Source organism: Acinetobacter sp. ANC 4973, from assembly GCF_002135275.1.
Lineage (GTDB): Bacteria > Pseudomonadota > Gammaproteobacteria > Pseudomonadales > Moraxellaceae > Acinetobacter > Acinetobacter kyonggiensis.
This window is the reverse complement of record NZ_NEGM01000013.1, coordinates 1-46,912: the sequence shown is the minus strand read 5'-3', so window position 1 is coordinate 46,912 and position 46,912 is coordinate 1. Positions and strand designations below refer to the sequence as shown.

40 protein-coding genes, 1 rRNA gene and 3 pseudogenes are annotated in these 46,912 nt (G+C 41.3%); 18 read left to right on the top strand and 26 right to left on the bottom strand.

Annotated elements, in window-relative coordinates; genetic code table 11:
* Positions 1–50: 50 nt before the first annotated feature.
* Positions 51–165, top strand: a 5S ribosomal RNA gene (rrf, locus tag B9T30_RS13620).
* A gap of 112 nt (positions 166–277) precedes the next feature.
* On the opposite strand, the pseudogene B9T30_RS13615 reads toward rrf, so the two are convergent.
* Both B9T30_RS13615 and B9T30_RS16870 read right to left on the bottom strand, forming a co-directional pair.
* Positions 278–502, bottom strand: a pseudogene (locus B9T30_RS13615) (roadblock/LC7 domain-containing protein); the annotation flags it as partial.
* Positions 503–698: 196 nt separating this feature from the next.
* A pseudogene (locus B9T30_RS16870) lies at positions 699–839 on the bottom strand (transposase); the annotation flags it as partial.
* 403 nt (positions 840–1,242) lie between these two features.
* Here B9T30_RS16870 and B9T30_RS16865 point away from each other — a divergent pair.
* A pseudogene (locus tag B9T30_RS16865) lies at positions 1,243–1,358 on the top strand (IS3 family transposase); the annotation flags it as partial.
* 492 nt (positions 1,359–1,850) lie between these two features.
* Here B9T30_RS16865 and B9T30_RS13605 read toward each other — a convergent pair.
* Positions 1,851–2,543, bottom strand: coding sequence for a TIGR04219 family outer membrane beta-barrel protein (locus B9T30_RS13605; RefSeq protein ID WP_086185476.1), 693 nt, complete (start codon positions 2,541–2,543; stop codon positions 1,851–1,853).
* A gap of 529 nt (positions 2,544–3,072) precedes the next feature.
* Between B9T30_RS13605 and B9T30_RS13600 the strand changes: the two genes are divergently transcribed.
* The 3 genes from B9T30_RS13600 (at position 3,073) to zupT (ending at position 5,609) form a co-directional block, all read left to right on the top strand.
* Positions 3,073–4,551: a sodium-dependent transporter gene (locus B9T30_RS13600; RefSeq protein WP_086185475.1), complete on the top strand. Its 1,479-nt coding sequence runs from the start codon at positions 3,073–3,075 to the stop codon at positions 4,549–4,551.
* A gap of 10 nt (positions 4,552–4,561) precedes the next feature.
* The gene (locus tag B9T30_RS13595) at positions 4,562–4,705 is read left to right on the top strand and encodes a methionine/alanine import family NSS transporter small subunit (RefSeq protein ID WP_004649714.1); all 144 of its coding nucleotides are present in this window, start codon (positions 4,562–4,564) and stop codon (positions 4,703–4,705) included.
* Between the two features lie 94 nt (positions 4,706–4,799).
* Positions 4,800–5,609, top strand: a complete 810-nt coding sequence (zupT, locus tag B9T30_RS13590; protein ID WP_086185474.1) for a zinc transporter ZupT — start codon at positions 4,800–4,802, stop codon at positions 5,607–5,609.
* Positions 5,610–6,119: 510 nt separating this feature from the next.
* On the opposite strand, the gene rsmB is transcribed toward zupT, so the two are convergent.
* Positions 6,120–7,427: a 16S rRNA (cytosine(967)-C(5))-methyltransferase RsmB gene (gene rsmB, locus B9T30_RS13585; protein WP_086185473.1), complete on the bottom strand. Its 1,308-nt coding sequence runs from the start codon at positions 7,425–7,427 to the stop codon at positions 6,120–6,122.
* Positions 7,427–8,386 (bottom strand): methionyl-tRNA formyltransferase, encoded by a 960-nt coding sequence (fmt, locus tag B9T30_RS13580; RefSeq protein WP_086185472.1) that lies wholly within the window; start codon positions 8,384–8,386, stop codon positions 7,427–7,429. The genes rsmB and fmt overlap by 1 nt, the downstream gene beginning before the upstream one ends.
* 447 nt (positions 8,387–8,833) lie before the next feature.
* On the opposite strand from fmt, the gene ilvD (B9T30_RS13575) reads away from it, so the two are divergent.
* The 4 genes from ilvD (B9T30_RS13575) to B9T30_RS13560 all read left to right on the top strand — a co-directional run bounded on the left by ilvD (B9T30_RS13575) (position 8,834) and on the right by B9T30_RS13560 (position 14,626).
* Positions 8,834–10,663, top strand: coding sequence for a dihydroxy-acid dehydratase (gene ilvD, locus B9T30_RS13575; protein WP_086185471.1), 1,830 nt, complete (start codon positions 8,834–8,836; stop codon positions 10,661–10,663).
* A 628-nt stretch (positions 10,664–11,291) separates the two neighbouring features.
* Positions 11,292–12,977 (top strand): dihydroxy-acid dehydratase, encoded by a 1,686-nt coding sequence (ilvD, locus tag B9T30_RS13570; RefSeq protein ID WP_086185470.1) that lies wholly within the window; start codon positions 11,292–11,294, stop codon positions 12,975–12,977.
* Between the two features lie 70 nt (positions 12,978–13,047).
* Positions 13,048–14,358: a hypothetical protein gene (locus B9T30_RS13565; protein WP_086185469.1), complete on the top strand. Its 1,311-nt coding sequence runs from the start codon at positions 13,048–13,050 to the stop codon at positions 14,356–14,358.
* Entirely contained in the window at positions 14,339–14,626 is a 288-nt protein-coding gene (locus tag B9T30_RS13560; protein WP_086166464.1) for a chorismate mutase, read from the top strand. The genes B9T30_RS13565 and B9T30_RS13560 overlap by 20 nt, the downstream gene beginning before the upstream one ends.
* A gap of 22 nt (positions 14,627–14,648) precedes the next feature.
* On the opposite strand, the gene B9T30_RS13555 is transcribed toward B9T30_RS13560, so the two are convergent.
* On the bottom strand, positions 14,649–16,031 hold the full coding sequence (locus tag B9T30_RS13555; protein ID WP_227518978.1) for a glutamine synthetase family protein: 1,383 nt from the start codon (positions 16,029–16,031) through the stop codon (positions 14,649–14,651).
* Between the two features lie 213 nt (positions 16,032–16,244).
* Between B9T30_RS13555 and B9T30_RS13550 the strand changes: the two genes are divergently transcribed.
* Positions 16,245–16,982: a sulfite exporter TauE/SafE family protein gene (locus B9T30_RS13550; RefSeq protein ID WP_086185467.1), complete on the top strand. Its 738-nt coding sequence runs from the start codon at positions 16,245–16,247 to the stop codon at positions 16,980–16,982.
* Positions 16,983–17,013: 31 nt separating this feature from the next.
* On the opposite strand, the gene B9T30_RS13545 is transcribed toward B9T30_RS13550, so the two are convergent.
* The 4 genes from B9T30_RS13545 to B9T30_RS13530 all read right to left on the bottom strand — a co-directional run bounded on the left by B9T30_RS13545 (position 17,014) and on the right by B9T30_RS13530 (position 23,096).
* Positions 17,014–17,916 (bottom strand): LysR family transcriptional regulator, encoded by a 903-nt coding sequence (locus tag B9T30_RS13545; RefSeq protein WP_086185479.1) that lies wholly within the window; start codon positions 17,914–17,916, stop codon positions 17,014–17,016.
* A 104-nt stretch (positions 17,917–18,020) separates the two neighbouring features.
* A complete protein-coding gene (locus B9T30_RS13540; RefSeq protein ID WP_086185466.1) occupies positions 18,021–19,322 on the bottom strand; it encodes a solute carrier family 23 protein in 1,302 nt (433 codons plus the stop codon).
* A 306-nt stretch (positions 19,323–19,628) separates the two neighbouring features.
* Positions 19,629–22,313, bottom strand: coding sequence for a phosphoenolpyruvate carboxylase (ppc, locus tag B9T30_RS13535; RefSeq protein WP_086185465.1), 2,685 nt, complete (start codon positions 22,311–22,313; stop codon positions 19,629–19,631).
* 159 nt (positions 22,314–22,472) lie between these two features.
* Positions 22,473–23,096 (bottom strand): TetR/AcrR family transcriptional regulator, encoded by a 624-nt coding sequence (locus B9T30_RS13530; RefSeq protein ID WP_086185464.1) that lies wholly within the window; start codon positions 23,094–23,096, stop codon positions 22,473–22,475.
* A 148-nt stretch (positions 23,097–23,244) separates the two neighbouring features.
* On the opposite strand from B9T30_RS13530, the gene B9T30_RS13525 reads away from it, so the two are divergent.
* From B9T30_RS13525 to dnaJ, 4 genes are all read left to right on the top strand, one after another.
* Positions 23,245–24,351: an efflux RND transporter periplasmic adaptor subunit gene (locus B9T30_RS13525; protein ID WP_086185463.1), complete on the top strand. Its 1,107-nt coding sequence runs from the start codon at positions 23,245–23,247 to the stop codon at positions 24,349–24,351.
* 20 nt (positions 24,352–24,371) lie between these two features.
* Positions 24,372–27,506, top strand: coding sequence for an efflux RND transporter permease subunit (locus B9T30_RS13520; protein ID WP_086185478.1), 3,135 nt, complete (start codon positions 24,372–24,374; stop codon positions 27,504–27,506).
* A gap of 133 nt (positions 27,507–27,639) precedes the next feature.
* Positions 27,640–28,017: a hypothetical protein gene (locus tag B9T30_RS13515; protein ID WP_086185477.1), complete on the top strand. Its 378-nt coding sequence runs from the start codon at positions 27,640–27,642 to the stop codon at positions 28,015–28,017.
* A 106-nt stretch (positions 28,018–28,123) separates the two neighbouring features.
* The gene (gene dnaJ / locus B9T30_RS13510) at positions 28,124–29,242 is read left to right on the top strand and encodes a molecular chaperone DnaJ (protein WP_086185462.1); all 1,119 of its coding nucleotides are present in this window, start codon (positions 28,124–28,126) and stop codon (positions 29,240–29,242) included.
* A gap of 67 nt (positions 29,243–29,309) precedes the next feature.
* On the opposite strand, the gene B9T30_RS13505 is transcribed toward dnaJ, so the two are convergent.
* Positions 29,310–29,558, bottom strand: a complete 249-nt coding sequence (locus B9T30_RS13505; protein WP_086185461.1) for a hypothetical protein — start codon at positions 29,556–29,558, stop codon at positions 29,310–29,312.
* Between the two features lie 291 nt (positions 29,559–29,849).
* On the opposite strand from B9T30_RS13505, the gene dapB reads away from it, so the two are divergent.
* Positions 29,850–30,671 carry a 4-hydroxy-tetrahydrodipicolinate reductase gene (gene dapB / locus B9T30_RS13500; protein WP_086185460.1) on the top strand — a complete coding sequence of 274 codons (822 nt, stop codon included), beginning with the start codon at positions 29,850–29,852 and terminating at the stop codon, positions 30,669–30,671.
* A gap of 58 nt (positions 30,672–30,729) precedes the next feature.
* Positions 30,730–31,374, top strand: coding sequence for an START domain-containing protein (locus B9T30_RS13495; RefSeq protein ID WP_086185459.1), 645 nt, complete (start codon positions 30,730–30,732; stop codon positions 31,372–31,374).
* Between the two features lie 57 nt (positions 31,375–31,431).
* On the opposite strand, the gene B9T30_RS13490 is transcribed toward B9T30_RS13495, so the two are convergent.
* Both B9T30_RS13490 and B9T30_RS16520 read right to left on the bottom strand, forming a co-directional pair.
* On the bottom strand, positions 31,432–32,604 hold the full coding sequence (locus B9T30_RS13490; protein ID WP_086185458.1) for an MFS transporter: 1,173 nt from the start codon (positions 32,602–32,604) through the stop codon (positions 31,432–31,434).
* Positions 32,604–32,765 (bottom strand): hypothetical protein, encoded by a 162-nt coding sequence (locus tag B9T30_RS16520; RefSeq protein ID WP_171264171.1) that lies wholly within the window; start codon positions 32,763–32,765, stop codon positions 32,604–32,606. The genes B9T30_RS13490 and B9T30_RS16520 overlap by 1 nt, the downstream gene beginning before the upstream one ends.
* A gap of 115 nt (positions 32,766–32,880) precedes the next feature.
* Here B9T30_RS16520 and B9T30_RS13485 point away from each other — a divergent pair, with 115 nt between their 5' ends.
* The gene (locus B9T30_RS13485; protein ID WP_086185457.1) at positions 32,881–33,798 is read left to right on the top strand and encodes a LysR family transcriptional regulator; all 918 of its coding nucleotides are present in this window, start codon (positions 32,881–32,883) and stop codon (positions 33,796–33,798) included.
* Here B9T30_RS13485 and B9T30_RS13480 read toward each other — a convergent pair.
* Complete coding sequence (locus tag B9T30_RS13480) at positions 33,731–34,150, bottom strand: hypothetical protein (protein WP_086185456.1); 420 nt, start codon at positions 34,148–34,150, stop codon at positions 33,731–33,733. The genes B9T30_RS13485 and B9T30_RS13480 overlap by 68 nt on opposite strands.
* Positions 34,151–34,248: 98 nt before the next feature.
* On the opposite strand from B9T30_RS13480, the gene B9T30_RS13475 reads away from it, so the two are divergent.
* Entirely contained in the window at positions 34,249–35,688 is a 1,440-nt protein-coding gene (locus B9T30_RS13475) for a PLP-dependent aminotransferase family protein (RefSeq protein WP_086185455.1), read from the top strand.
* 174 nt (positions 35,689–35,862) lie between these two features.
* On the opposite strand, the gene ahr is transcribed toward B9T30_RS13475, so the two are convergent.
* The 12 genes from ahr to B9T30_RS13415 all read right to left on the bottom strand — a co-directional run bounded on the left by ahr (position 35,863) and on the right by B9T30_RS13415 (position 46,590).
* Positions 35,863–36,885 (bottom strand): NADPH-dependent aldehyde reductase Ahr, encoded by a 1,023-nt coding sequence (gene ahr, locus B9T30_RS13470; protein ID WP_086185454.1) that lies wholly within the window; start codon positions 36,883–36,885, stop codon positions 35,863–35,865.
* A gap of 31 nt (positions 36,886–36,916) precedes the next feature.
* Complete coding sequence (locus B9T30_RS13465) at positions 36,917–37,477, bottom strand: DNA-3-methyladenine glycosylase I (protein ID WP_086185453.1); 561 nt, start codon at positions 37,475–37,477, stop codon at positions 36,917–36,919.
* 21 nt (positions 37,478–37,498) lie between these two features.
* Positions 37,499–37,744 (bottom strand): hypothetical protein, encoded by a 246-nt coding sequence (locus B9T30_RS13460; RefSeq protein ID WP_086185452.1) that lies wholly within the window; start codon positions 37,742–37,744, stop codon positions 37,499–37,501.
* A 16-nt stretch (positions 37,745–37,760) separates the two neighbouring features.
* Positions 37,761–38,303 (bottom strand): M23 family metallopeptidase, encoded by a 543-nt coding sequence (locus tag B9T30_RS13455; RefSeq protein ID WP_086185451.1) that lies wholly within the window; start codon positions 38,301–38,303, stop codon positions 37,761–37,763.
* Positions 38,304–38,365: 62 nt separating this feature from the next.
* Positions 38,366–39,400 carry an A/G-specific adenine glycosylase gene (mutY, locus tag B9T30_RS13450; RefSeq protein WP_086185450.1) on the bottom strand — a complete coding sequence of 345 codons (1,035 nt, stop codon included), beginning with the start codon at positions 39,398–39,400 and terminating at the stop codon, positions 38,366–38,368.
* A 137-nt stretch (positions 39,401–39,537) separates the two neighbouring features.
* Positions 39,538–39,900 (bottom strand): HIT family protein, encoded by a 363-nt coding sequence (locus B9T30_RS13445; protein WP_086185449.1) that lies wholly within the window; start codon positions 39,898–39,900, stop codon positions 39,538–39,540.
* An 85-nt stretch (positions 39,901–39,985) separates the two neighbouring features.
* Entirely contained in the window at positions 39,986–40,726 is a 741-nt protein-coding gene (locus B9T30_RS13440; protein WP_086185448.1) for a dienelactone hydrolase family protein, read from the bottom strand.
* 362 nt (positions 40,727–41,088) lie between these two features.
* A complete protein-coding gene (locus B9T30_RS13435; RefSeq protein WP_086185447.1) occupies positions 41,089–41,790 on the bottom strand; it encodes an FKBP-type peptidyl-prolyl cis-trans isomerase in 702 nt (233 codons plus the stop codon).
* Between the two features lie 48 nt (positions 41,791–41,838).
* Complete coding sequence (locus tag B9T30_RS13430) at positions 41,839–42,543, bottom strand: FKBP-type peptidyl-prolyl cis-trans isomerase (RefSeq protein WP_086166475.1); 705 nt, start codon at positions 42,541–42,543, stop codon at positions 41,839–41,841.
* Between the two features lie 302 nt (positions 42,544–42,845).
* Positions 42,846–45,038: a polysaccharide biosynthesis tyrosine autokinase gene (locus B9T30_RS13425; protein WP_086185446.1), complete on the bottom strand. Its 2,193-nt coding sequence runs from the start codon at positions 45,036–45,038 to the stop codon at positions 42,846–42,848.
* A gap of 18 nt (positions 45,039–45,056) precedes the next feature.
* Entirely contained in the window at positions 45,057–45,485 is a 429-nt protein-coding gene (locus B9T30_RS13420; protein ID WP_086185445.1) for a low molecular weight protein-tyrosine-phosphatase, read from the bottom strand.
* Position 45,486: 1 nt separating this feature from the next.
* Positions 45,487–46,590 carry a polysaccharide biosynthesis/export family protein gene (locus tag B9T30_RS13415; protein WP_086185444.1) on the bottom strand — a complete coding sequence of 368 codons (1,104 nt, stop codon included), beginning with the start codon at positions 46,588–46,590 and terminating at the stop codon, positions 45,487–45,489.
* Between the last annotated feature and the right edge of the window lie 322 nt (positions 46,591–46,912).

Here is a 46,912-nt window from a genome sequence, read left to right as displayed (position 1 = left end):
CACTGAAAAGTGCATAAATAAGACCCAAGCAAGTATCCATAAACAGTTGTGCTGGCGACAATAGCAAGAGTGAACCACCTGATCCCTTCCCGAACTCAGAAGTGAAACCTCTTCGCGCTGATGGTAGTGTGGGGTTACCCATGTGAGAGTAAGTCATCGCCAGCTCATTATTCCTAAAAACACCCCCAACCTAAACGTTGGGGGTGTTTTTTTATGTGTGAAATAAAAGTTAAATATTAGGAATGATGAAAAATACTCAAGAGCTCAAGCACCTTTATTATGAAGCTTCTTGCTGTATTAAATTACTGCTATTCTTTAGCATGTATAATAATTGCCCTAAAAGAATGTCTTTCTCTGCTAAAGCAATAATAATCATAGGATGATTCGCAGAAGGAACAGAGGTTAAGATCGCCTTGCCATTTTCTGCATCTAGAGTGATCGATTGGCAACCATTTAAGTGGATTTCCTGCATAAAAGCGGAAACCATCGCAAGAATTGAGTGCTTTTTTGAGCATAACCATAAGGCTGATGCTCATGGGATTTAAATCCACTTTCATCGAGATCAATGATGGGATGTATGATCTTTAAAAGATCAAGAGAATCACTAAATGTCTTAATGCATCGCCTATAGAAAATTGACCATAAGAAAAATGCTGAGCACGCTAATTTTGCTATGAGTAATATTGTTACGCAAGGCGATACTTTTCGACATCATCTTGTAAGGCTTGATCATCAATTTTGGAAGGCCTACGTGGGCGGATTCATTTAATCTTAATTTACTTTTTCCAACTTAAAATCGTGTTTTTATCAATTTCAAATTGTGAAGCGACCACTCGGATGGAATAACCTTTCTCAAGCTTAGCTCATACTTTCTTTCTAAAGTATTCTGAATAACTCATAAAAATAGTACTTTATGTTTTTAATAGTTTGCTTATAGCTAAAATGGCTAATTAACCAGATGCTTATGAGCAGTAAACGCTAGCCTGAAGAACTCAAAATTGAAGCAGACAAGCAAGTCATTGAGAACGATTATCGTGTGCCTGATGTGGTTAGGTTATCTAAGCCTAGAGCTTATGGCTGCTCTCCATCGTTGCTGTAAATACTCTAGATCGATCGTTTATTTAGCTTAATCTTAATTACTGTGGACAAGGCATTGCATCACTTATATCCGTATTCATGAAGGTAATGACCATATTTGGGTATTGTAGTGGGTTTGGTACTAGATGCTTGATTGATGCTTTTATCTGGCGAAGAAATCCAAAGCACAGAATATTGATTCATTCTGACCAAGGCGGTCAGTACACTCGTTATGAATGACAGACTTTTTTGAACATCATAATATCGTAAGCAGTATGAGCATCGTATGCTGCTCATAGCATGATAATGTTAAGGGCTTTTTCAGTTGTTAAAATGAGAGAGACTTAAGACGAAAATTTATGTATTAAGCTTGGAAGCTAAGGCTAATATAGTGAAATATTTTATAACTTGAGATTTAGACCTAGTTTCAATGCTCAACATTTTCGATTAGCTTATGAGAGAGTGCATTAAAAAATGTTTGATCGTGTCTAGAATCTTAATGCTTACTCACTGTTTATTTGCAGATGAATTTTTTATTTTCCAATGATATTTATAACCTGCATGAAAAAAGCCCCGACATCCTGTCGAGGCTTTTTCGTATTCGTTTAAAGGTATCACTTTTGTTCTACCTCAGCATTCTGCTGTTTTGTACTTTTATCATTTTTGTTTTTTAGAAACATCCTGTTTCTGTATAAGTTAAATATAGTGAAAATCACGCTGCTTGAATAGCAGTCATTTTCCATATTTTATGTAAGCTTAGGCTTACAATAAGGCTAGAAATGTAGGTCTATGCCCAAATAAGGACCTTTAAATTTTAATTTGGCTTCTTGGTTAGAACCTTCTTCAAGTTGAATATCTAAAATGCGATAACCTACTTTAGCGCCGACATCCACAAGTAGAGTGTCTATAAAATTATATTTGAGTTCAGCCTGTGCATCGGTAATTTTATCATGATCTAATGAAGAAAAACTGACTTCAGCTCCAGCACTGAATCCTGTAAATGGTAGTTTTGCACCAGCTTGCGCATAGATCATTGGTATAGTGTCGCTGATATCCTGAGTCTGAGTATCGTTTTGACGGAGATTACCCTCTAGACGTTTAGCACCAAAGCCAATATCGGCCGATATAATATTGTCCAGTATTTCATAATATAGAATGAAATCTGAATAATCGAGATCGATCTGATGGCTTTTTAGCCCAGCAAAACTTTGCTCACTTTCAGCTTGTAGATCGACATGTTTAATTTTGATATTGGGTAAAAAGGGCACTGGATGTTCTACTGCAATGGAAAATGACATGCTGTGATCATCTTCAAGCTCTGCTTGTGCTGCTACAGAGGTTGGTTGCTGTAAATCAGCATTATAGTGCCAATAATCAATACCGCCTTTGACTGCAATTACATCGGCTTGTGCTGCATTAAATGTACTGAGTCCGAGTACAAAACAAGATAATTTGAGTGCTTGCATGGAAATCCTGAAAATGAGGTCGATTATTTTTGCAAAATAATATTGTGATTTAAATAGCGTCAGTGAATGCTTAACGGATCAAATCATATAGGGAATGAAAGCAAATTGCATTGTTGTTATTTTTTAAATGGCTTGCGTGAGATTGATGATATGCCGTTTGTTTATGTCGGATGCTCTGCTGTAAAAATTTAGATTTTGGTTGTGAAAAGTGCAATATGTCAGTCGTGACAGGTGAAAAAAGCGCTTTTTTGATCAATTCATAATATATAGATTATAAAATTAAATAATTTCGGTAAAAACTACAGAAAAAAGCAAAAAAAATCGGTATTGTTCAAACATTGAAAGGCAAAAATAAGCAAAAGACTTTAAGCAAGATTTTGTAATGCTTGCCTGTTTGTATTTTAGAACAAGACGCTCAAAAGGTGACCTCTAACGTCAAACACACAAATTATTTTTGAATGGTACTTTTTTGCTTGCGAGATAACCAGATAACAAGCAGCATTAAAAGGTGCCTAAGTTTAGGTGTTCTATGACAGATACTCGTGAAAACTGGACGTCACGATCGGGCTTTATTATTGCAGCGATCGGATCCGCAGTTGGTTTAGGTAATATTTGGCGCTTTCCATATGTCGCTTATGAAAATGGCGGTGGGGCATTTTTAATTCCTTATCTGATTGCTTTAATTACTGCAGGTTTACCACTTTTATTTCTAGACTATGCAGTTGGACATAAAAGCAATCGCTCCCCTCCGAAAGCATATCGTGCCATTTTTAAAGGTGGCGAAACGCTAGGATGGTGGCAAGTTTGTGTGTGTATCATTATTGGTTTGTACTACGCCAGCGTTTTGACTTGGGCCGGTAGTTATATCTACTTCTCGATAGGTCAAATGTGGGGCAGTGACCCAGAAGCATTTTTCTTTAAAACGTATTTACAGACTTCAGAAGCCACAGGTTTTGACCCGCGTTTTGTCAGCCATATTTTCTGGCCCTTGGCTGGTATTTGGGCATTAACTTTAATCATTTTATATGGTGGTGTAAAAAAAGGCGTTGAACTGTCCAACAAGATTTGCATGCCATTGTTATTTGTTTTATTCGTACTTTTAGTGATCCAAGCACTTCGATTACCGGGTGCGGCACAAGGTTTAAATGCTTTCTTTACCCCAAACTGGTCTGCAATGATGGACTATAAAGTTTGGTTGGCAGCTTATGGTCATACCTTCTTCTCGCTTTCAGTGGGCTTCGGGATCATGGTGACCTATGCATCTTATTTAAAGCCAAAGACCAATTTAACTGGTTCAGGTTTAATCGTTGGCTTTGCCAATGCTTCAACTGAAATTTTAGCTGGTATTGGTATTTTTGCAGCGCTTGGTTTTATGGCGCATGCTGCAAATAGCAATGTACAAGATGTGGTCAGTGGTGGTATTGGGCTGGCCTTTATTGCCTTCCCTAAAATCATTTCTAGCTTAGGTGCAGGCGCAGATTTATTCGGAATCTTATTCTTTACCTCATTATTTGTTGCGGGTATTTCATCAATGGTGAGTATTTTGGAAGTTCCAATTTCAGCTATGATGGATAAGCTAAAATGGAGTCGTAAAAAAGCAGTTTCGATTATCGGTGGTGGCAGTGCGTTGGTTTCAATCGTACTATTCTCAAGTGTGAACTCGATCAAATTGGTCGATATTATTGATCATTTCATCAATAACATTGGCATCATTGGCGGTGCATTATTGTCGATTATCTGTGTGGCGTGGTTCAAGCGTTCAGCACTGCTTGAGATCAGAAATCATGTCAATGCCATTTCAACTGTACAATTAGGCAAAGGTTGGGATTTCACTCTCACTGTGATTACCTCTTTGATTTTGTTAGTTACTTTAGGCATGACCATTTATAACTTGCTGTTAAAAGGCTATGGAGATTATAGTTTAAGTCTACAGTGGTTATTTGGATGGGGCTGTGTGATTTTCTGTGCAGTGATTGCCTTTATTTTGACTCGTGTCAAAGACCGCTAGGAGCGCAAAGATGAATACTTCAGCAATCGTAATGATGATTATTTCAATGGTGTTTTTGTGGGGCGGCTTGGCTTTGTCCATTCTTCACTTGATGAAAAACCCTGAGGAACTTGATGATGTTCTTGAAGATGTCAAAGATCAGCATACGCTCTAAGTAAAATAATTCAGTCCATATTGATAAAATATGCAAATGAAAGTCATTATCATTTATGATAATGACTTTCTTGTTTCTAAAATGGAGCATGGCGATGCACACCATTTTGCCTCATCAAGTTTTGATCGCATTTGCCGTGACTTTTCTTGCTGGATTAGCCACCGTGCTGGGTGGTGCATTGGTTTTATTTTTTAAGCAACCGAGCTATCGCTTTTTATCTTTTGGTTTGGCCTTTTCTGCGGGGGCAATGGTCTATGTTTCACTGACTGAAATTTTAAATAAATCGATTGCTTCTTTTAGCCAAGCTTTTGAGCCGAAATGGGGTTTTGCTTTTGGTACTTTTGCCTTTTTATTGGGCGTGATTTTAGTTTTGTTATTGGATCGTTTTATTCCAAATCCACACCAAACCATTGAACAAAACAATACTGTAGCTTTAGAACAACAACAATTAATGCGCACGGCCTTACTGACCTTATTTGCCATTACTGCACATAATTTACCTGAAGGTTTGGCTACATTTTTTGCCACTTTAGAAAGTCCAACCTTAGGTGCCCCCTTAGCCGTTGCCATTGCTATTCATAATATTCCTGAAGGTGTTGCCATTGCTCTACCTGTCTATATGGCAACAGGACGTAAAGATTTAGCTTTAGCTGCGAGTTTTGTTTCTGCTTTAGCTGAACCTTTGGGTGCAGCACTGGGCTACTTTATTTTGGCACCTTTTATGAGTTTTAGTGTTTATGGTGCGGTATTTGGCGTGATTGGTGGGGTGATGGTGTTCTTAGCATTGGATGAATTATTGCCTACAGCAAAACGTTATGCCAAAGGTCATGAAACTGTTTATGGTCTGGTGATTGGCATGGCATCTTTGGCCATTAGTTTGGTACTGTTTAAATTTGTCAGTTAATCCGTTGCTCAGATCAATTCTTTTTCAAGCATCCGTCAGGTATTTCTAATTTTTAGATACTCACTGATGTTACGCAGTCATTTAAAAAAGCCTGATAATTCCAGTCATGAATAAAGATTGATTAGCTTGATATACAGATGACTGAGTTGATGTTATGCCATGCGCACTGCCTTAGATATATTGCAAAGTTTAAAAGACCTTTGCGTAGGCATTTCGTTACTTTGACAGGGCAAAGTAACCAAACCCTTTGTTGGTCTGAGCGAACATCCCTGTACGCCAGCCCAACAGGTGGCATCCATGCCACCCATCCGTGAAATTAATTTTTTCTATAATTTAATTTGGCAGATTTAAGCCGCTGCGTAACATCAGATAATCAATTGAAACTTTAGTGTCCACCTTCATTAAGATCAGCCAAAAGCTATAAAAAACAAAAAACCGAGTTAATGACTTAACTCAGTTTTCATGCACATACGGCTACTCTATTTCAGAATGGCACAGTATCTTTAAGGCTTATGCCGTTTTTTGGATACGGCAATAGAAGAAGCCATCGCCATGACCTGTTTGTGGTAATAATTGACGACCATGAAGCTGTTCAACACCCCAATCGGCATCAATTTTAATTTCTTTAGCATCGGTATGATGAGCAAAGAAGTCGACCATTTGCTGTTCATTTTCGACTTTTAAAATTGAGCAGGTGATGTACAGCAATGTGCCGCCAACTTTGAGTTGTTGCCACATATTTTCAAGAATTTGCTTTTGTAGCTGTACCGTTTTGGCAATGTCACCAGACTGACGTAGTAAACGAATATCTGGATGGCGACGGATCACACCAATTGCTGAACATGGTGCATCCAGTACGATACAATCCGCAAGTTCAGGCGATGTCCATTGCACAGCATCGGCAGTGATAATTTCAACATGCTTTTCGCTTAAAGCCAAACGCTCTAAGTTTTCAGAGACACGTTTTAAGCGTTTTTCATCTTGGTCGAGCGCGATCAGTTTTTTCGGCTGATATTTTTCTAAAATATGCGCTGTTTTACCACCTGGTGCTGCACAGGCATCAATCACGAATTTGCCATTTAGATCGGGCAATAATTGTGCACAGAGCTGTGCATGTTCATCTTGTACTGAAAAACCACCCGCCTCAAAACCAGGAAGGCTCGGAACATGAATACCCTCATCCAAAACTATACCGACATTGGAGAGTTCACAAGCATGGGCTTCAATGCCTTCATCTTCTAAAATTTCAAGATATTCGTCACGGCTAACTTGCAAGGTGTTAACGCGTAAGGTTAATGGTGCAACTTGCTTTAGTTCATAACTTAAAGCTTCGAAGTCATCGCCCCAATCTTTCTTCAAGCGTTTAAATAACCAACTTGGCAAACCGTGGGCTTGTTCGAGGACATCATAAAACTGTTCTGTTTCACGTGTTGCACGACGTAAAATGGCATTCACTACACCACTTAAGCTTTCCATCCCCAATTGTTTTGTTGCTTCCACAGTTTCTGAAATAGCAGCATGGGCTGCAACGCGGGTGCACAGCAATTGGTATAAACCAAGATAAAGACAAGTTTCTACCACTTGGTTTTCTAAAGGTTTGGCCAGTAATGGTAAGGTCAATTGTTTCAATGAATGCCATTGGCGTAAGCAACCTAAAACCAATTCATGGTACAGCGCACGGTCTTTGCCAGAAACAATATTGATATGTTGATTCAGAACTGAAGCGAGTGATTGACCATTTTGGACAGCCAATAACGTTTTAACAACCTGAGCACGTAAGTTTAAAGTCTTACCAGAGGCGTGGGGAGATTGTCTCATTATAAAATTTGTCCAATATTCAGTTTTTGGGTTTGTAAAATTTGTACGGCATTCAGCGGTTTGCCACCGGGCCATTGTAAAGCAGTTAGCATGATGACTGTATGATTTGCACAGGCAACATGTACACCGTGTTTATCAATAGCAATGATTTCACCGACTTGGGCATTTTCCGCAGTTTCATGCGATAAGGCCGAATTCCAGACTCTTAAGTTGTTTTGCTCATCCAATACAATAAATGCGACGGGCCAAGGATTAAAAGCACGAATATTGCGATCCACTTGTACCGCATCAATTGACCAATCAATGTGCGCTTCAGCTTTGGATAATTTATGGGCATAGACGGTGAGTGCTTCGTCTTGCACTTCACGGGTTGCTAAATAATGTTGAAGTATTTTTTCAGACGCTAAAACGGCCACAATTGCCGTCGCGCCTTGAATGGCTAACTTGTCATGTAGGCTTGCAGAAGTATCGGTGGCTTCAATGGGACACAGGGTTTTATACATCATATCGCCTGTGTCGAGTCCAGCGGCCATTTTCATAATGGTCACACCCGTTTCGCGATCACCTGTAGCAATGGCACGTTGAATCGGTGCTGCACCACGCCAGCGTGGAAGCAGTGAACCATGAATATTGAGACAGCCATATTTTGGGGTGTCTAAAACCACCTGTGGCAAGATTAAGCCATATGCTGCCACCACCATAATATCGGCAGCTAAGGCTGCAAGTTCAGCTTGCGCAGCTAAGCCTTCTTCGGTGGAAGATTTGAAATGCAGGGGCTGATAAACTGGAATGTTGTGTGCTAAAGCCAATTGTTTGACAGCTGAAGCCGTCAATTTTTGCCCACGACCTGCTTTGCGGTCAGGTTGGGTATAAACAGCGACAATTTCATGTTCTGTTTTGATGAGTGCGTCTAAAGCGACCGCTGCAAATTCAGGAGTACCCGCAAAGATGATTTTCAACTTTATTTGGCTCAATTCGTAAGATGTTTTCTTATTATAGCAAACTGAAAATGCATATCTTGATCATAATCAAAAATAGCTGTAAAACGCGTTGTTGCACTTTAAAAACCTGAAATGAATCAGTACGGAACTCTGTAATTTTTTTCTGGATTTAATTTTTATTAATAAATTTAATTTATATAAAATTTAAATATTATTCATGAAAGTTTTGTATTTAATTTAATTGTATAGCGTTATATTAATGCTCAGTAGCTATTTTTTTATATGAATCGTCGAAATAACCCTAGATTTCTCTCATAAAATATCATTTCTATAGAACATTGCTCAACAGCAAGCTGTAGTAAGATAACGCTATATTTCGACTGATTTCACGTTATATATCAGTATCATTCAGCCAGAGTGAATCGTAGAATTCAGCTCGAGCACAAACTTTGTTGGAAATACACAATGCCTGACTATCGTTCAAAAACATCGACACACGGAAGAAATATGGCTGGCGCACGTGGCCTATGGCGCGCGACAGGCATGAAAGATGAAGATTTTGGCAAACCGATTATTGCGGTGGTCAACTCATTTACACAGTTTGTTCCGGGTCATGTGCATCTGAAAGATTTAGGTCAACTGGTTGCAAGACAAATTGAAGCTTCAGGCGGTGTAGCCAAAGAGTTCAACACCATTGCCGTGGATGATGGTATTGCCATGGGACATGACGGCATGCTGTATTCATTGCCATCACGTGATTTGATTGCTGACTCGGTTGAATACATGGTCAATGCCCATTGTGCCGATGCGATGGTCTGTATTTCCAACTGTGACAAAATCACTCCGGGCATGTTGATGACCGCCATGCGTCTTAATATTCCAGTGGTCTTTGTCTCTGGCGGGCCAATGGAAGCGGGTAAAGTGAAAATCCGTGGCAATGAAAAAGCCATCGATTTGGTTGATGCCATGATTGTGGCAGCAGACGACAGCTTTAGCGATGAAGAAGTGGCTGAGTATGAGCGCTCTGCATGTCCAACCTGTGGTTCATGTTCAGGCATGTTCACTGCAAACTCAATGAACTGCTTGACTGAAGCTTTAGGCTTGTCTTTACCAGGTAATGGTTCAACTTTAGCAACCCACGCCAACCGTAAAAAATTATTCGAACGTGCAGGTCAGTTGATTGTCGAACTGGCAAAACGTCATTATGAACAAGACGACTACAGCATTTTACCGCGTTCAATTGCCACCAAAGCAGCGTTTGAAAATGCCATGACCCTTGATGTTTCGATGGGTGGTTCAACCAATACCGTTTTACACTTATTGGCAGCGGCACATGAAGCTGAAGTCGATTTCACCATGACCGACATCGACCGTCTTTCGCGCAAAGTTCCTGTGCTGTGTAAAGTTGCACCTGCAAAACAAGACGTGCATATGGAAGACGTGCATCGTGCTGGCGGAATCATGTCAATTTTGGGCGAGTTAGATCGTGCAGGGTTATTGGATACTTCCGTACCGACGGTACATGAAAAAACTTTAAAAGATGCGTTGGATAAATGGGACATCATCCGTACTGAAGATGCAGATGTGTATGAGTTCTTCCGTTCAGCACCGGGTGGTGTACCGACGCAAACCGCATTTTCACAAAACCGTTACTATCAAACTTTAGACGGTAACCGTGAAACAGGTGTGATTCGTAATGCTGAACATGCGTTCTCGCAAGATGGTGGCTTGGCTGTGCTTTACGGTAACATCGCACTAGATGGTTGTATTGTCAAAACAGCGGGTGTTGATGATTCCATTCTTAAATTTAATGGTACAGCACGTGTCTTTGAAAGCCAAGATGCTGCGGTAGAAAGCATTTTGGGTGGTGGTATTCAAGCGGGTGATGTGGTGGTGATTCGCTACGAAGGTCCACGTGGTGGCCCAGGTATGCAAGAGATGCTCTATCCAACCAGTTACTTAAAATCGAAAGGTTTGGGTAAAGACTGTGCTTTACTCACCGATGGTCGTTTCTCTGGTGGTTCATCAGGTCTTTCCATTGGTCACGTTTCACCTGAGGCGGCTGAAGGTGGCGCAATTGGTTTGGTGGAAGATGGCGACCGTATTGAAATTGATATTCCAAACCGAACTATTCATTTAGCTGTCGATGAAGCAACCATGGCAGCGCGCCGTGAAGTACAAGAAGCCAAAGGTTGGCAGCCTACTGAACAGCGTCCACGTAAAGTGTCTAAAGCATTGAAAGCCTATGCGATGCACACCACCAGTGCTTCGAAAGGCGCGGTACGTGACATCTAATGTGTAGTTTTACCGATTGAAAAAAGCACTCCAAATGGGAGGATGCCAGTCAGCTAAGGATTTTAGAAATAAAGTCCTTAGCTTTTTAGTTGTTCATGACGGAGTCTTATATTTGTAAATCAAATACTTGGAGCTCATCTATTACTTTGGATAAGCCCAAAGTAATCAAAGGCATTTATCATCCGCAAAACTCGCCAAATACCTTCTATTGATTAATAAATCGCAGAAACTTTACTTTTTAAAATAGTTTTGCCTCGAACAGTTGCGGATGACGTTTCCGCGTATCGAATAACATTAGGAATTTTAAAAATAAAAAACAGTCAATTTTTTAACTGACTGGCATTACTCCACTGGGGGTACTTTTTTATTGATTATTGAAAATAGCACGGTCACATTTTGCTTTGCATTTTTAAGATGGCACTGATATGACATCCTTGCTGCATAGGGCAACAGCGACATCCATGTCGCTTGGTCATGTGATTAAATTTCAGTGCAACGGCTTTAAAAGATAAATTTGCTTAAGCAGCGTTAGACGTTTACATACCAGCTGCTTTCTATACAATCAAAAGAATAATAATTCGCTATGACTTCATTTAAATCAGAATGAGTCTAAGCCACGGAGCGCTTCATGAGTAAAGACAATATCCGCGAACATTCAGCCCTTGTTTATGAAGGCATAGAAAATGCCCCAGCACGTTCCATGATGCGTGCTACTGGTTTTAAAGATGCTGATTTTGAGCGTGCATTTATTGGCATTGCCTCGACTTGGGCCAATGTGACCCCTTGTAATATGCACATTGATGGTTTGGCACGTGAAACTGAAAAGGGCGTGAATGCAGCAGGTGGGAAGGGTATTATCTTTAATACTATTACCATTTCTGACGGGATTTCTAATGGCACAGAAGGCATGAAATACTCGTTGGTTTCTCGTGAAATTATTGCCGATTCGATTGAAGCTGTAGTGGGCTGTCAGGCCTATGATGGGGTGATTGCCATTGGTGGTTGTGACAAAAACATGCCGGGCTGCATTATGGGCTTGGCACGTTTAAACCGTCCGGGTCTGTTTATTTATGGCGGAACCATTAAACCGGGCGCAGGTCATACCGACATGATTTCTGTGTTTGAAGCAGTGGGACAACATGCCAAAGGTGAAATCAGCGCCATTCAAGTCAAGCACATTGAAGAAGTGGCATTGCCGGGGCCGGGTTCGTGTGGTGGGATGTATACCGCGAACTCAATGGCCTCTGCCATTGAAGCACTGGGGATGAGCTTACCGGGTTCATCTGCGCAAGAAGCCGTTTCAGATGAGAAAAAAATCGACTGTATCCGCGCGGGCGAAGCGGTCATGAACCTGTTACGTTTAGATATCAAGCCACGCGACATTATGACCAAAGCGGCATTTGAGAACTCGATTAAAGTGCTGATTGCACTGGGTGGTTCGACCAATGGCGTGCTGCATATGCTCGCGATGGCACATACCGCAGGCGTTGAACTAACATTGGATGATTTTGTTCGCATTGGTCAAGATATTCCAGTCGTAGCGGATGTTCGCCCATCGGGCAAATATCTGATGTCTGAACTGATTGCCATTGGTGGTATTCAACCGTTAATGAAGCGTATGTTAGATGCAGGGATGCTAGATGGCTCATGCTTAACCGTGACGGGAAAAACTTTGGCGGAGAACTTGGCCGATGTGGAAGATTATCCAGCAGGTCAGCAAATTATTTTACCCTTTGATGCTCCGATTAAAAAAGACTCGCACCTTGTGGTGTTAAAAGGCAACCTATCACCAACAGGTGCAGTGGCCAAAATTACCGGCAAAGAAGGTTTATATTTCGAAGGCCCAGCACGGGTATTTGAAGGTGAAATTGGTGCCATGCGTGGCATTTTAGAGGGTGAAGTACAAGAAGGCGAAGTGGTGGTCATTCGTGGTGAAGGGCCTAAAGGTGGGCCGGGAATGCCTGAGATGCTGAAACCGACTTCGGCGATTATTGGTAAAGGATTAGGCAAATCTGTGGCATTGCTGACCGATGGTCGTTTCTCTGGCGGCAGTCACGGTTTTGTGATTGGTCATGTCACCCCTGAAGCCTATGAAGGTGGGCCGATTGGCTTGGTCAAAAATGGTGACAAAATTTCGATTAATGCCGAAACCCGTGAAATGACCTTGCATATTTCTGATGCGGAAATGGCAGCGCGTAAAGCCGTTTGGGTGAAACCAAAACCTAATTATACCTATGGTGCTTTAGCCAAGTTTGCTAAGTTGACCACAGGGGCGGAAAAAGGGGCAGTTACGGATCTAAATTTAGATGTATAATTGATCATTCTCTAACAAATTGTTATAAACCCTTGTAGCACTACAAGGGTTTTTTTTCGAGGTTTATCTCATGTCACTGTTACGCCGTTGGTTTGATCCACTTCGATCGCGCTGGTTTTACCAAAAACCGATGCGTCAAGTGGTATTATCTACGGAACACGGTTTAAGTATTCACTTACGTTTAGATGATGTGTATAGCTATTTGGCTGTACAGCAGTTACCTGAGCTTGAGGAAATTTTGAGTGATGAACTCAAACCTTTAAAAGTGATCATTTCTAGCCAAAAGGCAGAACCTCCGAATGATATGTCACAGGTGGAGTGGCAAAACTACTGCTTAAACGATGCACAAATTTTGTCTAAACAGCACCGTTTTAGTTTCCATGAGACTCCCGAACAACCGCCCGCTGAAGCAATCCAACAAGCAGAAACCATCCTTCGCAACACGCCATTACGTGGACAAGATTTCCTGTATTTACTTGAAGATGTCTTTCATATGCTGTGGCAAAAGCAGTATGGAAAATTACGCACTTTATATGCGATGGCCAGTCGACATCATCCAGTGCAAGATTTTCCAGAACGTATTTTTAACGATGATGCTGTACTGGCCAGTTATTTTGAATTGAGTGATCGTAAATATCATGCAGTCGATGATTTACTGCGCTTGGTACGCCGTTTAAAACAGCAAAAACAATTAACGGGAAACCCCATTTTCCTAATCAACCATATTGATTGGCGTGAGCACCTGATTAGTGATGCTGAGGAACTCAATGAAATTCAAGCCTTAGATCCTGAATTGGATTTATATATTGCACTTGAAGATCCGATTTCATGGCTATTGTTGGCTTATATTAAAGAAGAATTGGCCAATTATTATAATATTCAACTGAATGTTTATCCGCTTTCTTATCATGGACGTGACTTATTTGATTGGAGTCTGGCGACGCGTCTTTCAAAACGTACAGAAGTAACCTTTACCCCATTTTGCCGTCCGACCCAGTCTGCAACCTGTGCGATGGCACAGTTGTTTTATAGTGTTCCTGAAGAGCAACGTGTTGAGGCAATGTATCGCATTTTACAAGCGGTATGGACCAAAGGGCAGGACATGTCGTTCAAAGCCCATTTTGAGCAGCTCAAGCGTGATTTAGACATTAATCAGTTAACCCCTGAAGATATTACTGCCAAACTTAAAGAAAATGACATACTCTGTGAAATGAAATCACAGCCTGATTTTCCAGTACTTGAACTTCGTATTAATGGTCAAAGCTATGTCTTTAATAGTTTGTATCGGGTCTGGATGATTGAAAGTATTTTTAGTAATGTTTTAGAAGACCAATATAAAAGTGAAAATGATGATAGCAACGATGAAGAAAGAAAAATGTGAGTCTTTAGAACAAGCGCGTGAAAAGATTGATGTCCTTGATACAGCACTGATTGAAATCATTGCCACGCGTCAATTTTATGTGGATCAAGCCGTCCGTTTTAAGAAAAGTGTGCAGGATGTGCAATCACCAGAGCGCGTCGAACAAGTGATTAACAAGGTCCGTGCCCAAGCCATTGCATTGGGAACAGATCCAGATTTGGTTGAACACTTATATCGAGAAATGATCCAACGTTTTATTCAAAGGGAATTGAAAGAAATTCGCCCTTGAATGGATCATTTAAATCGGGTTTTTAGAGTCCCCATTGTAATTCTAAGTCAGTAATTGTATTGGCAACCAATTGGTACTCATATTTTTTGCAAGCTGCCCATAATTGCATAAAATCGGCACCTAAGTATTGTTGAAGAACTGGATTTTTTTCAAAGAGTTTTAATGCCTCAAGTTGATGATTTGGCAATACTGTTCTTGCATCATGCGGTTTCATTTCATGGCTTGCTTTGGGTAATTGAAGGGTATCGTGGGTTAAGCCATGTAACACACCTATCAAGATCATACTCATACATAAATAGGGATTCGCATCGGCACCCGCAACCCGATATTCTAAACGACAATTCTCTGGATCTGCACAGGGCAGTCGAATGGCAACATTGCGATTATTCACGCCCCAATTGGCTTCTAAAGGCACATGCTGCGCAAATTGAAAGCGGCGGAAAGAATTAATATTCGGTGCCAAAATGGCCATCGATGCAGGCATTAATTGAATTAGACCAGCAATCATTTGCCCCATGCGTTGATTGGGCTTTTTAAGCTCATCCATTGCACAGATGTTTTGTTGAAATTGATTCAAAACACTCATGTGAAAGTGCAAGCCGCTGCCAGCACTCAACATATTGGGTTTTGCCATAAAGCTGGCATTTAAACCTTGCATGCTGGCACTCTGTTTCACAATGCGTTTAATTGCCATCATATCATCACTGAGTTTTAAGATATCTGCACTGTGTTGAAGATTAATTTCGAATTGACCCGATGAACTCTCTGCAACAATTGCAGTGATCTGAATATTTTGTTTTTTAGCTTCGATTTCAATATTTTCTAACACGGTTTGATAACTGTTGGGGGCATCCACATCAAAACATTGCGTTTGCCCCATTTTGTGTTCGGCATGGTTTGGTTCTGCATATAAATAAAATTCGATTTCTCCTGCCATAACAGGAAAATAATGCAGTTGATTTAAGCTTAACAGGATTCTTTTTAAGATATTTCTGGGTTCAAATTCGCAGTCTGAACCATTGTCAGATTTCATGCTTAAGTAGATTTGCGCATGTTTTTCGGATTGGTTGGCGCAAGGCCGTAAAGAGCCTAAAATAGGGAAGCAAAGATGATCGGGTTCCCCAATATATTTTCCAAGCCCACTTTCTTCAATCACTTTGCCTTCTAAACTCATGGCGTAAATTGATAACGGAAAATAACAACCTTTAGAGAGATTTTTCAGGCTTTTGATATCAATTCTTTTACCACGCAGATGACCATTTAAATCATGCAAGCAAATATCAATATGCTCGGTCGCAGGATATTGATTTAAATATTGATCCACTTCTAATAAGAATTGATCAGCATCTTGAGATTCCAAATAAAGGGTATTGGTTGAACTTGAAGCTTGATGATAAAGCGGCATATTCATATTTTTAACATCGCTGTTGAGATCAAAAAAGTATAGAAATATTGATCTCAACAGTAACGTAAAAAGAGCGTAAATTTTTTCACCATCAAAATACAGAAATATGGCGGACTGCCTCAAGCAAAGATTGAGGCAGCCTTCCAAAAACAATGATTTTCCTCTTAGTGCGCTTCACCTAGCATAGCGTTCACAGTTTAAAGAGTGCTGCATATGGTTGGGTTGGTGATTGGGGTATTTGCACTTGCAGGGATGATCAAAGGAACCCTTGGTTTAGGTTTGCCCGCTGTTGCTATGGGCTTACTCACGCTTTTTATCAGTCCTTTTCAAGCTGCTACTTTACTGATTGTTCCTTCAATGGTCACCAATGTTTGGCAACTCTTTGCAGAAGGGCATGTTCTACGATTGATTCGCCGTTTTTGGTCGTTATTGATGGGCATTATCGTGGGTTCGGTCTGGAGTGTATTTCCGACTTTGGGACATGGTGAATTCCAAAGTGAAGCTTTGCTGGGAGGGATGCTTACCCTATATGGTCTGTACGGTCTATTTGCTAAAAACATGCCCAATTTGGCACCCTATGAAAAATGCTTATCTCCTGTGATTGGTTATCTCGGGGGAGCGTTAACGGTGGCAACAGGTGTGATCGTGATTCCAGTGGTGCCTTTTTTGCAATCTTTACAGTTAAAACGTGATGATCTGGTGCAATCTTTAGGTTTGGCTTTTACGGTTTCAACCCTGTGCTTGGCTGTGTTCCTACAGCAAAACCGCATCGAAGCTATGCCACTCGACTATAAAATGGCCTTGATTGCATTATTACCGGCACTCGTTGGCATGTGGCTAGGAACGAAACTTCGCTATCGTATTCCTGAGCAAAAATTCCGTAAAATGTTCTTTGGGGGCTTGGTTGTTTTGGGGGGCTATATGGTGCTGCATCAGTTTGGCGTGATTTAAAAATGCCTGCTTAATAAGCTGAGTAAGTCGTCTAAATAGACAATTTAGACTTTTTCGACAGCAAAAATTGACTGAAGTGCTGATAGGAAATCGGCAGCTGGTCAAAGTTCTTTGCTGCCAATAACAGCTTACGGTTTGCCCATTCTCCCGTTAATTCAATGTGATGTAATGGGTAAACAGAATTTAAACGGCGTGCTGCCCGTTTCGGGATGATGGCAATACCAACACCATTGGCAACTACTTGTGCAATGGCGGCAAAATTGGGCAAGCGTAAACGATACTGAATGGCATAACCTAATAATTTGGCTTGAGTTTCAATGGATTGCTGGAGGGAATGATAGGGCATTAACCCGACAAAGGGATAATGGATCACCTCTGCCAGTGGTAACTGTGTTTTGTGCTTTAATTCATGCTGAATAGGGCAAATTAACACTAAGGGATCATCGCTAAATTCTAAAGTTTGTAAATGTTCTGAATTAAAAAAGTTTGAAATTAAGCCCAATTGCGCCGTGCCTTTATCTAAGGCTTGAATAATGTCATTGCTTTCTGCTTCTTTTAAATCAAGCTGTATATTTGGATTTTCGACCAGATAGGGCGGTAATAATAAAGGCAGATATTCACTTTGCGCAGATGAATTGCACCACAGTGTGATCTGTGAAGGTATCCCTTCGGCATAAACTGCCATAACCTGTTGTAACTGATGACTTTGCTGGATCATTAACTGTGCCTGTTCGGCAAAAGTTTGTCCTGCAATGGTCAATTTGACACCAGAGGCATGGCGGGTAAATAAATTGACCAAAAACTGTTGTTCGAGTTTTTTAATCCGTTCACTGGCAGCTTGTACAGAAAGAGCAGAGCGTCCAGCACCTTTGGTGAGACTGCCTGTATCGACAATATTTAAGAACAGTTGTAGGTCAAAAAAGTCGAGGCGCATGCGCTGTGTCATCTCAGTGAAATTGATCTCATCATACTAAAAATTGCTTAAGGTCAAACATAAAAAAAGCAGCCTGTCGGCTGCCTAAAAATGGAGATTTATCGTTATGATTTATCGGCTAAGCTAAAGAACCAGTTCAGAATCAGTGCTGCAAAAGTTGCCGTACCAATACCACCGAGGTTGAAGTTACCAAATTGTAGGGCAAAGTCACCGGTGCCTAAGATAATGGTTACCGCAGCCACCATTAAGTTTTTGTTTTTCGAGAAATCGACTTTATTTTCAATCCAGATTTTCGCACCGGCAATGGTAATTAAACCAAAGACCACAATTGAAGCACCGGTTAAAATTGCGGTCGGAATGGTATGAATAACTGCACCAAATTTTGGTGAAAGACCTAAGAAAATTGCGAAGACACCGGCAATGACAAAGACAATGGTGGAATACACACGGGTCACGGCCATGACACCAATATTTTCACCATAGGTGGTCATCCCCGGTGCACCAACACCGCCAGACAAGGTGGTTGCAATGCCATCAGCCACGAAGGCTTTACCAATCTGTGGATCCAGATTTTCACCCGTCATTGCACTGACTGCTTTAATATGACCTAAATTTTCAGCCACTAAAATTAAAGCAATCGGTGCAATAATCAGCATCGCATTAAAATCAAATACAGGTGAATGGAAGGTCGGCATGCCAAACCATGAGGCTTGTTGAATTGGGGTGAAATTAATTGCAGTCCCATAACCCATGACATTGGAAACAATGTAATAAATTAAATAAGCTGAAAGCAGACCCACCAACAATAATAAACGCTGTAATAACCCTTTAGTGAATACGGCAATTGAACCCATACAGAGTACGGTGACCAGTGACATCCACATATTAAAATTATTACCAGCCACACCTTTAACCGTTACGGGTGCAAGGTTTAAACCGATAATCATGACCACTGCGCCCGTGACCACTGGAGGCATGAGTTTTTCAATCCAGTTGGTGCCTGTGGCCATGACAATAAAACCAAAAATAGCATACAGCACACCACATGCCATGATGCCGCCAGCAGCTAAAGCAATATTGGCATTTGGGGCACCTGTGCCTGAAGCCGCATAACCTGTGGCTGCAATCACCACGCCAATAAAGGCAAAACTTGACCCTAAATAACTCGGTACACGACCACCCGTGATCAAGAAAAACAGGATGGTACAAATACCTGACATTAAAATTGCCAGATTGGGGTCAAAACCCATCAAGAACGGTGCAAGGACTGTTGCACCAAACATGGCAAAGGCATGTTGTATGCCTAATACAACACTTTGAGCAGGAGGGAGGTATTCATTTGTACCTACAGGACGGGCTTCGATATTGCCTTCATATGGGCGCCAGTTGGGGAACCAATTGGACATAAAATGAGCACTCTAAAAACAAATTGAGCACATCATACTCTGGTTTTTGTAAGATTTAAGCTATGGTTATCTACTTTTATTAAAATTAATCTGCTGACTTTTTTAGTTATTTTACCAATTGGTAAATGTTTTTTTACTTAAAATTAAAGTGAAATCATGTAATTAATTTGGCTGACTATTGTTGGAATAATGAATAATTTTTTTTATGATGCTTATCAAAAAAGATGATTTATTTTGCCAATTGCTACTGAAAGATAAAAAGCACATCTAAAGATGTGCTTTTTTGAGTCAAAGAGCTTTGAAGGGTTAACCGGTATTACGTAATCCTGCTGCAATTCCAGCAATGCTGACCATCAGTGCGTGGTCGACAGGGGTATGTTCTGCCTGACGCTCTGCCAAATAACGACGACGACGTTTCATCAGTTCAGCTTGCAATAAATGTAGCGGTAACAAATAAGGTTTGCGCACTTTCATGGATTGATCCAGCACATCATTGCTGCTGAGCAGTTGCGATTCACCTTTTAACGCCAATAAGGTTTGTACGGCATCTTTTAAGCGTTGACGCAGTTGTTCACCCAATATTTTTAAATCTTCATCATCGGTTAAATGCGATTCGTAATATAAGGCAACATGGCTATCGGCTTTAGACAACACCATTTCCAACATATCAATCAGGGTTTGGAAATAGGGCCATTGTTGCAACATTTCATCAAGTAGTGGTTTTTGCCCTTGATCAAGTACTTGATTAATCGCTGCACCTGTCCCGAGCCAAGCTGGAAGCATTAAGCGAATTTGTGTCCAAGCAAAAACCCAAGGAATAGCACGTAAGGATTCAATCCCACCACTGACTTTACGTTTGGCAGGACGTGAACCGAGTGGCAACATTTGTAATTCAAGTTCGGGTGTAACGGTGCGTAAATATTTCACAAAATGTGGATTTTCACGTACGGTTTCACGATACACCTGTACCGATAAATCGGTCATGCGATGCATCAAGTCGCGCCATTCATCTTTAGGCACGGGTGGCGGCAGTAAGGTGGCTTCCAAAGTCGCTGCGGTATAAATCTCTAAATTTTGCAGCGCAATGCCTTCAAGTCCGAACTTAAAGCGAATCATTTCCCCTTGTTCTGTGACCCGAATGGCACCCGAAATAGATCCCGGTGGTTGGGAAAATAATGCTTGTTGTGTCGGTGCACCACCCCGACTGATTGAGCCACCGCGACCATGAAACAGGGTTAATTGCACCGCATGTTTTTGCGCCACAGCTGTAAGTTCTTCCTGTGCACGATATTGCGCCCAGTTGGCAGACATAAAGCCCGCATCTTTGGCAGAGTCTGAGTAACCAATCATGACTTCATGTTTGCCTTGAATATGCTGTTTGTACCAATGCATATTGAACAAGGTGTTCATGGTGTCGGCTGCGCCATCTAAGTCTTTTAATGTTTCAAACAAAGGCACGACGCGGAGTGGATGTTTAATGCCGGCTTCTTTTTGCAGCAATAACACCGCCAAAACATCACTTGGATATTCCGCCATGGAAATAATATAAGCCCCTAAACTTTCTTCAGGCTGCTCCGCCAAAGTGCGCATAGTGGCAAAGACTTCTTGTACATCGGGATGTTCAATCAGGCTTTGTTTGGGTTCATTTAAATGCTTAGGCAGTAATGGGCGTTTGCTTTGTAATTCTTGTAATAAGAAATTTTGGCGCGCTTGTTCAGTCCATGTTTCAAAATTGCCTAAACCTAAATATTCGGTAATGGCAGAAATGGCTTGACGATGACGACCCGATTCCTGACGAATATCCAGTTTTAGCAGTTCAATGCCGAAGCAATTGACCCGATGAATAAAATCGAGCAGTTTGCCATTGGCAATTTCAGGCAAGTTACTGGCAATCAGTGAGCGGTAGCACAGCAATAAAGGCTGTAATAATTCATCTTTGCTTTTGATGACCAAACTGTCATCGGCCTCAAGTCCTTGCAGTTTTTGCGCCAGCCAGTAGTGCGTGGCTTTTAAGCGTTCGCGTGTATCACGTAAATACTCACGATACGGCTCTGGGTGCTTGTGTCCAAGTGCCTGTAGGAGTTCATCGCTACAGTTTTGAATCGACAGTTCCCAACGTAAAGCTTCAATGTCACGTAAGTACAAATCCGCTGCTTTCCAGCGTGACAGCCAAAGCACTTCTTGGGTAATGTTATGCGTGACATTCGGGTTGCCATCACGGTCACCGCCCATCCAAGAAGCAAACCGAATCGGTGCAATGGTTAAAGGTAAACGCTGCCCGCAGTGATCTTGTACCATTTCATCCAGTTCACGAATAAACTTGGGTACAGCATTCCACAGTGTTTGTTCTATGGTGGTGAAGCCCCATTTTGCTTCATCGACAGGCGTTGGACGATGTTGACGAATTTCATCAGTTTGCCATGCAGAACAAACCAGTTGTTTTAATTCTTCTAAGATTGCTTTACGTTCGCGCGGTGTGAGTTTTTGTTGATCCGCTTTAAAGAGACATTCATTAATGCCGTCATATTTTTGAATTAAGGTACGACGGCTGACTTCAGTCGGGTGCGCAGTGAGTACCAACTCAATGTTCAGTTCACAAATTTGTTGAAAAAGTGTATCTGAGGAAATGTCATGGTCTTTGAATTTTTGGAACAGATGATCGAGTGGATTAGGTGATGGTGCATGTTCATCAAATTCACTTTTACGCCGGCTGCGAACCACATTGTACTGTTCGGCAATATTGGCAAAATTCAGAAAATGGGTAAATGCACGCGTGAGCGGAAGAATTTCATCATCTTCTAAACTAAAGAACAGTTGTTCCAGTTGTTTTTCTGCTTCAACCTGACCATCTCGAGCACCCTTCGACAGCGCACGAATTTGTTCGACCTGATTAAACAAATCTTGTCCTGCATGTTCTTTTAAGGTTTCCCCCAAAAGATTACCCAGTAAGCGCACATCTTCACGCAGTGGAGCATCAATTTGTTGAATCATTTTTCACTCTCCGATTCTTGTTATTTCGACTATATCGTGAAATGCCTACATTCCTAGTAGGGGCAGACAAAAGTAGGTCACGTTTTGCTGAATTAATCCGCGATCTACTGCAATGAGTATGCCTGAACCTGCGCTGCTGCGTTATTTAGAATCTTAATATTACCGTGTCATACTATATTTCATCAGAAATAGATCAATACTGGTGCAAATAATTTGCTGTTTTTCGTCTAGCGTAGGGACAGCACGAATACCAAGCAGGACTTCATGATGACGCATACCGAGTAATAAAGACAAAATCAGCAAAGTGAGGGTTTTTAAGGTTTCGGTGCGAATAAAACCGAGCGTAATCGCTTGCTGAAAAAAGTCTTCCCAGATTGCATTCATCGGAAGATGGGATGCATCGTAAAATTTCTGTGCCAGTGGATTTTGTTCAGCCGCCAGTTCCAGTAATAACAGTTCTAATTTAATCGCTTCGGGTAAATTGACAATATTCAGTGCTAATGCACAGATCTGTGTAAATTCTTTTTTAAAATCACTGTCCGCATATAGGTTTAATGGGCGCGTGCTGATGGATTCTTCGCAGGTCTTTTCAATTGCACAGGTAAATAAATTGGCTTTATCTTGAAAGTGATTGTAGATGGTCAGCTTGGTGACACCTGCTTCTTGCGCAATTTGATTCATGCTTGAGCCATGATAACCACATTTTAAAAATACGGATTTTGCCGCAGTTAGAATTTGCTGACGTTTTTCTAAGTCTTTCGGGCGACCGACAGGTGTTTGCACAATTTTTTCCAAAAAAAATCAAGAAAGGCCATTGATTTGACCCTCAAGTTATAATTAATGTACCGCTCAGTATATTAATTAAAAAATAATCAATTTAAGATACTCCTTATTTTGCCTTAAAAATCATTTTTAAATAAGAGCGAACTTCATGAGCATAAGTAAGACCGTTGTTGCCAGTATGATCATCGTTTGCAGTGTGACCTTATGGGGATGCAGCAAGGATGTAGCCGAAACAGAACAAATCCCGTTGGTGATGGTGACTCAACCCAATAGTACCCATAACGACCAAAAAAGCTATGCAGGAGATGTACAAGCACGCCAACTGACAGCTTTAGCCTTTCGGGTGGGGGGACAAATTATTGAGCGTTATGTCGATGTGGGGGATCAGGTCAAGGTTGGGCAAGTGCTGGCAAAATTGGATGTTCAGGATGCGCAGCTACAACTCAATGCAGCGAATGCTCAACTGGAAAATGCTCAATCAGCGGCAAAAAATGCAGAAGATGAGCTGAAACGTTTTAAGCAATTGCTGCCTATCAATGCGGTCAGTCGTTCGCAATATGATGCGGCAGACAACCAGTATAAATCAGCCATGTCGACCTTAAAGCAAGCGCAATCCAATTATGAAGTGAGTCGTAATCAAACGGGTTATAACCAATTGTTGGCAAATAAAAATGGGGTGATTACCGCACGGAATATTGAAGTCGGGCAGGTGATTGCTGCGGGGCAAGCTGCTTATCAAGTGGCGATTGCAGGGGATCGTGATGTGGTGATTGGTGTGCCTGAACAAGCCATTGCAGAGATTAAAGTCGGTCAAACGGCATGGGTCACTTTATGGTCGAAACCTGAAGATAAATTTTCAGCCTATGTGCGTGAAATTTCACCCGCAGCAGATCAATCGCGTACCTTTAGTGTCAAGGTGGCTTTGCGCGAAGGCAATGCTGCCATTCAACTGGGGCAAAGTGCGCGCGTATTTTTTAATCAGTTACAACACAATGTCTTGAGCGTACCGTTATCGAGTGTTTCTGCCAATGACCAACAAGCCTATGTTTGGGTGGTGAAAAAAGATCAGACCATTCATAAAGTACCCGTAAGTTTAGGCGCTTATGGTCGTGATAGCGTGCCCGTATTATCGGGTTTAAATGCTACGGATTATGTGGTGATTGGTGGTGTGCATTTATTGCGTGAAAAACAAAAAATTCAGCCGATTGACCGTGAAAACCGTGCTGTGAAAATTCAGGCAGGAGCGCCATCATGAAGCCAGACCACAAGGCAGCTATGAACTATAACTTGTCGGAATGGGCACTGAAAAATAAAGGTTTAATTCTTTATTTTATGTTGCTGTTGGCGATTGTTGGAATCGTGTCTTATTCCAAACTTGCACAAAGTGAAGACCCACCGTTTACCTTTAAAGTCATGGTGATTCAAACCTATTGGCCGGGTGCAACAGCCAAAGAAGTATCATTACAGGTCACTGACCGTATTGAAAAAGAACTCATGAGCACGGGCAATTATGAACGGATCATGGCATATTCGCGTCCCGGTGAATCGATGGTGACTTTTGTTGCGAAAGATTCATTACGCTCAAGTCAAATTCCAGATGTGTGGTATCAAGTTCGGAAAAAAGTTGGCGATATCAAACAGCAACTGCCCAGTGGTGTACAAGGGCCTTTCTTTAATGATGAGTTTGGCGATACTTTCGGTAATATCTACGTCTTAACAGGTAAAGATTTTGACTACGGCTTATTAAAAGAATATGCCGACCGCTTACAGTTACAACTGCAACGGGTCAAAGATGTCGGTAAGGTCAATTTGGTCGGCTTACAAGACCAAAAAATTTGGATTGAACTCTCCAACACCAAAGCCACGCAACTGGGTATTCCAGTGACGGCGATTCAACAAGCATTGCAACAACAAAATGCGGTGGCCAGTGCAGGATTCTTTGAAACGGGTACAGACCGTATTCAAATGCGGGTCAGTGGTCAGTTGCAAAGTGTTGATGAACTGAAACAAATGCCGCTTTTGGTGGCGGGTAAAACCATTCAATTGGGTGATGTTGCTGAGGTCTATCGTGGCTTTAGTGAACCTGCTCAACCGCGTATGCGTTTTATGGGTGAAAATGGCATTGGCATTGCTGTCTCCATGCGTAAAGGTGGAGATATTCTAGCGCTGGGTAAAAACTTAGAAACTGAATTTGCCCAATTACAAAAAGCTTTGCCTTTAGGCATGCAACTGAAAAAAGTTTCCGATCAACCTGTAGCGGTGAAACGTAGCGTCAATGAATTCATGAAAGTATTGGCTGAAGCGGTCATTATCGTGTTACTGGTCAGCTTCTTTTCATTGGGTTTCCGTACCGGTTTAGTGGTGGCATTTTCAATTCCACTGGTACTGGCCATGACCTTTGCAGGCATGCATCTATTTGATGTGGGGCTACATAAAATTTCATTGGGAGCACTGATTTTAGCACTCGGTTTATTGGTCGATGACGCCATTATCGCCATTGAAATGATGGCGATTAAGATGGAGCAGGGCTATAGCCGTTTAGAAGCCGCTGGATTTACCTGGAAAACCACGGCTTTTCCGATGCTCACAGGAACCTTAATTACCGCAGCAGGCTTCTTGCCGATTGCCACCGCAGCATCGAGCACAGGTGAATACACACGTTCTATTTTCCAAGTGGTGACCATTGCCCTGATTGTGTCATGGTTTGCCGCCGTTCTTTTTGTGCCGTACTTAGGTGACAAACTGCTGCCTGATTTTACCCGCTTGTCACAGAAAGCGCCGTGGCATCAGCGTTTATGGGCACGTTTACGCAAACAACCTGAACCTAAACCTGTGTTGCAGCATGTGGGTGAGCATCATGATCCTTATCAAACCCAGTTCTATCAAAAGTTTAGAGGATGGGTAAATACTTGTATTACTTACCGTAAAACGGTCATTGCGACCACCGTGGGTATTTTTGTATTGTCGGTCTTGATGTTTAAAATGGTGCCACAACAGTTCTTCCCCCCATCGAACCGTGCAGAAATTTTGGTCGATTTAAAATTAGAAGAAGGCGCATCTTTAACTTCAACCGAAAATGCAGTGAAGAAGGTTGAAAAATTCTTGTCAACCAAACAGGGCATTGATAACTATGTGGCGTATGTCGGCACAGGTTCAACCCGTTTCTATTTACCACTCGATCAACAATTGCCGCAGGCCAGTTTTGCCCAATTTGTGGTATTGGCTTCATCTTTAGATGACCGTGATGAAATTCGTCAATCGTTAGATCAAGAAATTCGTAAATTATTGCCTGATGTTCGGACGCGAGTATCGTTGTTAGAAAATGGCCCACCGGTGGGTTATCCATTGCAATACCGTGTTTCAGGTGAAGATCAGGATTTAGTCCGTCAATGGGCATACAAAGTTGCAGCCGTGGTGGGTGATAATCCGAATACCAACAACGTGCATTTGGACTGGGGTGAGCCAAGCAAAATCATTCATTTAAATATTGATCAAGATCGTGCCCGTCAAATGGGGGTATCCAGTCTGGATCTGGCGAATTTCCTCAATAGTTCAATTAGTGGCGCCACCATTAATCAATACCGTGAGAAGCGTGAATTAATTGAAATTCGTTTGCGTGGTGATCAAACTGAACGGGTGGATGTCGGATCATTATCCAGCTTAGCCGTACCCACTTCCAATGGAGGATCTGTACCGTTGGCGCAAATTGCTAAAATTGAATATAGCTTTGAAGATGGTTTAATTTGGCATCGTAACCGCTTACCGACTATTACGGTACGGGCGGATATTCGCAGCAAACTACAACCTGCGACAGTGGTAGGGGAATTGGCTGAAAAAATGGATCAATTGCGTGCGGAACTACCCAGTGGCTATTTGGTTGAAGTGGGCGGAACGGTTGAAGAGTCGGCACGTGGACAAAGCTCTGTTAATGCTGGTATGCCCTTTTTCTTGGCTGTGGTGATGACGCTATTGATGATTCAGCTCAAGAGTATGTCACGCGCCATGATTGTGTTATTGACTGCGCCTTTGGGCTTAATTGGTGTGGTGCTGTTCTTGTTATTGTTTAATAAACCGTTTGGCTTTGTCGCGATGTTAGGAACAATTGCACTGTCGGGCATGATTATGCGCAATTCTTTAATTTTGATTGATCAGATTGAACAAGATATTCAAGCTGGGCATGATCCTTGGTCGGCCATTATTGATGCGACGGCACGACGTTGTCGCCCGATTGTGCTGACTGCATTGGCTGCCGTCTTGGCCATGATTCCGTTATCGCGCAGTATTTTCTTTGGCCCAATGGCCGTTGCGATTATGGGCGGATTAATTGTTGCGACCCTGTTGACGCTGTTCTTCTTACCTGCATTGTATGCACAATGCTTTAAAGTGAGAAAAAATACTGAGAGTCACTAAATTTGTGACAATAATGAGGTGCGAAATATTGAAAATTTCAATATAGTAGCACCTTATATTCTTATACATTTCTCTAAAGCAATTTACTGCAGATTAAAAAACTAAGCGTGTAGTAAATGGGGTTAAAATGCACATGAAGCAAGACAACTTAAGCCGACTTCGCCGTTCTATCGCGATTTCTTATGTCTTCATGTTTTTCGCTTTATTTACTGTGATCAGTGGTGTATTTGCATACTGGTATGCGCGAAAAATCACACAAGTAGATGATGTGGAAGTTTGGTTGCAAGCTCAAGCATTGTGGGTCATGCGTAATATTGTGATTTATGCCATTTTGGTTATTTTTGCTGCACTGTGGTTTATTCCGCTGATTTTCTTTTATTGGGATAGCGCACTTTGGGTCACCGGTTGTACCGTTGCTGGTGTGGTATTCTCACTTATCGCCTTTTTGTTTTTGCTTAATGCGTGGCTTAAAGGTCTGTCTCGCTTTGTCAAAAATAAAGCTGTTTTCTAATCGAATTCAACTTTTTTACACCATCCCCCTTGTAAAATTTGGATTGACCCCCAATTTCAGTCCACAGTTAAGTATTAATGAAATTCCGTGAGGAGCATCGCCAGACATGGCTAAACGTGATTATTATGAGGTTTTGGGCGTCGCTAAAACCGCTAGTGATGATGAAATTAAAAAAGCCTACCGTAAGTTGGCGATGAAATATCATCCAGATCGTAACCCAGACAACCCTGAAGCTGAAGATAAATTTAAAGAAGCTGCTGAAGCTTATGAAATTTTATCGGATGGCGAAAAACGCAGTATGTATGACCGTATGGGGCACAGTGCCTTTGAAGGTGGTATGGGCGGCGGCGCTGGCGGCTTTGGTGGTGGTTTTAGCGCAGAAGATATTTTTAGCCAATTTGGCGATATCTTTGGTGGTGCTTTTGGTGGCGGCGGTGGACGCGGTCAACAACGTGCACGTCGTGGATCCGACCTTCGCTACGTCATGGAACTGACCCTTGAAGAAGCGGTTAAGGGCGTGAAAAAAACCATTACCTTTACTGCACCCGCACCATGTGATGCCTGTGATGGTAAAGGTTCAAAAAATCCTAAAGATGTTCAAACTTGTCCGACCTGTCATGGTGCGGGCCAAGTGCGTATGCAACAGGGTTTCTTCTCTGTGCAGCAAACCTGTGGCAGCTGTCGTGGTCAAGGCACCATCATTAAGAACCCATGTACGAAATGTCATGGTTCTGGTGTGTCTGATCGTCAACAAACCCTTGAAGTGACTATTCCTTCAGGCGTAGACAATGGCGACCGCGTCCGCTTAACGGGCAAAGGCGAAGCCATTCGTGATGGCCAGTCTGGTGATTTATACGTCGAAGTTGTTGTGCGTGAACATGAAATTTTCCAACGTGATGGCGCAGACCTCTATATGGATGTGCCAGTCAGCATTGCTGATGCTGCGTTGGGTAAAGAAATTGAAATTCCGACACTGGAAGGTCGTGTTAGTTTGAAAATTCCTGAGGGAACTCAAACCGGCAAAATGTTCCGCTTACGTGGTAAAGGGGTTAAACCTGTACGTACCAGTATGCAAGGTGATTTACTCTGCCGCATTGTGGTTGAAACACCAGTGAATTTAACCGCGCGTCAACGTGAGTTGTTAAAAGAATTGCAAGACACTATGGATGGTGATGACAATAAATCATCACCGAAGAAAAAATCATTCTTTGGCTTATTTGATTAATTCAAATCACCAAGATGTAAAAAAGGGGAATATTCAATATTCCCCTTTTTTATGCCCGCTTAATCGGTTATTCAATGATGGGCTGATCAATGGCATTGACATCGACCATTTGCGCTGCTGCTTCGTCAGTCGATGCTTGCTTGGTCGTTGCCTGAGTAGTGTCTGCTTGAGTGGCTGTGGTACTACGAGGCTGAACACTGATTTTGACTTGGGACAAGCTTTCTAAAGTATCTCCCGCTTGAATTGCAGGTTCTGCCCACGCTGTGGTGACGAGGGTTGCCATAAAAACAGTTAACGCGATTTTTTTCGAATGCATCCTGATCTCCTTATAATTCATCTTTTTATCATTCGTGCTGCGTAGTCTGCGTCGCGATGTTTACAATCAGATGAAAATAAGCGGCCAAAAGCATTTATTTTTTCAGGCTGAAATGGGTATACCTGATCTATTGGGTTTATGCCACGTTTGCTGCATTGAATTGAGTATTGATTTCAAAATAAGTCGGTTGAATTGATCTATTTTCGATGAAATATTTAGCCTTGCAACTTAGTCTCCGTACAGAGTTTTGCTATAGTAAGAACAATTTAGAATCAACATTAGGAATATGTTATGTCAGCAGCTCCACGCATTGGTGTATTGGGTGCAGGCGGTCGTATGGGACGCATCCTTATTCAGGCCGTCCATGAGGCAGGTTATCAACTTGCAGCCGCAGTTGAACGCCCTGAAAGTAGCTTGATTGGTACAGATGCAGGCGAGCTTGCAGGGATTGGTGCAGTGGGTGTCAAGGTGGTGGGTCAGCTACAAGATGTCTTAAAAGACTGCGATGTGGTGGTTGATTTTACTGCGCCAGTGGCGACTCAACAGCATTTAAAATTGTGCCGTGAAGCGGGTGTTGCGATTGTGATCGGCACCACAGGGATGAACGATGAACAAAAAGCATTTCTGAATGAAAGTGCAACGCAAACCCCTGTAGTGTATGCCGCGAATTATTCAGTGGGGGTAAATGTATCAATTAAATTGCTAGAACTTGCATCAAAAGTTTTTGGTGACACCGTTGATATTGAAGTGATTGAAGCGCATCACCGTCATAAAGTCGATGCACCATCAGGTACTGCACTGATGATGGGTGAAGCGATTGCGGGTGCTTTGGGTCGTGATCTTAAAGAAGATGCCGTGTATTGCCGTGAAGGTCATACAGGTCCACGTGAACGCAAAAGCATTGGTTTCCAAACCATTCGTGGTGGAGATATTGTCGGTGAGCACACCGCAATGTTTATTGCCGATGGTGAGCGTGTTGAAATTACCCATAAAGCCACTAATCGAATGAACTTTGCTGCGGGTGCGATACGCGCTGCTGCATGGGTGGTTGGCCGTGAAGCGGCTAAATATGATATGAAGGATGTACTTGGTTTTAATGAGATTCAAGTATAAAAATTCAGCAAAATCATTTATAACAAGATAACAAAATTAAAATAAGAAGTTCAATGGAATGAAAAAAGTGATCTTGATGACTTGTGCTGTAGCAATGTTTGCTACGGCACAGGCTAAACCGCTTGATAATGCCAAGCTCAGTATGAATAAAAACAATATTAAAGTTTGGACTTATCAGAATAGTCAAAACCCCGTCTTTTTATACAAAGCCGAAACCATCTACGATACGCCTTTGGAAAAAGCCGTTGGGCTGATTTTAGATGTCGATCATGCGGTGAAATGGGTGCCGTATATGGGTAGCGTCAAAGTCCTGTCACGTGATGATAAAAAAGGCGAATTTTTGTTGTATATGGTGCTCGACTTTCCTTTTCCACTAAAAGACCGTGATTTAGTGGTACAAGGCAAAATGGTCAAAGATGCTCAAGGTGTGATTAGCATTAAAAATAAAGCCATTGATAAAGGCTATGCCAAAAATCCAGATTATGTCCGCTTGACCCATTATGAAGGAGATTGGAGCTTTCAAAAATTGGCCAATAATAAAGTCAAAGTCTCGACTTATGGCTATGCCAACCCTGAAGGTTCGATTCCTTTAACTTTTGTGAATATGTTTGTGCAACAACAACCGTATCAGATGCTACAGAAGATGAAGCTGGAGCTGGCTAAACGGAGCAGTATTCCTGCTTTGCCCGAAGCATTGCGCTAAAGTTGGAAATTAAAAAAAGTCCGCAGTAGGCGGACTTTTTTTCTTACCGCTATGCAATCAGCATTGTTGATAGTTCAACGCTTTGAGGGCTGCCAGTTTCATTTGAATCAGCAGTAAAACAAGTGCAATCAGACTCATTCCCGCTCCGATAAATGAAACAGCGCTATAACTCAGCCCCATATTCAGCACACTTGCACCTGCAATCGCGCCCAAAGCATTGCCTAAGTTAAATGCACCCACATTTACCGAAGAAGCGAGACTCGGGGCATCATGGGCGACTGACATGACGCGCATTTGCAGGGGAGGAACGACCGCAAAAGCCGCTGCGCCCCAAATGATTAAGGCCAGTGCAGCACCGAAGCTGCTGGTGGCCAACAGTGGGAACAGCAACATCATCAGCATCAGCAGGAGTAAAAAACCCATCAAGGTTTTATCTAAGGACAGATCGGCACATTTTCCACCGCAATAATTTCCAATTGAAAAACCCAGACCAATGAAAACTAACATCAGGGTAATTTGTGCGGGTGAAGCATGGATCAAGGCTTTTAAACTGGGTGCAATATAGGTGTATAACGCGAACATGGCCCCTGCACTCATCACCGTGGTCAATAATGCCAAGACAACGGGCAAACGGGTTAAGACTTTAAGCTCTTGTTTAATATTGGGCTGATGATTGGCTGTACCTTCAGGTAAGGCTTTCCATAGTGCAAGCATGGTGATGAGGCCCAGTAGAGAGATCCCCAAAAAAGACATGCGCCAGCCCAGATGTTGTCCAATCCAAGTGGCGAGGGGAACGCCGCCAATATTGGCAATGGTCAGTCCCATAAACATCATGGCGACAGCACTGGCTTGTTTATCTTTGGGTACAACACTGGCAGCCACCACTGAACCAATGCCGAAGAATGCACCGTGGTTTAAACTGGTGATCATTCGCGCGCCCATCAGCCCCAAATAATTTGGTGCGAGCATGGCCAAAATATTGCCAATGCTAAAAATAGCCATCAATAAAATTAAGGATTGACGTTTTGGGTAGCGACTCAGCCACAAAGTGATGAAAGGGGCAGCCAACATCACTCCCAAAGCATAGGCACTAATCAGCATGCCTGCGCGTGGGATGGAAATATTAAAATCTTGGGCAATTTCGGGTAGAAAACCCATCGGTGAAAATTCGGTAGTGCCAATGGCAAAGGCACCCACAGCGAGCGCCAGTAACGGAAAATTAATTTTCATCAGTGGGCCTTCATTGCATAGCCGTGCAATTTTTGCTGCATTTGCATCAATTTGCGCTGTATTACAAGGCTATAATTGACTGCAAATGTGGTCTTGCTGGCATCAATCACCGTTTGTCCAGCGAAGTGAAGTGTCATAACACCGAATGGGGAAGCCAACATGCTTTACTTCATCTTTAGTTTTTTAAGATGGGGTTATTTTGATGATTTTATTGTTGCTAAAAAATGCGCTAATTTGCAAAATATTATTGACTAGAAATCAATAAAGGGATGGAAGATGAAATCGACCATTGAAGAATTACATGCCTTTGTCACGATTGTGGATAGTGGCTCGATTGTGATGGCCGCAGAGCGTTTAGCACAAACCACATCTGGGGTGAGCCGTGCTTTACAACGTCTTGAGAATAAACTGCATGTGACCTTACTGGAACGTACCACGCGTAAATTGAAACTTACTCAAGAGGGACAATTATTTTTAGATCGAGCACGTAAAATTTTAAATGATTTAACCGAAGCCGAAGATGCATTATTAAAGTCAGATACCGACACCTCTGGGCTGATTCGAGTCGATTCAGCGACACCGTTTGTCCTGCATGTGATTGTGCCATTGATGCGCGAATTTATGCAGCTTTATCCCAATATTGAAATTGAATTGAACAGTAATGATCAAGTGATCGACTTATTGGAACATAAAACAGATGTTGCAATCCGCTTTGGGCAGCTAAATGATTCAAGTTTACATGCCAGATTATTATGTAAAAGTCGTTTGTATATTGTCGCCAGCCCTGAATATTTAGAAAATTATGGCTACCCGAAAAGACCGAGCGATATTTTAAAGCATGCGCAAATTGGCTTTAGTAAAGTGAATCATTTAAATACTTGGCCCATTCGTGTCAATGGCGAACAGCTAACGGTTCATCCCAAAATTAAAGCTTCCAATGGGGAAACTGTACGTCAAATGGCATTGGATGGTTTAGGCATAACCTGTCTATCTGCTTTTTTAGTACAGCAAGATCTTCAACAAAAACGACTGGTTGCTTTATTCGAAGATCAAATTGAGCGATATGAACAGAGCATCCATGCTGTCTACTATCAACAAGAACATTTGCCAAAGCGTGTCCGTTTATTTATTGAGTTTTTAGTACAAAAGCTGTCAAATTATCCATCGTTTTCTGGGGAAGCAAATCTAAACTGAGTAAGGTTTGAATTTCTCGCTGTTCATGATTCAGCAATTTTAATTCAAAATGTTGTGCAGAGCTTTGGCTGCATTGAAATTTTAAATCCTGCTGTTGAGGCATAAGGGTTCGCATCTCATGGTCTGAACTGACGTGATATTGATACAGACGTTGTGCTGATGTTTCGTGCAACGTGGGTTGCATATGCTGCAATTGGTATTGCCCCAGTTGTTGGGTTTTTAAAAACCCTTCAATTAAAGACTTACAAATAAAGTGCTGTTTTTGTGCCAAGGCATTGCTCGGTTGAGGTTGGCAAGCCATTAATAAAAAACCAATACTCAAGATTGCTATACTGCATTTCATTATTTTCATGGACGACTCCTTTTAGGTTGATGGACTGTAAATGCAGCATAAATCTGTTATGTTGATAGATACAGATACACAGAATGCTAAAAAATGAGTACAGATGAATGACATTTCAATATCAAATATTGGCAGAACAAATTGCCGATAAAATTCAGCAAGGGGAATTACAAGCAGGGCAACGTTTAATTTCGCTACGGCAATGTGCCGAGCAGCAAAATGTCAGCATCAATACAGTCAAAAATTGCTATGAATTATTAGAAGCGCAAGGGCTGGTCTTTGTGAAAAATAAGTCGGGCTATTTTGTCAGTGCAGAAAAATCGGTTGTACAGCATACTCAGCGCCCGACCCATCCCGATTTTCAATCTCAGCCCAGAGATGTGTCTAATTTAGAATTACAAATTGAGATTCAGCAAGCCTCGATCAATAATAAATTGATTCATTTGGGCGCTATTCAAATCTCGCCTAATTTGGTTCCCGTCGAAGTTTTACGCCGTTCCATTCAGCGTGCTTTAAAGCATAGTAAGCCTGAAGATTTTTTATATAGTGATAAGCAGGGACATATTCGCTTACGAGAAGCCTTATCTGAACATTGGGCAGAAGATGGTTTTTATATTGCGAAGAATGATATTTATATCAGCAATGGTTGCATGCCCGCATTGTCGGTGGTGATTCAAAGTCTGACCGAAATAGGCGATAGTATTATTGTTCCTACACCTAATTTTAATGGTCAGTTGCAACTTTTGGCAGTTTTAAAGCGCAAAATTGTAGAAATTCCAGCGGATACCAATGGATTTGATTTAGAGCGTTTAGAGCAAGCCATGCAAAGTACAGGCGCAAAAGCCTGCTTGCTGACGGCAAATTTTCAAAATCCATTAGGTTTTAGTTTAACCAATGCGCAGAAAGAAAAAATTGCACAGTTAGCCAGTCGCTACCAATGTTATGTGATTGAAGATGATATTTATGCCGAATGCAGTTTTAGTTTAAAACGACCCCTGCCAATTCAATATTGGGATCAACAAGGCTATGTGATTTTTTGTGGATCGGTCTCTAAATCATTGTCTACCGCCTATCGAGTGGGCTGGTTTTGTATCCCACAACGATTACAACATTTACGTGCCCAATTGCTAATGCAGAATGTGGCCGTCAATACACCGCTACAATTGGGTCTTGCCGACTTAATTTATAGTCGTGCTTATCGTGAACATTTAACCACGCTCAAACCCATTCTTATGCTACAGGTTGAACAATATCGACAATTCATCATTACTGCTTTTCATCAGGTGGAGATTGGTTTAAATCAACCCCGTGGTGGTTATGCACTCTGGGTTCAATTGCCTGATCAAATTGATGGTTTAGAGATGTATCATTTTGCACAACAGCAAGGAATTAATATTGTACCTGGTGAGGTCTTTGGTGAAGATGGACGTTATAAGAATTGTATTCGCTTAAATGCGGGGCATGAATTGTCTGATGAAATTCGTGAGGCGATTGTGCTCTTGGCGGATTGGACCAGAGAACAATTAACATCGGCACAAGTTGCTTAAATCTCCCAGAAGAAAGTAGGGTACGGTTGGACTGATTCTGCCTGATAGAAGGGGCAGTTGAAACATTTTATTTAAGGATATGGTGTTTAAACCCATAACCTAGGTTGTGGGTTTAAACACCATGACTTACATTTCAAATCAAAGGCAGTAGATCTACTGCCTGAGGCTATTCTTTTAAAAATCAGCTTTTAATACAATACGGTAACGCGCTTTACCTGAATGCAAATGTTGCAGTGCTGCATTTAATTCTGACATTGGAAAGACTTCAATTTGCGGTGCTATATTTTTCCGTGCTGCAAATTTTAATAATTGACGTAATGCAGCAGGTGAACCGGTTGGTGAACCAGTAATGGATTTCGAACCACCAATTAAACTCCCCGCATTAATTTTCAGGGGTTCAAGCACTAAGCCTAACATGTGAATAGCGCCATTTGGTGCCAGTGTGCCAATAAAGGCAGGCCAATTGAGGGTGACATTGACCGTACTGAGCAGTAAATCAAATTTGCCATGCTGTGCTTTGATGGCATCAAGATCACGGCTATTGACCACATGGTCTGCACCCATGGCTTTAAGCTCGTCAGTTTTATCTAAACTAGACGTAAATGCGGTAATTTCACAGCCCCACGCTTTGAGTAATTTAATTGCCATATGCCCTAAACCCCCAATTCCAATCACGCCTACATGGTGAGTCGCTTGAATTTGATGTTTTAAAAGTGGGTCAAATACGGTAATCCCCCCGCAGAGCAGTGGACCTGCACTTTCTGGATCTAAATCTTCGGGTAAGGGAATCACCCATTGCCAGCCAGCACGCACTTTGTTGGCAAAACCGCCAGCATGTCCAACAATCGTTGCAGTTGAACCGCCTGTGCAAAGGACTTGTTGTCCTGAAATACACGGATCACAGTACTGGCAACTTTCTGCTGTCCAACCAATACCAACACGTTGTCCCACTTTTAGCCCTTTGGCTTCTGAACCGAGCTGCGTGATGATGCCAATAATTTCATGCCCTGCGACCACAGGATAAACCGAAGAATTCCATTCATTATTAATCACCGAAACATCAGAATGGCATAAACCACAGTATTCAACTTGGACTTCGACTTGGTGGGCTTGTAACTCTCCCGCATCAAATTGATAGGGTTCAAGTGCTGCACCTGCTTGCATAGCGGCATAAGCATGGATGATGTTGTCATTCATAGTGGAATCCTTTTATTCTTGTGGTGAAGTATTAATTTGATTTAAAAGCACAGTGATTTTCATGATCATCGACCATACCCACTGCCTGCATAAAGGCATAACAGGTGGTCGGCCCAACAAATTTAAAACCGTTCTTTTTTAACGCTTTTGACATGCTTTGGCTGATGTCGGTTTGAGCCGGTGCTTGTCGATAATCAGCAACATCATTGTGGATGCTTTGCTGTTCGACAAAACCCCAGAGCCATTGGCTGACATCAATTTGTTGTTGTTTTAAATGTTGCCACGCAATGGCATTGTCACGGATGGCTTTGAGCTTACCAATATGCCGAATCAAGCCTGCATCTTGTAGCATGTGTTCTAATTGAGGATCACTAAATTGGGCAATCTCTGCAATGGAATATTGAAAAAAATGCTGCCGATAACTGTCGCGCTTTTTCAGCACAGTAATCCAAGATAAACCCGCTTGTTGTCCTTCTAGACAGAGCATTTCAAATAAATGGCCTTCATCATGAACCGCTTTTCCCCATTCATGATCGTGGTAAGCCATATAAAGTGGATCATTGGAGCACCAACCACAGCGTTGTACCGACATTTTTTATGCTCCTGAAGTGACTTAAAGTTTAAATTCAGCCCACTGATCTTGTTGATTATCCCAATAGAATAGTTCAGCTTGCGGTAAATCTGTGAATTGAATCCACATATCTGTTCCCGTTTTTTCTGCAAAACCCGTGCTAATCAAAAGCGCCTGTTCAGTGATTTCCATCACCCAGCCTTGATGGCTTTGCCCAGCCAAAACAATTTTTTGTTGATTGCCTGATTCAGCAAATTCGACCAAACGATTGATCAGCGCTTCTGACATGAATAGTTCCTAAAAATTAACGTAAATAAGGATAGGGGTTGACCACACCACGACCTTTACCGTCGAGATAAATGCCATAGTGTAAATGTGGTGCAGTATGACGTGCATTGCCGGTATTACCAACATAACCAATCAAATCACCTTTTTTGACATAATCCCCGACATTTAAACCACGTTTGTGGTCATCAAGATGGGCATAATAATGCCAAGTTCCAGCAGGCCCCATAATCCAAACCACTTTACCACCCAAATTGTTATTGCGTAAGTCAGCAATTAGGCCTTCTGTAGCACTGAACACTTTTGTTCCACGTGGAGCCATAATATCAATGCCTTCATGCTTGCGTCCGTGACTCCGTGCGGCAGCCCACGTATCACGTAATTGTTTGGCTTTTATATGGTGTACTGGAATAGGCAGTGACGATTTTAACTGCATATTTTTCAGCTTTTGCACTTGATCAAGGGGAAGTGGTGTTGTGGCGGGCTTTTTAGGCGTTGAGGTACATGCTGCAATCCAGAGGATGCTAAACCCCAATAATAATGTCGAAATAAAACGCAGCACTGTTCATCCTTTTTTCATTCTAATAGGCGTGAAAATTCTTTGAATCACAGTGCCTGACTATGTCATAAACGAAGGGCAGAGATCAATTTTTTCATGGCTGTGGGAATTCCGATTTCTGTTGCAATTTGTGTCGCGAGCCATGTGCCATTTAATTCGATGGCAAGATGTTCTTGTTGATCCGCAGCGACCTCAAAGCAGATGGCTTCAAGTTGCCAAGTGAAATGGGTAAAGCTATGGCTAATTTCAGTACGTTGAATGACTTTTTTCAGTCCTAAAGCTTGGCACTGTGTTGCAAATTCGGCGGGATTTTCAATAATCGGTAAACACCATAAGCCACCCCATAAGCCACTATTCGGACGTTGTTGCCATAACCATTGCTGATTCGATTGAATCACTAACACTTGTGCTGATTTGATCGGTACGGCTTTTTTCGGTTTTTTAAATGGTAGCTCTGTTTCTAGCCCTTGTTGATGGGCTTTGCAGTGTTGTTGCATCGGGCAATATAAACACAGCGGTTTTTTCGGTGTGCAGACCGTGGCACCTAAGTCCATAATCGCTTGGGTATAATCATGATTACGTTCAGTCGGGCACAACGTTTCAGCCAATTGCCACATCGCTCGTTCATGGATGGGTTTAGATAAGTCATCTTCGATGGCAAAAAAACGTGCCAGAACTCGTTTCACATTACCATCCATAATCACGCCATATTGACGTAAACCCAGTGACATCAATGCGCCACCCGTTGAGGGGCCAATTCCGGGAAGTTCAATCCATTGTTGTAATGTACTTGGGAAATGTCCTTGTTGGCTGACAATGCCAGCGGCTTTATGCAAATTGCGGGCACGTGCGTAATAACCGAGTCCAGCCCAATAAGGCGCTACATCGTCCCAGCTGGCTTGCCCTAAAGCTTCAACGGTTGGGAATCGGGAGATAAAGCGTTCAAAATATTGCAGTACTGTTTTAACTTGAGTTTGCTGTAACATAATTTCAGACACCCAAACCTGATAGGGATCATCGATCACTTGCCATGGCAAGTCATGGCGACCATGCACATCGAACCAAGCAAGAAGGGCTTCGGCAAAAGAAAACTGTGACATACGAACCGCATATTTGGAATAGATGAATAGTATAGCGAAAACTGGGTCAGGCTGTGGCTCAGAACAGATACAAAAATAACGACATAAAAAATGATGCCGCAGCATCATTTTAAATAAAGTAGGGAGCTACTTTAGCTTTATTCACCAACCATGCCCCAACGCTCATCCAATTGCAATGTCTGACCTTCATAGCGCGGAATGATATGTAAGTGTAAGTGTTCAGATGCTTCACCAAAGACCTTGCCATCATTAAAGCCAATATGGAAGCCTGAGGGTTGGTGGCGCAGTTGCAGTTCATTACGCGCAAGCTCAAGTAAAGACATTAAGCTTTTACGTTCTTTGTCCGTGATATCAAAAAAAGAGCTGACATGGCGTAGCGGGACAATGACACAATGGCCTTTAGATAATGCATTCGGCTCGGGTAAAATTACACCAAAGTCATTTTTATCAATGATGTCATATTCATCAAAGTTGCAATATGGGCAGTTGTTTTCAGTCATTGTTATATCCTCTTCAAAAATATAGTGTTTAAAATATTCATGTCATTGGATGGATCAATATAGCATAACTAGATTGACCTCGTTATTATTCGCCAAGTCGGTTTTTGAATAACGCATACATGGCAGATAAACCTTTTTGTTCTGCATCGACGTTATAGCCCAGATCAACACCATTGGCTTTAGCACGTTCATCTGCAAGAGGGTTGCTAAAACCATGCTTCGCATCTTCAAAGATAATCACTTCATGTTCCACCTGAGCGGCATACATTTCTTCTTTAAAGCGAGCCACATCATCTAAGCTAACCATGCTGTCGAGTTCTCCGTGAAGAACTAAAATCTCAGCTTTAACAGTTCCCAGTTGAGCTGGTGCTTTCGGAGTCAATGTACCATGGAAAGTGACCACCGCTTGTAAAGGTGCACCAGAACGTGCCAGATCAAGCACCACTTTGCCACCATAACAGAAGCCTACCGCTGCCAGTTTATCTGCATTGACTTCTTCTTGCGCGGCTAATGCTGCTAAACCCGCAGACGCACGAGTCACAATCGTTTCAGGGTCATTAAAGGTTTGCATCATCCATTCACTGGCTTGAGGGACGTTGGTGGTTACTTTTTTATCACCATACATGTCAATGGCGAGGGCTGCATAGCCATGTTCAGCAAGTTCACGTGCACGTTGTTCAGTGTACTCATTTCGTCCCCACCATTCAGGCGCGACAATCACCCCCGCGACAGGTTTTTCTGATTCAGGTGCGGCAAAATAGCCAATTAAAGTTGTTCCATCTTGGGCAGTGTATTGGATTTCGCGAGTTTTGATGGTCAGCGCCATTTATTTTATCCTTGTATGTTGTATTAAGTGAAAAATATACGAATTAAAACATCGAAATTGATTTCTTTGTTGATTGTGCAAGATTGATCTATTTTGACTTTACACTATTCTAAATAAATTGAAATAGGCTTTTAATCAGCGGTTTTTTGAAGTTTAAGTGATTCATAAATATTAAATATATTTTTATTATATTGAGCAGAAAAAGCAGATGAGCTATGTATTTCAATGAATGAATGCTGTTGATATTGAAAAAAAAGTGTTGCTGTTGAATGAATTAAAGCATAAAAAAATAGCGCGTCAAAATAAGCATTTTTATGGCTCAAACTGATCTGGTCGCTATTCTTTTATATGCATTTACTCGTTTATTTACTCGGTTTAGCTAAAATTTCAATCAGTTCTACATCAAAAATTAACGTGCTATTCGGTTCTATCACATCACCAGAGCCAATTTGACCATAGCCAAGTTGGGGGGGGATGAAGAAACGATATTCAGCACCTTCTTTCATCAGTTGTAAGCCTTCCGTCCAGCCTTGAATGACTTGGCTGACTTGAAATTCAGCTGCTTGATTCCGTGCAATTGAACTATCAAAAACAGTGCCATCAATTAAACGACCTTCATAATTCACTTTAACAATAGAATTTGCTTTAGGTGATTGGCCTGTACCTGGTTTAAGTATTTGGTATTGCAAACCCGATTTAGTGGTGTAAACACCTTGTTTATTTGCATTGGCTGCTAAAAATTCAGCGCCAATTTTGGCATTGGCATCTGCTTTCTTTTTTAACTCAATAAGTTGTTTTGCATCACTTTGCTTTTTATGTTGCGTTAGGACGCGTGCCATTTCTTCATCAGTCAGTGCCGATTTACCGCCTTGAGCTGCTGTTTTTAAACCCAGTATGAATGCATCTAAGTCCAAATCTTTGACCGATTCGGCATTGCTGCGTCCCATTAAATAACCAAAGCTGTAGCCGACTTGTTCATTCAAACTGCTGCTGTTGGTCACCGTTTTTGCAAAACCTGTTGTGGTCAATATGCATAAACAAAGCAATGTTATCGGTGTTTTCATACGCTTATCTCAAGATAAATCAGGAGAGCAAAAGCTCTCCTTCAATTTTTATTTTACTTTGATCAGTTCAACATCAAAAATAAGGGTGCTGTTTGCAGGAATCATGCCCGGAACACCTTGTTCACCATAGCCTAATTGCGAAGGGATATAAAGTGTGGCTTTGCCACCTTCTTTCATCAATTGCAGACCTTCAGTCCAGCCCGGAATGACTTGATTCAATGGGAATTCAATCGGTTCACCACGGTCAATTGAGCTATCAAATACTTTGCCGTCAACCAGTTGACCTTTGTAATGTACCGTCACCATAGAGTTTGCAGCAGGTTGTTTGCCTGTGCCTTCAGTGATGATTTTGTACTGTAATCCAGAAGCCGTTGTTTTTACACCAGGTTTTTTCGCGTTTTCAGTTAAGAAAGAATCACCCGCAGTTTGGACTTGTTGTTCTTGTTGAACTTGCTTTTGTTGCATTTCTTTTTGGAACTGCTCATATGCTTTTTGCAATTCTTCTTCGTTATATGCTGGTTTATTTCGGGCATGACCTTCACGTACGCCTGTAACAAAGCTATTAATATCTAATTCAGGAGGTGTTTGATGTGCAACTTCATAACCCAATGCATAACTAATTTTTTCAACAGCAGAAGCATTTTTTGAAGCTTTAGATGTCACAGTCGCAGGGTTTTGAGTCGCATAGTAAACAGGTACAAGTGCAGCACCGCCTAAAAGAACAGCGACAGCGATGGGTAAGGCTTTACTCATAGGTTTTCCCAAATTCATTTTATATAAAAAAAGTTGCATTAATTTTAGCAGACTTTTCTATCCAACACGTTTCGAGCGATCCGTATTGTATAGAAATTCAATATATTCTGATTAACCTCATTATTCTATAATTAGCTGAATAATAAAAACATTTTTAATACATTAAAATAGCAAATTTTTGTTCATTTAGACAATCAATTCTAAGTTTTTGTTTTAAATGTTATTTATAGATCAATTTTTTTTAGCAGTAAATCAAATTAAAAAAGTCAGAGAAGATCTCTGACTTTTTTAATTAATGCTGTTTAATCATTATTTTTTGATGCTTTATAGCCATAAGCATAGTTATAGCCGTAACCATAGCCGTAACCACCAGAGCCTCGTTGAATATCATTCAGAATAAAGCCATTGACTTTAACCCCAACTTGTTCAAAACGATTTACAGTCAATTCAAGTTCTTTCATTTGTGATTTTGCATAGCGTGCAATGACAAGATTCACGCCAGCGTATTGAGAAATGATAATTCCATCGGTCACTGCAAGCACAGGGGGGGTATCAATAATAATGTGATCATACATCGGGGAAAGTTGCTCAAACATGGCAGCAAACTTTGCTGAACTTAAAAGTTCTGAAGGATTGACCGGACTTTTACCTCGAGTAATCACATCTAAATGAGGAATTTCTGTGGGCTTAATAATGCTGTCAAGCGTTTGTTGGGTATTTAAATATTCAGCTAAGCCGGGTAGGTTGTCATGGTTGAAGTATTTGTGTAAATAACCGCGACGCATATCCGCATCAATAATCAGTACCCGTTTATTACTTTGCGCCAAAATAGCGGCTAAGTTGGTTGAAATAAAAGATTTACCCACTTCTGGCGCAGGACCTGAAATCATAATGATATTGTTTTTTGCGTTATTTAAAGCAAAGTGAATCGCGGTACGCATACTACGCAAGCTTTCAATGGCAATATCATCGCCATTTTTAATGGCCAAAATAGGAATGGTCTTTTTCTTTTTCAATAACTTGATCCGGCTTTCCTGAGCAGGTGAGCGAGGAACCGTGGCATATACCGGTAAATCCAACTCATTTTCAATTTGATTTGAATCTTTAATCCCTGAATGCATCATATTACGTAATAAAGCCAATAAGGTTCCAAGGAAACCACCCAAGAAAATGGCAAGGATTAAAATTTGCAATTTTTTCGGTTTAATCGGTTCAATTGGTAGTACCGCAGTATCCACAATACGCACATTGCCAATTTCACCGGCTTTGGCAATACGCAGTTGTTGGTAAGAGTTTAACAGCGCAGTATAGAGCTGAGTTTTTACTTCAACTTCACGGTACAGTTGCAGGTAACGGCGTTGTAAATCAGGAAGTTGTTTTAAGGTATCATTTAACTCGCCAATTTTTTTATTGATCGCGCCCAGCTGCGCATTCATTTGCTGCATGGCTGGATGTTCATTGGTGTATTTCGCAGCAGCTTCTGCTAATTTTTGTTCAATTTCAGCCTTTGATGTTTCAAGCTGAATACTTTGGGTTAAATACAGTTCAGATTCTTTAGTGACATCAACAGTATTATATTGTTGACGGAATTTATTGAACTCGCGTTCAGCAACATCCAGTTGTTGTTTTAACTCAGGGAGTTGTTCATCCAGAAATTTTAGCGTTTGTGCTGTTTCGGCAGAACGACGTTCAATATTTTGTTGACTATAAGCCACAAGAATCGAGTTGAGGACATTGGTAATGTGTTCTTTGTCTTGACCTTGGTAATTTAAACCTAAAATACCGGTCAATTTACCTTTTTCAGCCACAGAATAATTCTCTGTAATTGAAAGCATTGCTGCAGGCAAAGACATTTTTTCAATATTATAAGTATTTTTGAGTTGATCTTGCGTATAGAGGGCAATCTTCCAAGTACCATATTCCGATGTATGCTGGCTTTCTTGGTTGGTTACTGCACTAAAAATGACTTGTTTGGTTTTTGCATCTGTTAATGTGTATTTATTGCCATTCAAATTGAGCAGCAGGTTCTTATCTAGATAATAGGTTGGAATGTCAAACTTTCGAACATCAAAAGACTTGGCATCATCTTTAAAAATAACGGCGTTTTTATTATATGTGGTTTGATAGTCATGTGGACTGAGTAAACGATTAAAAAAACTATTTTCTGTACCGGAAATTTTTAAATCTAAATTTAGATCTTTAATGACAGAACCCAGTACTAAGCGTGATTTAAGCAGCTCGATTTCAGTTTGAGCTGGTTGCTTCTGCTCAATCATGCTGGATAGATCACCCAGTAAAGCTGCCGAGGTGCCTTTACTTTCTTCAACTTGTACCAATGCATCCACCGCATAAGTATCAGGCGTGGTTCTTAAATAGAGTAATGCGCAGACCAAGCTTAAAATGACGCATAGTGCAATCAGTTTCCATTGCGCAATGAGTGAAAAAAACAGCTCTTTTAAATCAATGGTATCTTCGGTATTGCTATTTTGGCTCATAATCTTGCTATCAAAAAGTTAAATATGTTTTTTCCAGTCAGCTATACAATCTTGTATTAACTGACAGGTTTCATCAAAGACCCATTGCTCATGTTGAAAAGGATCAGGCACATTTCTACTTTGCCAATAGCCTAATCGAAATGTTTTTCCTTTTGCAAAAGGCCAAGTCTGTTCTAAATGCTTTTGCTGATTTTGACTCATGACTAAAATCAGATCTGCCTTTTTAATTAAGTCAGCATTGAGTTTTTTAGCAATATGAGGCTGCATATCTATACCTAAACGCTGCATACAGAGTATTGCCTTTTGATCTGCTGCATGACCGATTAAACCAGAAATACCCGCAGACTCGATGTTCAGCTCTGGATATTCCCGTTTTAAAAAGTATTCAGCCATTGGGCTGCGGCAAATATTCCCCACACAAACCACAAGAATCTTTTGGATATTCATATTAATTGCCTAAATTGTTGGCAGTATTAACAAGACTAGAGAAAGGAACCATCTGATTGATCACACGTTGCCAGCGTGCAAGACCCGAAGCATCGACATAGACAATATCATTACTGTGCATTTTAAATTGATTGGCTAAGCCAAAGTCAGCAATGCTGGTTAAATCCAAATGATAAACTTCTGTACTAAAGTCGTTTGAATTGCTACGCACCACATAAATTTTACTACGACTGGCAGAGAGTGGATTTAAACCTAAACTTTCACCGAGAACATCACTCAGGCTCATCCCTTGATCACGCATAGGGAGGGATTGATTTTTACCTGACTCACCCATGACATAAATTTTTTGATTTTCTCTCGCATTGATATAAAGCGTGTCGTTTGGTTGAATCAGTAGATTGTGTAAAGAATAGCCTGATTTTTCCAGTTCAATACTGTTGAGTTTATAACTACGACCTTGGCGAACTAGGGTCATTGAAGCGTTGTCACCCAATTGAGGATTTACACCACCCGCTAAACCCAGAGCGGTATAAACGCTGACAGGTTGATCACTCAAGTAGAATTGACCACCTTTCATAACATTGCCTTGCACAGAAAAGCGTTGTCCCTGATAAGAGAGCACCCGTGCAATCACATCGGGCGTTTTTAAATAGCGAGAAAGTTGGCTACGTAATTCTTGGTTGACTTGTGTTAATGATTTTCCCGCAGCCTTATAGCGACCAATCATGGGAAATTGGATATAGCCATTTTGATCAATTTGATAGCCATTGGCTTGTACAGACTGCTCATTGTTAATTGTAGTGGTGGGTGGCGTAATATCAGGATAAGCCCAAAGATAAATAGAGAGAATATCACCCGCACTTAATTTATAATTTTTATGCGCTGAGCTAAATAAATGAGCATAATCTTGTTGAATGTTAACTTGCGCAGGTTGTAGAGCAGGGAGTGATTCTTGAGTGAGTTTAAGGACATTAACCGGAGTGCCAAGCTCAGTTTGATAAACACCTTCACTTGGCAAATCAAATGTTTGTAGCCCCGATGTAATCGCACATCCTGTTGTACCTGCAGTTAGCGCGCAGAGTAAAAAAAATTGGTAATATCTCACTCGAAATCCCGTTTATAAAAATAATCTGATTTTAAAAATAGTCGGCATTTTACCCTGTAATACGTAAAATATTAATAATAAATTGTAATTGTTATTTTATACCAAGATCATCGCTCGGGTATAGCTTTTCTTCATAAGTTTGATGTGGGGAGATGTTTTTGATGTTTAAAACAAGTTTTTATGAGCCAAGTGAGATGTAGTTCTCTGTATTTTAACTAAAAGTATGACTTCTAATAAGGTGCTTAAAATGGATGAAAATAAAATTTATTAATCGTTCAATTCTATTCTGGTTGATATTTGTTTTAATATTAATAATGTTAAA

What these genes read in the sequence shown, in the direction of transcription:
- B9T30_RS13605 (WP_086185476.1), bottom strand. Translation starts at nt 2,543, where the DNA reads ATGCAAGCACTCAAATTATCTTGTTTTGTACTCGGACTCAGTACATTT.
- B9T30_RS13600 (WP_086185475.1), top strand. Translation starts at nt 3,073, where the DNA reads ATGACAGATACTCGTGAAAACTGGACGTCACGATCGGGCTTTATTATT.
- B9T30_RS13595 (WP_004649714.1), top strand. Translation starts at nt 4,562, where the DNA reads ATGAATACTTCAGCAATCGTAATGATGATTATTTCAATGGTGTTTTTG.
- zupT (WP_086185474.1), top strand. Translation starts at nt 4,800, where the DNA reads ATGCACACCATTTTGCCTCATCAAGTTTTGATCGCATTTGCCGTGACT.
- rsmB (WP_086185473.1), bottom strand. Translation starts at nt 7,427, where the DNA reads ATGAGACAATCTCCCCACGCCTCTGGTAAGACTTTAAACTTACGTGCT.
- ilvD (WP_086185471.1), top strand. Translation starts at nt 8,834, where the DNA reads ATGCCTGACTATCGTTCAAAAACATCGACACACGGAAGAAATATGGCT.
- ilvD (WP_086185470.1), top strand. Translation starts at nt 11,292, where the DNA reads ATGAGTAAAGACAATATCCGCGAACATTCAGCCCTTGTTTATGAAGGC.
- B9T30_RS13565 (WP_086185469.1), top strand. Translation starts at nt 13,048, where the DNA reads ATGTCACTGTTACGCCGTTGGTTTGATCCACTTCGATCGCGCTGGTTT.
- B9T30_RS13560 (WP_086166464.1), top strand. Translation starts at nt 14,339, where the DNA reads ATGAAGAAAGAAAAATGTGAGTCTTTAGAACAAGCGCGTGAAAAGATT.
- B9T30_RS13555 (WP_227518978.1), bottom strand. Translation starts at nt 16,031, where the DNA reads ATGCCGCTTTATCATCAAGCTTCAAGTTCAACCAATACCCTTTATTTG.
- B9T30_RS13550 (WP_086185467.1), top strand. Translation starts at nt 16,245, where the DNA reads ATGGTTGGGTTGGTGATTGGGGTATTTGCACTTGCAGGGATGATCAAA.
- B9T30_RS13545 (WP_086185479.1), bottom strand. Translation starts at nt 17,916, where the DNA reads ATGCGCCTCGACTTTTTTGACCTACAACTGTTCTTAAATATTGTCGAT.
- B9T30_RS13540 (WP_086185466.1), bottom strand. Translation starts at nt 19,322, where the DNA reads ATGTCCAATTGGTTCCCCAACTGGCGCCCATATGAAGGCAATATCGAA.
- ppc (WP_086185465.1), bottom strand. Translation starts at nt 22,313, where the DNA reads ATGATTCAACAAATTGATGCTCCACTGCGTGAAGATGTGCGCTTACTG.
- B9T30_RS13525 (WP_086185463.1), top strand. Translation starts at nt 23,245, where the DNA reads ATGAGCATAAGTAAGACCGTTGTTGCCAGTATGATCATCGTTTGCAGT.
- B9T30_RS13520 (WP_086185478.1), top strand. Translation starts at nt 24,372, where the DNA reads ATGAACTATAACTTGTCGGAATGGGCACTGAAAAATAAAGGTTTAATT.
- B9T30_RS13515 (WP_086185477.1), top strand. Translation starts at nt 27,640, where the DNA reads ATGAAGCAAGACAACTTAAGCCGACTTCGCCGTTCTATCGCGATTTCT.
- dnaJ (WP_086185462.1), top strand. Translation starts at nt 28,124, where the DNA reads ATGGCTAAACGTGATTATTATGAGGTTTTGGGCGTCGCTAAAACCGCT.
- B9T30_RS13505 (WP_086185461.1), bottom strand. Translation starts at nt 29,558, where the DNA reads ATGCATTCGAAAAAAATCGCGTTAACTGTTTTTATGGCAACCCTCGTC.
- dapB (WP_086185460.1), top strand. Translation starts at nt 29,850, where the DNA reads ATGTCAGCAGCTCCACGCATTGGTGTATTGGGTGCAGGCGGTCGTATG.
- B9T30_RS13495 (WP_086185459.1), top strand. Translation starts at nt 30,730, where the DNA reads ATGAAAAAAGTGATCTTGATGACTTGTGCTGTAGCAATGTTTGCTACG.
- B9T30_RS13490 (WP_086185458.1), bottom strand. Translation starts at nt 32,604, where the DNA reads ATGAAAATTAATTTTCCGTTACTGGCGCTCGCTGTGGGTGCCTTTGCC.
- B9T30_RS16520 (WP_171264171.1), bottom strand. Translation starts at nt 32,765, where the DNA reads ATGTTGGCTTCCCCATTCGGTGTTATGACACTTCACTTCGCTGGACAA.
- B9T30_RS13485 (WP_086185457.1), top strand. Translation starts at nt 32,881, where the DNA reads ATGAAATCGACCATTGAAGAATTACATGCCTTTGTCACGATTGTGGAT.
- B9T30_RS13480 (WP_086185456.1), bottom strand. Translation starts at nt 34,150, where the DNA reads ATGAAAATAATGAAATGCAGTATAGCAATCTTGAGTATTGGTTTTTTA.
- B9T30_RS13475 (WP_086185455.1), top strand. Translation starts at nt 34,249, where the DNA reads ATGACATTTCAATATCAAATATTGGCAGAACAAATTGCCGATAAAATT.
- ahr (WP_086185454.1), bottom strand. Translation starts at nt 36,885, where the DNA reads ATGAATGACAACATCATCCATGCTTATGCCGCTATGCAAGCAGGTGCA.
- B9T30_RS13465 (WP_086185453.1), bottom strand. Translation starts at nt 37,477, where the DNA reads ATGTCGGTACAACGCTGTGGTTGGTGCTCCAATGATCCACTTTATATG.
- B9T30_RS13460 (WP_086185452.1), bottom strand. Translation starts at nt 37,744, where the DNA reads ATGTCAGAAGCGCTGATCAATCGTTTGGTCGAATTTGCTGAATCAGGC.
- mutY (WP_086185450.1), bottom strand. Translation starts at nt 39,400, where the DNA reads ATGTCACAGTTTTCTTTTGCCGAAGCCCTTCTTGCTTGGTTCGATGTG.
- B9T30_RS13445 (WP_086185449.1), bottom strand. Translation starts at nt 39,900, where the DNA reads ATGACTGAAAACAACTGCCCATATTGCAACTTTGATGAATATGACATC.
- B9T30_RS13440 (WP_086185448.1), bottom strand. Translation starts at nt 40,726, where the DNA reads ATGGCGCTGACCATCAAAACTCGCGAAATCCAATACACTGCCCAAGAT.
- B9T30_RS13435 (WP_086185447.1), bottom strand. Translation starts at nt 41,790, where the DNA reads ATGAAAACACCGATAACATTGCTTTGTTTATGCATATTGACCACAACA.
- B9T30_RS13430 (WP_086166475.1), bottom strand. Translation starts at nt 42,543, where the DNA reads ATGAGTAAAGCCTTACCCATCGCTGTCGCTGTTCTTTTAGGCGGTGCT.
- B9T30_RS13425 (WP_086185446.1), bottom strand. Translation starts at nt 45,038, where the DNA reads ATGAGCCAAAATAGCAATACCGAAGATACCATTGATTTAAAAGAGCTG.
- B9T30_RS13420 (WP_086185445.1), bottom strand. Translation starts at nt 45,485, where the DNA reads ATGAATATCCAAAAGATTCTTGTGGTTTGTGTGGGGAATATTTGCCGC.